The sequence below is a fragment of the Kitasatospora sp. NPDC093102 genome (assembly GCF_040683915.1).
GTDB lineage: Bacteria > Actinomycetota > Actinomycetes > Streptomycetales > Streptomycetaceae > Kitasatospora.
The window spans coordinates 18,076-75,746 of sequence record NZ_JBFBFA010000017.1; the positions used below are offsets into that span (position 1 = coordinate 18,076).

Genomic DNA, 57,671 nt, shown 5'->3' on the forward strand with positions numbered 1-57,671 from the left:
CCCGCGTTGCCCGTCCCCGCGTTGCCCGTCCCCGCGTTGCCCGTCCCCGCGTTGCCCGTCCCCGCGTTGCCCGTCCCCGCGTTGCCCGTCCCCGCGTTGCCCGTCCCCGCGCTGCCCGTCCCCGCGCTGCTAGCCATCGAGCGAGACCGGCAGCGACTCCAGGCCGCGCAGCATGATCGTGTTGCGCCAGGGCAGGGTCTCCTCCGCGACGGCCAGCTCGATCCGCGCGAAGCGCTCCAGCAGGCCGGTCAGCGCGACCTCGCTCTCCAGCTTGCCGAGGAAGGAGCCGAGGCACCGGTGCAGGCCCTGCCCGAAGGCCAGGTGGCCCGGATCACCCCGGTCCAGGATCAGCCGGTCGGGATCGGTGAAGCGGGCCGGGTCCCGATTGGCCGCGCCGAGGGAGAGCAGCACCAGTTCGTCCGCCGGGATCTCCACGTCGTCGACCATCACGTCGGCATTCGTGAACCGCAGCGTGGCCATGCTCACCGGAGACTCGTAGCGCAGGAACTCGTCGATCGCGACCGGCATCGCCGCCGGATCGGCGCGCAGCCAGGCGAGCTGGTCGGGGTGGTGGAGCAGCGCAAGGGTGGCGGTGCCGAGCAGGTTGACGGTGGTCTCGTGGCCGCCGATCAGCAGCAGGAAGACCATCGAGAACACCTCCTGTTCGGTGAGTTCACCGGCGTCACAGGCCTGCACCAGGTCGGTCAGGATGTCCGCGCGTGGCGACGCCTGCCGGGCCTTCATCAACTCCCGCAGGTAATCGTTCAGTTCGGCGGTCGCCTGATCGAACGACATGTCGCCGCCCTGGGTCAGGATCGCCGTCGACCAGGTGCGGAAGGCCTGCATGTCCTCCGGGGGGAAGCCCAGCAGCTCACAGATGATCATGATCGGCAGTGGGAAGGCGAAGTCCGTCACCAGGTCGGCGGTCTCCCGTCCGCGCAGCCCGTCCAGCAGGCCGCCGGCGATGCGCTCGACCAGCGGTCGCATCAGATCGACCCGCCGGCGAGTGAAGACGCCCTGGATCAGGCGGCGCAGCCGGGTGTGGTCCGGCGGGTCGCTGTTGAGCATGTGGACGACCTCCGAACCGAGCGTCAGGCCGGCGCCCCGCCCGCTCGCGATGGCCTGGCTGCGGCGGACGTCCTGCCCGAAGCGCGGGTCCAGCAGCGCGGCCCGAACGTCCTGGTAGCGCGTCACCAGGTAGACCGGCAGGCCCTCGCCGAACTCCACGACGGAGACCGCGCCGGCCTCGCGGATCCGGGCGAGCGTGGGATAGGGGTCGCGGATGAAGGCGGACATCCGTGCGGCGGCGTCGTCGACCGCGGTGGTCATGGATCTCTCCTCGGACTCGAACTCTCGCAACTACACCGTCAGCGACGGGAAGGGCCAGCGGCGCACCCGCATGGGCAGGAACCATGCGCGGCCGGCCTGTTCGGCGATCAGACCGGCCTCGGCGAAGTCCCGGTGGACGGCCTCCGGCAGCAGGCCGGCCTCGACGCCCTCGGCCAGCGCGTCCACCTGTGCCAGGTGGCCCGGCTCGTCGATGGTGAACAGCTCCAGCGTCCCGAACCGGCGGTCGCGCACCTCGACGAAGCCGGGGCCGCGCCGGAAGACGCACTTGCTCGGGTAGTACGTGGCGCGCCAGTCGGCGACGACGTCCTGTGGGGCGCCGGTCAACTGCTCGGGCGGGTACAGGTGGTGGAACCGGCGCTGCGCTGCGCAGCCGTCCGTGCAGACCGCCTGCCAGAGCACGGCCAGCCCCTGCCCGGTCGCCTCGCGCAGCAGCATCAGCGCCCGCGCGGAGGCCGCCGGCGCGTCCGCGCAGAGCCGCACCGGCTCGGTCAGCCGCAGGCAGCGGACCCCGGCGCGGTGCAGCTCGGTGACCTCCTCCTGCGCCGGGCCGGGCAGGGTGCGGAGACCGAGCGCGAAGCCCGGCAACTCCCGGGCGACGGGGTCGTAGTCGAGCCAGAGCTCGACCTCCGGGCCGGCCGCGCGCCAGGCGGCGGCGTCGGTCCGTTCAGCCGATCGTGACGGCATCGAGCACCTCCTCGGTGCGGGGACGGACGGCGGCGGGGCCGTGCCGGTGCTGCATCCGCATCAGCACCTGGTTGTCGGACTCGACGGCGACCTGCAGGAAGCTGTCCCCGTCGTGGAACAGCAGGCCCAGCGCGGTGAAACGCTCCAGCACCGGCTCGACCGCTGCCGCGCCGCCGGGGACCTTGGCGGCCAGCGCGGCAGCCGAGCGGGGCTGGGCCAGCAGCCGGAAGACGGCGAGCTCCACCGGATCGGTCAGCTCGACCACCCGCCAGTCGTACCCGGGCCGGGTGTTGACGAGCACGATCCGTCCGCCCGCGTCCCGGTAGCTGAGCCGGCTGTCGGGGAACCGCGCGAGCCAGGTGTCCACCGCCGCGCTCAGCCGCTCCGCGAGGTCGCCGCCGATCCCGCGTGGCGGCGCGGTGAACACGTAGGCCAGTTCGGTCAGTTCGCTCTCCGGAAGGCGGTAGGTCGCGCGGTACTGGAAGGCCGGCCGGGTGATCGCGAAGCCCAGCTCGGGGCGGTCGAAGTACGGGCTGAACCGCTCGATCGCGATCCGTCCCGCTCCGGTCGGCGGGTCCAGGTGGTGCAGCACGGGCAGTTGGCGGATCACCGACTCGTAGTCGGCCGGCTGCTCGCCCGGGAAGCCGTAGAGGTAGTTCCAGGTCACCGAGACCCCGGCGCTCTGCGCGTCCCGCAGCGCGCGGACGTTCTGGCAGCCCGTCACGCCCTTGTCCATGATCCGCAGGACCCGGGTGCTCAGGCTCTCGATGCCGGGCTGCACCTGGGCCGCGCCCGAGTCGCCGAGAAGCTGGAACTGGTGGCGGCGCAGGTTGGCCTTGATCTCGAAGTGCAGCCGCAGATCGACCGGGAGTTCGGCCAGCGACTTCAGGACGGTGTCGAAGTAGCCCATGTCCAGGATGTTGTCGACCACGTAGACGTCCAACAGCTGGTGGCGTTCGGCGAGCGCGAGCACCTCGGCGAGGAAGTCCGCCGGCGGCTTGGAACGGAACTCCATCGAGGAGCCGTTGAGCCCGCAGAACGTGCAGTGGTGCTTCTCGCCCCACCAGCAGCCCCGGGATCCTTCGACGACCAGCTTGGGATCGACCCAGCCGGCCGCGACGGAGTCGTCGAGCCGCTCGAAGAAGCCGTCGTAGCGGGGCGCCAGGATTGCCGCGGGCGGCAGCGGACGCTTCGTCATCTCGTTGGCCGTGGACTTCCCGGAGTCGTCACGCCAGCACAGCCCGGGGACCGCGGAGAGGTCGCCGCCTTCCAGGAGTGCCGGGAAGGCGGCCTCGCCCTCGCCGCGCACCACGTAGTCCAGGAAGGGGAAGTTGCGGTGCAGCGCGGCGCCCTGCGGACCGTCGCAGTTCGCGCCGCCGAACACCGTGCGCACCTGCGGGCACCGCTGCTTGAGCAGCCTCGCAGCGGCCAGGCTCGCCGTGTTCTGCTGGAAGGTGGTGGTGAAGCCGACCAGGTCCGGCGGGTCGGCGGCGAGTTCCTCGACCAGTCGGGCGATGAACGCGGGGGCGATCGCGCGGGTGGCCCGGGTCAGTGCGATCTCTTGATCGCTCGCGCCGCTGGTGACCAGGTACTCGAAGTAGCGTGCGAAATCGACGCCGTCGCTGTCGCCGTCGCCGTCGACGCTGTCCTCGATGCCGGGGGCCGGGCCGTCGTCACCGTACAGCGCACCGGCGAACGCCCAGTCGCCCGCGCCCTGGAAGTAGGACTTCTCGGAGAAGTACTGGTAGTCGTCCACGCCGAAACCCGCGGTCTCGGCAGCCCAGTCCACGAAGTCCAGGTTGGCGTACCGGACTTCGACCTGATGGCCGGCGCGTGCGGCGGCGGTGTGCAGGATCCCGAGCGCCAGCGACGGCACGTCGATCGCGCCCCAGGGCATGTGCAGCAGGACGATACGCATGGTGGCCACTTCTGTTGTTCGCGGGCGGTCGGTGAGGTGTCGCTCCGGGGCACCTCGGGCGCCCCGGAGCGACGAAGGATCACTTGCCCTTGGCTTCCGGCTTCGGCTTCGGCTGCCCCTTGAGGGCAGGCGCGACCGCTGCGGCCTTGGTGATGTCGAGCGCGAAGTTCTGGACCACCACGGCGCCCCGGTCACGCTCCGGGGTGCTGATCGGGTCGTTCTGAATGCTGCGTCGCTTCATGGCTGTTCACCTCCTTCCACCAGCTCGGCGGGTACCTCGGGGCGATCGCCCCGAGGTGGTCGGGGGAGCGGTGCCGGCCAGGCGTGCCCGGCGAACCGGACCATCGCGGCCAGCACCGATCGGTGGTCGGCCGTCCGGCGGCTGTAGTGGCCGCCGTCCACCCAGAGCAGCTCGTGCGGCACCGCCAGCCGGCGCAGGTCCGCGGCGTACCGGGACACCTGGTCGGGTGGGCACCGCTCGTCGGTCCGCGAGGCGACCAGCAGGACGGGCGAGCGGACCTGGTGCACGTACGATCGCGGGTCGGCCGCGCGGTAGCGCTCGGGAACCTCGTCCGGGGTCCCGCCGAAGAGCTGCCGGTCGAGCTCGCGCAGCGCAGGGGTGGTGGTGCGGTAGGTGGCGGGGTAGTCCGCGATCGGCTGAGCGGCCATGCCGAGTGACCACAACTCCGGCTGCGCGCCCATCGCCAGCAGGGTCAGGTAGCCGCCCCACGAGAATCCGCACAGGCCGGTGCGTTCCGCGAGCGCCGTACCGTCGGCGACCAGCTCCGCGCGGACGGCGGCCAGGTCCTCGATCTGCGCCAGCCCGACCCGGTGGCCGTACTCGTGCTGCCAGCGGGCGCCGTAGCCGGTGGAGCCGCGGTAGTTGGTGCGCACCACCGCGTAGCCGTGGCCCACCAGCGCGTTCACCCGCGGGTCGTAGGAGTCCCGGTCGTGGGTGGCGGGGCCGCCGTGGACCAGGAAGAGGGTCGGCCACGGGCCCTGGCCGACCGGGGTGCTGACGAAGCTGTGGATCCGCCCGTACGGCCGGGGCGTCCAGCGCCGGCTGCGGGAGGTGTCGCCCCGGTCCGGATCGAGGTGGTGCGCCACCTCCGTGCCGGGGCGCAGTACCAGCGGGCGGGGCGGTGTCGACTCCCGGCTCCAGACGCAGTGCAGGGTGCCGTCCGGGGCGCAGGACAGGTCGTGGATCGTGCCACCGGGTGTGCTGATCTCCCGGGCGGGCGGAGCTTGTTCTGCCGGCCCCTGTTCTTCCGGCCCCTGTTCTTCCGGTCCTCGGCCCACCGGTCCCTGCTGCGCCGCCCCCTGTCCCGTCGGCGGGTCGAGGTCGGCGAGGAGCAGTCGGCTCCGCCCGGCCCGCTCGTGCTGGACCAGCACCCCGCGCGGCCCCTGGTACCAGCCGGCCGATATCTGCGAGTCGAACGACAGTCCCGGGTACCGGCGCAGCCCCGTGCTCGCCCGCCAGGTCGCGACGGTGTACCGCTCGTCCTCCTCGACCACCAGCAGCAGCTCCGGCTCTAGCACCGCGAGCGGGTTGAACTCGATCGGCCAGAGCCGCAGTCGGTGATCCCCGGCGAGCCGCAGCGGGCCGTCCGCCTGAGCGTCCGTCGGCCACAGGAGCACTGCGTCGTCCCCGTCGGGCCGACCACCGAGCGCGAGCAGCCGACCGTCCGGCGACAGGTCGGCCAGGCTCAGGTACCCCGGCGCCGAACCGATCAGCCGCGCCTCGCCCGCGGGCGGTCCGACGTAGCAGTGCGAGGCGCCGTCGACGCCGACGGCCACCGCCGCGAGCGCGCCCGTCCGGTCGAAGGCGACGCCGTACGCCCGCCCGCGGGGCACGCCGTGCAGCGCCGCGCCGCCCGCTCCGCCGGCGAACGGCTCGCGCCGCCACCGCCCCTGACCGGCACTGTCGGCGTCGAACCACCAGATGGCGTCGCCGTCCGGCTCGATCTCGCTCAGGTGGACGCCTCCCGGCCGGTCGGTGACCACCCGGCGCCGACCCGTCCGCAGGTCCCAGGCCACCGCCTGCCAGCGCTCCTCGACGAGCCGCGTCTCGACCGCGCGGTCGGCCGCCAGCGCGGCGAAGCCGGGGGACTGGAACGCCTGCGTCACGGATCCGGCCCTTCCGGCTCGATGGTGGGAACAGGCTGCGCTGAACGTTCCGAGGCCGGTGAACCGGCGTGAAGGTCCGGTGAACCGGCGTGAAGAAAAGGTCACTTGCGGAGGATCGCGGCCACTCTAGGGGGGTGCCGTGGCTGCGAACAGACCTTTCGCACAGTTGGCCGAAAGGCGGCTGAGGACGTGCGGACAGTCGGGGAACCGCGGTTGGGCATCGCTGAAGGCGGGACCGCTCTCAGCTGCGCAGGGTGGCGCGCAGGCGCAGGCCTTCAGTCGCGAGGCCTCCACCTTCCACTGCACCGGCTGCGGCCACCAGGCGCACGCCGACACGGTGCACCACGGGCGCGGGGTGTCCGTGCCGGCGGGCCCACTCGATGTCGTAGTGCACCGGATGGTTGTCCGCGGAGACCGTCTGGAACGCCGCGGCGTGGGCGTCCGTCAGGGTCCGGCTGGGCGCGCGGAAGACCTCGCCGATGCGCAGGTCCTCGAAGGTCCGGGCCGGTACGACCAGGAAGGCCTCCGGGTCGAAGTCGGCGGCTTCTGAGGTCGATCGATCGTTCATCAGGTCTCTTCCTTCCGTTACTCGCCCGGCGCGACGTGGGCCGCGAGCAGGTTGGGGTCGGTGTTCGTGAAGTAGGCGCCGCTGGCGATGTACGCCGTGTCGCCCTGTACGGCGATCGAGGTGGGGTTCTGCAGCCCGTCGGCGGCGGTCAGGACGATGCTGTGGCTGCCGTCGGGCCTGACCAGGGCGACCTCGTTGTCCTTGTTGATCGCCGCGAGCAGGGTGTCGCCGGCGCCGGTGAAGGCGAAGTCGTCGATGTCGACCAGTCCGGTGGCGCGGGTCTCCACGGGCCCGGCGCTGCCGTGGCACGTGACGGGGATGCGCAGCACGGTGCCCTGGTCCAGGTTGGTCACCCAGGCCGCCCCGTTGTGGATCTTGATGCCGTTGGCACCCAGGAATCCGGCGGGCCGCAGCTCGGGGGCGGTGGCCCACCGGGTGGGTGTGCCGCCCGCGACGGGCACCCGCCAGACGGTGCCGAGGGCCGAATCGGCCACGTACAGCAGGCCGCTGTGCTTGTCGAGTGCCAGTCCGTTGGGCAGGCTGTCCGCCGGGAGCGCGGCGATGCGCTGCGGTGTGCCCCCGGGGCGCAGGCGCCACACACCGGTCAGATCACCGGTGCCGGTGGCGTAGGCGATGTACAGCGTCCCGTCCTGAGCGCGGTCGATGCCGCCGAGGAACGGAGAGGTCAGGACCGGGGTGACGGAGCCGGCCGCGGGTGACGGCAGGGTCGCCAGCACCTGTGCCTGGCCGTCGGGGGTGATGCGGGCGACCTGGCGGGAGAAGGCGAACGTGACGTCCGCGCCGCCGCCGGGCTCCAGGGCTATGTTCTCCGGTCGCTGTCCGTCGGCCATGTTCAGATGCGCGAGAAAGCGTGCGTCCGAGACCGGCCCGGCGGCGGCGCTCGCCGGGCCGGTGACGCCGACGGTGAGGGTCGCTGCCAGGGCTGTGGCCAGCAGGCCGGTCCGTGACCATCGCTTGACTGTGGACATGGTGGTGTTCCCTTCCGATATGACGACTTGGGGTGGTACGCCCGGGGCCGAGGCCGGCCGGGGTGCCGGTGAGGAGCGGGAGGGGCCTGGAAGGCCGGAGGAACGGCTGAGTCCGTGCCTCAACGCGGTTCCACGCCGAGATCCGTCTCGACGTCGTAGCCGGATTCGGCCTGGCGGGCCGTGGGATGCGCGACATCGGCCGCCAGGTCGAAGGCCGCCCCGCCGATGGCGTCCTTCAACGCGGACTCCTCGCGCTCGGCCTGAACGCGGCGGTGGTGCTCGGCCACCTTTTCCCTGATGTGCCGGATGTGCGGGTGACGGTCGGCGGAATCCGGTTCTGCTGTGGTCATGTGGAGCTCCTCCCTGAGGGAAGCGAGTGGGTCCCGGGATCGGGAATCACATGCGTCGCGGCAGGACGCTCGCCCCGGCGGCCCGGCATGTCCGTCGAGCGGCAGGGTGGGCAGTGTCCACGCCGTCGCCCCGCGTCGCTTCCGGTTCTCCTCGCCGCGACCGCATGCAGCGAAAACTAGGTGCTGCGCGCGGGAGAGATCATGCTGACAGCGCCCCGGGCCTTGCCGTTCCGGGCACAGCGCCTGCCGGGCGGAGGGATCCGCTCGCGGCGCGCTCGCACTCCTCGGCGAGGCCGAATCCCCGGCGCTCGGAGCGTCACTGACGGGTGCGAGGGCCGTGCGGCGTCCGGTACTTGACGATGTGCGGAAAGTCGGCAGGGGTTCCGGCCCGGCCCCGCAGCCCTGAGCGCCCGGCCCAGCCCGGCCCAGCCCGGCCCAGCACGGCCCGGCACGGTTTGGCCCAGCACAGCCCGGCCCGGCCCGCCGACGCCGCACGGGCCGGAGCAGCCGCCCGCTCCGACGCCTGCGAGAATTCCGGCATGGCTGAGCACGAAACCGACCACGGCTACCTCCTGGACAACCGGCAGTCGGAGGCGGGCATCCGCTTCGGCGCCCTCGCCGAGCTGTTCGACCCGGTGACCTTCCGGCACATCGACGCCCTCGGGATCGGCCCCGGAATGCGCTGCTGGGAGGTCGGCGCGGGCGGTCCCTCGGTGCCGCTCGGGCTCGCCGAGCGCGTCGGCCCGACCGGTGCGGTGGTCGCGACCGACATCGACGTCTCCTGGACCGCCCCCGCCGCCGGCGGCGTGATCGAAGTGCTGCGCCACGACGTGGCGGCCGACCCGCCACCGCCCGGCGGCTTCGACCTGGTGCACGCCCGGCTGGTCCTGGTGCACGTCGCCGACCGTGCCGAGGCCCTGCGCCGGATGGTGCAGGCGCTGCGCCCCGGCGGCCGGCTGCTGCTGGAGGACGCCGACCCGGCCCTGCAACCGCTGCTCTGTCCGGACGAGTCCGGCCCCGACGAGCGCCTCGCCAACCGGCTGAGGTCCGGCTTCCGCACCCTGATGGCGGGACGTGGCGCCGACCTCGCGTACGGGCGGACGCTGCCCAGGGCCTTGCGCGAAGCGGGCCTGGTCGACGTCCAGGCCGACGCGTACTTCCCGATCACCTCGCCGGCCTGCGCGGTCCTGGAGGACGCGACGGTCCGGCAGATCCGCGGGCTGCTGGTGCGGGAGGGACTCGCGACGGAGGAGGAGATCGAGCGCCACCTGGCCAACGTCGCCTCCGGGCGGCTCGACCTGGCCACCGCCCCGATGATCTCCGCCTGGGCGCGCCGCCCGTGACGCGGCCGACCGACCCCGACGGGGCCGAGACCGCCGTGCCGCTCGCCGAGGTGCGGGCCTCCGCCGGGCGGGTCCTCGCCACCGTCGGAGCACTGACCGACCGGCAGGCCCGCGAGCCCTCGACGCTGCCCGGCTGGAGCCGCGCCCACGTCCTCACCCACCTCGCCCGCGGCGCCGACGCGTACCGGTGGCTGCTGACCGTGGCCCGGACCGGCACCGAGCCGGGCCCGCGTGCCGATGCCGCCGCGCTGGACCGGGCGCTGCACGAGGGCGCCGGGCGGGGTGCGGCGGAGCTGGTCGCCGACCTGCGGGGCAGCCTGGACGGGATGTTCGCGGCGGCGGACGCGATGCCCGCCGAGCGGTGGTCGACGCCGGTGTCCGCCCTCGCGGGCTGGCGGCACCCGGCGTGGTTCACCCTGCACCGGGCGTGGCGGGAGCTCGAAACCCACCACGTCGACCTCGATCTCGGCCGCTCGACCGCCGACTGGCCCACCGGGTACGTCGCCTGGGCGCTCGACGGCACGGCGGCCGCGCTGGCCGCGCACGGATTCCCGGTCGCCCGGCTGACGGCCACCGACCTCGGCCGCGGCTGGACCTTGGCCCCGGACGGCCCCACCGTCACCGGTCCCGGCCACGCCCTGCTCGCCTGGCTGTCGGGGCGCGGGCCGGCGGAGGGTCTGCGGGCGGACGGGGTGTTGCCCGCGCCGCCGCGGTGGCCGCTGCCGCCGGTGCCGGGCCGGAGCTGACGCCGCCGGGCCGACGCCGTCGGGTTGGGGCTGCCGGACCTGCTCCACCGGCGGTTGCCGCTTTGCCCCGGGTCCGAGCGGCATGGGCGGGGCGCGGCAACACCTGCTCCTGTACCGGCGGTTCGGCCCCGTTCACCTCCGCGTCGGCCGGCTTTACCGGCAGGAGGGTCCACTGGAACGGCGGTTCCGGCGGGTCCCAGCGGCGCGGTCCCGACGCCCGCCACTCGCCGTCCGCCGCCCACAGGGGAGGTGGCGGGCGGCGGCCGTCCCGCGCAGACTCACCGGGCATGACACGACTGCCGACCGCGAACCGACGCCCGAACCTGCTCGTCGTGAGCGGGCCGCCCGGGGCCGGCAAGACCACGCTGGCGCACGCCCTGGCCGACGCGCTCGGCCGCCCGGCGGTCTGCCGGGACGAGCTCAAGGAACGGATGGCCGCCGCCCGGGAGGCCCCGGCCGAGGACCTGGACCGGCGGGCGCTGGCGGAGTTCTTCCGCACCATCGACGAGCGCCTGCGCGCGGGAACCGACCTGGTGGCGGAGGCGGCCTTCCAGGACCGGCTGTGGCGGCCCGGCCTCGCACCGCTCGCGGACCTCGCCGAGCTGCGCATCCTGCGCTGCACCGTCGACCCGGAGGCCGCCCGCGAGCGCATCGCCCGCAGGGCCACCGAGGAACCCGGGCGCGCCGTCCACGCGGACGGCGAGCTGCTGCGCCGCATCGCGCGCGGCGAGCGGCCGATCGAGTCCTGGGTGCCGATCGCGCTGGACGCCCCCTGCCTGGTCGTGGGCACCACCCGCGGCTGGAACCCACCCCTGGAACGGATCACGGCCTTCGCCGCCGGCACCGCCGCGGAGCCGCCCGGCCGGGCGGGGAACCACGGGCCGTCGGTCTAACCTCGACGGTATGGACGCGTTCGAACGCCCGGACGGGCAGGCCGGTCCGCCGGGGGAGGAGCTGGAAGCCCTGGTACGGCTGCTGGACCGGCGCGGTGCGGTGGTGCTCAGCGGGGCGGGCCTGTCCACCGAGTCGGGCATCCCCGACTACCGCGGCGCCACCGGCCGCCGCCGCAGCGGCACCCCGATGACGTACCAGGAGTTCACCGGCAGCGCGGACGCCCGGCGCCGCTACTGGGCCCGCAGCCACACCGGCTGGCCCGCGATCGCCGGGGCCCGGCCCAACTCCGGGCACCACGCGGTGGACCGGCTGCGCCGGACCGGGCACGTCGCGGCGGTCATCACCCAGAACGTGGACGGCCTCCACCACGCGGCCGGTACCCGGGAGGCCGTCGAGCTGCACGGCGGACTCCGCCGGGTGGTCTGCCTCGACTGCCGCCGCACCAGCACCCGGGCCGAGCTGGACCGGCGGCTGGAGGAGCTCAACCGGGGCTTCCGCCGGCCCCGGGCGGAGCTGAGGCCCGACGGCGACGCGCGGCTGCCGCAGCCGCTGGTGGACGGCTTCCGGGTCGCCGCCTGCACGGACTGCGGCGGCGTGCTCAAGCCCGACGTGGTCTTCTTCGGTGAGAACGTTCCCCTGCCCCGGGTCGAGCACTGCTACGAACTGGTCGACGCGGCAAGTTCGTTGGTGGTCCTCGGTTCCTCCCTGGCGGTCCTGTCCGGGCTGCGCTTCGCCCGCCGCGCCGCCCGGGCGCGGCTACCGGTCGCGATCGTCAACCAGGGGCCGACACGCGGGGACGAACTCGCCGCACTCCGGCTCGACCTGCCGCTGGGGCCGGCCATGACGGAGGTCGCCCGGCTGCTCGGCGCAGGCTGACCGGCCCGCTCAGCCGGCCGGCTGAGCGGGCCGGCCCGGCACCCACAGCGGCACCCGGCCGCCGCGCGGCATGGAACGCGCCGCGTCCCGCTCCAGCCAGCCGGCCACCCGCTCGGGGTCGCCCTCGCACAGCTCGACCAGCGCGGCCGCGGCGATCCGGGTGCAGCACAGCACCAGCGCCAGGGTGTCCCGGCGGTGGTGCCGCTCCCGTACGTACGCCTCGCCGCGCTCCTCGACGCGGCGGGCGTGGCACGGCCCGTCCTCGGCGGTCAGCGCTTGGACCCCGTGCCACACCAGGGTCAGCGCACAGGGCTCGGCCGGGTGCACGACACCCTCCCGCTGCGCCTGCTCGCGGGCCTCCGCCGAGCGTCGCCCCAGCCACTCCAGTGCCGCCGGTCCGTCGTCCCGGCAGGAACGCAGCACCAGATCCGCGGCCCGGGCCACCACGGCCCGCAGCACCGCCGGCGCGGGCACCCGCAGTCCGGACGCGGGCCCGTCGCCGAACGCCAGCCAGGTATCGGCGAACGAGGCCGCCCGCAGCCCGCCCACCCAGGCCGGCGCCCCGCCTTCGGTGCTCCGCCAGTCCTGCGTGCCCAGCCGCACCAGCCCCACGGCCGCCAGGCACGCCGCGTCCCCGTCCAGCTCCCGCAGCCATCCACTCCGCACCAGCACACACCCCCGTCACCGGTTCATCCCCGTGAGGCCTCATCCCACCACACCAGGACGGGAACGAACTAGACAGGGTCACGTCACAATCTGGAAGCGGGCCTTCCGAGTCCCCTTCCGGCGGGGCGTCCGGCTCAGGTCACCAGACCGCGCCGGAACGCCTCGCCGACGGCGCCCGCCCGGTCGCGCACCCCGGGCTTGCCGTAGATCCGCAGCCCGAGGTCCCACCGGCCTCCGGCTCGCACCTCCTCGTACGGATCGACCCGGCGATGTCCGTACGGTGGAACATCCCGCGATCGAACGGTTGACACCCGCGGTTCCCCGCACGCATCCGCTCGTCGTCGGCGCGCCGCGTCCCGACGCCGCTGCCGTCGTCGCTCGGTGCCGCACTTGCGGATAGCCTGGGCCGCCATGATGCGTGTGTGGACACTGCCGCTGCTGCTCGTCCTCTGCGGCGCGACCGTCGCGGGCGGGCTGGCGTTCAGCGGGAGTCGCGGAGCGGCCGTCCTGTACCTGCTGTTGTTCGCGGGGCTCGCGGCCATGAACTCGCCGCTGGTCTTCCCGAAGTCGCTCGGGGCGGCGGAGGCGCAGCGCCGCAGCGCGGCCGACGGCCGGCCGGTGGTGTACTGGCGGCCGGGCTGCAAGTACTGCCTGCGGTTGCGCCTCCGGCTCGGCCGGGCGGCCCGCGGGCTGCACTGGGTAGACATCTGGAGCGACCCGGAGGCGGCAGCGGTGGTGCGGGCGGCCAACGACGGCAACGAGACCGTGCCGACCGTCGTCGTGAACGGCCGACCGCACACCAACCCCGACCCCGCGTGGGTTCGCGGACAGCTCTCCTCCGCCGCCTGAGCGGTTGATCGGTCTTCAAGCGTCCCGCCCGGCACGGGGAACCGGAGATGTAGTCACCCGGGGACGCCGGAAGGCGGTGCCACCGAGCCGACCGGTGGCACCGCCTTCCGGCGGCGTACGGCGCTGCGGACGTCGTGGCGCAGTCACCTCCCGGTCCCAAGTTCCGTCACGGCAAGGGGTGTTCGCGTCGGCCGTCAGCGGACCTCGGCCACCAGGGGCCCGTACCTCGCCTTGATCTCCGCCTCCGCGGACTGCCACTGCGGGGTGTCGACCACGATGCCGGCGCCGTCGATGGCGAGTGTCAGCCCCTCGATCGTCACACCCTTGGCCCGCCACTCCTCGGTGTCCGCGCGGATCCGGTTCAGGAGCGCCATGAGCTGGCCGCGGGAGCCCGCCGCGTCGGCGAACTGCACCTTCACCGTGGGCCAGTCGGCCGCCGTGCGGGCAACGGCGGCGTCCAGGCCGCTGCCGGGGACCCGCATCACGTAGAGCGTGTTCGTGCTCCTGTCGCGGCAGGTGCCGAAGTAGTGGTCGGAGTAGTCGGTCATCCCCATGTCCTCGATGGTCTGTCCCGCCCGCGTCACACCGGTCTCCACCGGATCGGCCGACAACGGTGCCGACGGTGAGCCGGAGGCCGTCGGCCAGGCCGTGGGGGAGCCCGAGAACGTCGGCCAGGCCGTCTGCGAGCCGGACGGCGTGGGGGCGCCCGATGAGGGCTGGCCCGACGATGACGGTGTCCCGGACGTGGGGGCGCCCGATGAGGGCCGGCCCGACGACGACGGTGTCCCGGACGTGGGGGCGCCCGATGACGGCCGGCCCGACGACGACGGCCCCCACGGCAGCTGGCTCGGGTGCTGGTGCCAGCCCGGTGTCCGCATCGACGTGGGCCCGTTCGTGCAGTTGAGCATCACCGACACCTGTCCCCGGGCCGTCGCTCCCGGCGTCGGGCTCGGCGCGCCCACGCCGAGCCCCGCCGCCCCCGTACGACCGCTCCCGAGGCTGCCGAGCTGCGTCAGCGCCCCCGCTCCGACGGCCAGCACCGCTGCCGCCGTCACCGCCCGCACGGCCGCCTGCCGCCTGGCCCGCCGCCGTCCGGCCTCGCGCAGCTCGGCCAGCGGCGGGTTGCCCGTGACCCCCGCCGCATGCGCTCCGAGCCGGGTGACCAGCTCCTCCTCGAACCTGTCCTCAGCGCTCACGGCCCCACCAACTCCCTCACGTTCTCCATGTCCTGTCGAAGCGCCTTGATCCCGCGGGCCAGGTGCGTCTTCGCCGTGGGCACCGAACACCCCAGCTCCTCCGCCACCTGCGCGACCGGCAGGTCCAGGTAGTAGCGCAGCACCACGGCCGCCCGCTGCCGCCGGGGCAGTCCGGCCAGCGCCGTCGCCAACCGGTCGTCCCGCTCGCCCTCCTGGACCGCCGGTCCGTCCGGAAGCACGGAGGTGAGCACCTCGCGCCTGGTCCGCCGCCACCGCGAGACGTGGGTGCGGACCATCGTTCTGCGGACGTACCCCTCGGTCGCCGCCGCTTCCCGGATCGCCGACCGCCTCGGGTACACCTGCGCCAAGGCGTCGTGCAGCAGGTCCCGGGCGTCGTGGACGTCTCCCGTGATCAAGTACGCCCCCCGCAGCAGGGCCTGGTACCGCGTTGCGACGAACTCGTCGAACGGGTCGGATCCGGAGCCCCCCGGGCGGATCGATTCGCGCTTCATACCCCCAGGACGCACCAGCCGCCGAAAACGGATGACAACGGGCCGGCGCCGCCTTGCGAGCGTCGGCTCGCCGCCGGCAAGTCGAAGCCCGGGGCTGCCTGCCGGGCCGCTGGGCCGACGGGGCGAATCCACGCGGGCGGTTGCCGGGAGCGAAGCGGCCGGTCGCATGGCCTTTCGCCCTGCCGCCGCCCCGGTGGCGTCGGCTCGGGGACGTGGACAGGGGCGCGGGTGGGTTCGTCGGGTGCGGCTGCGTCGACGCGGCGGACGAGGTTTCGGGCATGGCTGCTGGAGGGCCTGTCCGACATGGCCAAGCAGTACCCGGGGCCGCATGCGCAGGCGCCGGTCGACCACAAGGGCCGGCGGTGGTGGCGGGTCATGGGCCTGACCGGCCCGGACCACTTCTCCCTCCACGCTCGGCTACCAGCCCGGCATCGCCGCGCTGGCCGCCGGGCTGCTCTCACCCGAGGCGACCGTCGTGCTGGTGATCGTCACAGGTACTCCGCGAGGCCGAGCCGGACCGCGCCCGGCGCCCGCGCGTCCACGTCGGGTAGGGCGGAGCATGGAACCGGAGGCGGAGAGAGGCGGTGGGACGGCGGTGGCCGGGAAGCTGCGGGTGTTCCTGGGAGCGGCGCCGGGGGTGGGGAAGACGTACGCCATGCTCCGGGAGGGGCGGCGGCTGTACGGCGAGGGCCTGGACGTGGTGGTCGGCCTGGCCGAGACGTACGGCCGGCGCGGGACGGAGGAGCAGCTGGGGGACCTGCCGGTGCTGCCCCGGCGGACGGTGTCGTACCGGGGAACGGAACTGACCGAGCTGGACCTGGACGCGCTGCTGGCGCGCCGTCCGGCGCTCGCGCTGGTGGACGAGCTCGCGCACACCGACGTGCCCGGCGGGCGGAACCACAAGCGCTGGCAGGACGTGCGGGAGCTGCTGGACGCGGGGATCGACGTGGCGACGACGCTCAACATCCAGCACCTGGAGAGTCTCAACGACGTCGTCGAGCAGATCACCGGCGTCGCCCAGCGGGAGACGATCCCGGACGAGGTGGTCCGTGCCGCCGACCGGATCGAGCTGGTCGACCTGAGCCCGCAGGCGCTGCGGGCGCGGATGGCGCAGGGGGAGATCTACGCGCCGGACCGGATCGACGTGGCCCTGGGCCACTACTTCCGGGCCGGCAACCTCGGCGCCCTGCGGGAGCTGGCACTGCTCTGGCTCGCGGACCGGGTGGAGGAGGAACTGGCCGACTACCGCGCCCGGCACGGCATCCGGGCGCCCTGGGAGACCAAGGAGCGGATCCTCGTCGCGCTGAACGGCGCCCCGCAGGGCGAGCACCTGATCCGCCGGGGAGCCCGCACCGCGACCCGGATGCACGGGGACCTGCTCGGCGTGCACGTCCGGCTGGACGACGGCACGGCCGAGCGTGAGCCGCCGGGCCTGGCCGCGCAGCGGGCGCTGTTGCGGGAGTTGCACGGCGGCTACGTCGAGGTGAGCGGCGGCGACGTGGCTCGTGCGCTGGTGGACTTCGCCCGGACGGAGAGCGCCACACAGATCCTGCTGGGGCCGACCAGTCGCAGCAGGCTGCGCGAACTGGTGTCCGGTTCGGTGATCAACCGGGTGATCCGGCTGGCCGGCCCGATCGACGTGCGGGTGCTGCCGCCGCCGGAGCCGGGGCTGCTGACCGTGCCGCCCGCGCCCCGGCGCCGCCGCCCGGCGTTGGTCCCGGTCCGCCGGCGCCGGCTGGCGTGGTTGCTCGGACCGGCCGGGGCGGTCGCGCTGACCTGGGCGCTGTCGCCGACGCGTGACTCGCTCGGCCTGTCCGGCGTGCTGCTGTGCCTGCTGCTGGTGGTGGCGGGGACCGCCCGGCTGGGCGGGCTGCTGCCGGCGGCGGGCAGCACGGCGGCCGGGGCGCTGGCGGCGGACTACTTCTTCACCACACCGTGGCGCAGCCTGATGGTGGAACGGGGCGCGGACGCCGCGGCGCTGGTGGTGTTCCTCGCGGTGGCTGGGGTGATCTCCCATCTGATCGACGGTCTGACGCGCCGTTCGCAGCAGGCGGACCGGTCACGGGCGGAGGCGGCGGTCCTCACCCGGCTGGCGGGGGAGACGGTGGAGTCCGGGCCGCGGGTGCTGTCCGATCTGGTGGCGGAGCTGTGGCAGGTGTTCGGTCTGGACGGCGCCGCCGTACTGGTGCGTGCGGGTGAGGCACTCTGGCAGCCGGCAGCCTCGGCCGGGGTGGAGGTGCCGTCGAGGCCCGACGAGGCCTCGTTCTCCGTCGACCTGGGCGACGGCGCGGTGCTGGTGCTGCGCGGCGCACCGCTCACCGAGGAGGACACCCGGCTGCTCGGGCCGTACGTCACGCAGTTGAAGCTGGCCCGGGAGCGGGAACGGCTGGCCGCGCAGGCATCGGCGGCGGAGGTGCTCGCGCACACCGACGCGATGCACACCGCACTGCTGGAGGCCGTGGGGAAGGACCTGCGGGCGCCGCTGGCGGCGGTGCGCCGGGAGGCCGAGCGCCTGCCGGACCCGGCCGAGGAGCGGATCGACGCCGAGGTGGAACGGATGGAGCGGCTGGTCGCCAGCCTGCTGGACCTGAGCCGGCTGCGGGCCGGAGTGATGCCGGTGGTGCTGAGGCCGACGGCGGTGGCCGAGGTGGTACGGGCCGCCGCCGACGGGCTGGTCGGCGTCCGCGTCGACCTCGGGGCGGGTCTGCCGCGGGTCCTCGCGGATCCCGGGTTGCTGGAGCGGGCGCTCGCGGACGTCCTGGTCTCCGGGGGGACGGCAGCGGTGGTGGTCGACGCCGGCGTGGTGGCCGGGCGAGTGGACGTCCGGGTGACCGTCCACGGCGGCGAGGCTGTTGCCGCGGAGCCCACGGGTCCGGCGGTGGTACGGGGATTCGTGGAGGCGATGAACGGCGAACTCGCCGTCGAAGAGGCACCCGGCGGCGGCACCGCGTACGTGATCAGCCTGGCCCGTGCGGTGGCCTGACGGCGATGGCGCCGGGTTGGCCGGCGATCCGGGGCATCAAGACCGCGTTGTGATGCCGGGTGCCGGCGTCAGGGGTTCATCAGGGAGGGTGAACCGGCGCCCGGGAACTGCGCCGGCGGCCCTGTCCTTATGTGCCGACCACCCCGGGATCACCCGATCGGGGACTCCTGTCCGGCCGGAATCCCCGATCGGTACGACAACGGCTTCTGAAGTGAAACGCGCAGGTCAGGGCGTGAGGCGGTTCGGGCCGCGGAAGAGGAAGGTCGCCTCGCGGATCGAATCCAGGCCGAGCATCACCATCAGGACGCGCCCCAGTCCCATGCCCAGCCCACCGTGGGGAGGGCAGCCGTACCGGAACACGTTCAAGTAGTCCCGCATCTGCTCCGTGTTCATGCCCTTGTCGGCGGCCTGCTTGAGCAGCACGTCGTAACGGTGCTCGCGCTGGGCGCCGGTGGTGATCTCGAGCCCCTTCCACAGCAGGTCGAAGCTGAGGGTCGTGTCAGGGTGTTCCGCCGACCGCATGTGGTAGAACGGCCGAATGCCGGTCGGGTAGTGGGTGATGAACACGAACTCGTGGCCGGTGTGCTCCTTGATGTACGCGGCGATCCTTCGCTCGCCGTCCGGGTCGAGGTCCTCCTTGCCTCCCTCCGGGTCCCACCCGCCGGCCCGCAGCACCTCCTGTGCGTCGGCCATGGTGATGCGCGGGAACGGTGTCTCCGGTACCACCACCTCCACCCCGAAGTGCTCCCGGATCGCTTCGCCGTGCAGCTCGGCGACCTTTGCGACGGCGTGGGCCAGCATCCGCTCCTCGAAGACCATGACGTCCCCGACGTCCGCGATCCACGCCAATTCCAGGTCCACGCCCGTGAATTCGGTGGCGTGCCGGGAGGTGAAAGACGGTTCGGCCCGGAACACCGGACCGACCTCGAAAACCCGGTCGATGCCGGCGGCGATCGCCATCTGCTTGTAGAACTGCGGCGACTGAGCCAGAAACGCGGAACGGTCGAAGTAGCCGAGCTCGAAGACCTCCGCGCCGGACTCCGAGGCGGTGCCCATGAGTTTCGGGGTGTGCATCTCGGTGCAGCCCTGGGCGTACGCGTACTCGCGCATCCCCTGCTCCAGGGTCGTCTGCACCGCGAACAGCAGACGGGCCGTGGTCCTCCTGCGGATGTCCAGGAAGCGCCAGTCCAGGCGTTGCTCCGGGCCGGTGTGCTCGTCGATCGGCAGCGGGGTCTCGGCCCGGTTCAGGACCTCGATCGACTCGGGGACGATCTCGAGACCGCCGAGCTTGACCACGCTGTTGTCGAGGACCCGGCCGACGATCCGCACTGCGGACTCGGGGGTGAGGTGTTCGAGCTGCTCCTCCAGCAGGTCGGCCTCTCCGCCGCGCTCGTGGGTCACCTGCGCCATGCCGGTGTGGTCGCGCACGAGGACGAACTGCATCCTGCGTTGCAGCCGAAGGGTGTTGACCCAGCCTGAGACGGAGACGGTCCGACCGATGTGTTCGCGAAGGTCGGAGATCAGGACACGGGAAGTCGGGTGGATCATCGCTGCCCTCCAGGGGCGTCGTCATGATCCCTTGGGAGCGTGGGCGAGAAGGGTACTCGCGGTGCCACCACGCCTTTGCCGTCGCCGATCGGCGGCGGCCTCGTTCAGGCCCGGTAACGGGGGCCGGCCGGCGGGGCATTGGGCCGAGGCCTTTCCTCCCCGCGCTCGGGAGTGTCTTCGCCCGGGGGCGAGGCTGCCTTTCCAGCTTCCGGCAGCTCTCTGAACTCGCCTGGCCCCGTGGTTACTCGTCTCCGTCAACGCTTTCCCCCAGCATAGTGGGGCGTCGCCGGAGCGGCAATGAAATAGACGACTGACGACGGGTCCAACGGTTCGCGCATGGAGGATTCGCGCGGGACTGTCCAGCGCCAATTGATCGGGCACATGACTCCGCTGATGACCGACCAGTTCCTTGTGGGCGAGCCTGCGCGGCGTTCCTGCGAAGCGGCCCGGTCCACCGGACGGGTTCCCGTCCCTGTCGCCGGACATGGAGCCGGCGGTCACCGCGGCGGGGTTCGCCGCGCGCGCCACGGCGGTGCGACCACGCCGTGATGGCTGGTCAGATGACCTCCGGCAGGCGGTAATGCCGGCCCGTCCGCACCGACAGCAAGTTCTTGCGGAAAGTTTCCGAAAGTTCTTGCCATCGTCGTCGATCACCTGTTTGACTCTGCTTCCGTTACCGCAGTCGAGGTCAGCCCGGTGTGTCGCTGGCCGGTCCAAGGAGTGTCGGGTGGCGCAGACGGCAGTGGCGGAGCCCGGGGTCCGAGGCGACGAGGGCGGCTTCACGCTCCTTGCGCCGGAAGGGACGTCGTACCGGGTCGACATCACGGACGGGGTGTTCGCGCCGGAGAACTCGCTGCTGGCCGGGTACTGCGAGGGTCGTAGAGTGGTTGCCTTCCTCGGTCCGACCGTCGACCGGCACTACGGGCAGCAGCTGCGCCGCTACCTCAACTCCTTCTTGACGCAAGGAAGTTGGAGCGTGGTCAGGCTCCCCGGCGGTGAGCAGCACAAGACGATGGCCTCGGTGGAGGAGATCTGCGCCCAGGCCAAGGCCGCCGGACTGGACCGGCGCGGTGTGATGCTCGCGGTCGGCGGCGGAGTCACCTGCGACCTCGTCGGGTTCGCGGCGGCGATCTTCTGCCGAGGTGTGCGGTACATCAAGGTCAACACGACGCTGGTCGGGCAGGTCGACGTCGGTGTCGGTGTGAAGACCGGTGTCAATGCTCTCGGCACCAAGAACATGCTCGGGGCGTACCACCCCGCGCACGCCTCGATCAACGACCCGGCCTTCCTGAAGACACTGACGGAGCGTCAGATTCGCTGCGGCCTCGGTGAGATCGCCAAGATGGCGATCATCAAGGACGCACGGCTCTTCCGCGCACTGGAGGAGCACCCCGAGGTCTTTCGGCGGCCCTGCCCGGAGCCTTCCCGGCTCTCCGGCCCGGACGGTGTCCGGCGAGGCCTGGAGGACTACGTGCTGCGCACCGCGATGGCGTTGATGCTGGAGGAGCTCTGTCCGAACCTCCGTGAGCACGATCTGGCCCGGCTGGTCGACTTCGGCCACACCTTCGGCCCGGCGATCGAGACGGCCAGTGGCTACCGGATCGCACACGGGGAATCGGTGGCCATCGACATGGCTCTTTCCGCCCACCTGGCCCGGGAGTTGGGGCTGATCGGTGCCGAGGACTGCGAGCGGATCACCCGCCTGATCGTCGACCTCGGCCTCCCGGTCCACGACCCGCAGACCTGCACGCCGGAGCTGATGGACCGGGCGCTCAGGGCTTCCTGGGAACGGCGCGGCCGGCGTCTGCACCTGGTGGTGCCCGACGGCATCGGCTCGGCGGTCTTCGTCGACGACCTGGAGGACGTCCCCGCCGCCGCCCTGACGAGCGCGCTGGAGTCGCTCGCCGCCGTCCGGCACCCGCTCGCCACCTCCCGCTGACGTCGGCCCTGGTTGCCACCCGACTTCGCCTCGCCCGACAGGAGCCGTACCGAGATGAGCCACGCCGAACGTCCCTCGACCCCGGGTGCGCCCCACCTCAGGGTGTCCAACCTGCGTGAAGGGCTGCTTCGCGGGATCACCGCCGACCACGGCGGAGTCGGGACGATCCTGGCGCACCGGGTGTACCGCCGCGAGGACGCCCCGGCCGGCGTCGCCTTCATCGACCTGGTGGTGCTGCCTCCGCACACCTCCATCGGTCTGCACCGCCACGCGGACAACCAGGAGACCTATGTGGTCCTGTCCGGTCAGGGCCGGATGACACTGGACGGTGAGGCGTTCGAGGTCCGCGCCGGAGACGTGATTCCCAACCGCCCGTACGGCGAGCACGGCCTCGCCAACACCTCGGACGACGACCTCCAGCTGCTGGTGTTCGAGACGGGCCCGCTGGACGGTGCCCGTTGAGCGGCCCCCGCCAGCGGGAACGGCTGGCGGAGGAGGCCGTGCACCTGGCCCCGGGAGCCTCCGAGGAGGCCGCGCTGGGCCGCAGGGTCTTCGTGGAGGGCCGCGGTGCGGTGCTCACCGATCTGGACGGCAACCAGTACATCGACCTCGCGGCTGGCACGCTCACCCAGTCGCTCGGGCACTGCCATCCGGAGGTCGTGGCCGCGCTCACCGCACAGGCCGAACGCCTGTGGAACGTCCATGACTTCGCCACCGCCGGCCGTGCCGCCCTGTGTGACCTGCTGGCCGACCTGCTGCCGGAGCAGCTGGACACCTACGCCTTCTTCTCCACCGGCGCCGAGGTCGTCGAGGCCGCGCTGCGAGCCGTCCAGGCGGTCGCCGAGCCCGGTCGCAACCGGATCGGCGCGCTGCGCTACGGCTTCCACGGCAAGACCCAGGGCGCGCGGATGCTGGTCCACTGGGACATCGGCAACCAGGCCTTCGCGGGCAACAGCGTGCTGGGCTACTCCCCCTACTGCTACCGCTGCCCGCTCGACCTGGAGTACCCCTCCTGCGGGGTGCGCTGCGCGACCCTGGTGCGGCGTCACATCGCCGAGAAGTCCAACGTGTCCGCGCTGGTCTTCGAGCCGGTGCTGGGCGCGGCCGGGGTGATCGTGCCGCCGCCCGGCTACTGGGAGCAGATCGCCGAGAGCTGCCGGGAGCACGGGGTGCTGCTCGTTGCGGACGAGGTGCTCACCGGCGGCGGGCGCACCGGCACCTTCCTGGCCAGTGAGCAGTTCGGCATCGATCCCGACCTGGTCACCCTGTCCAAGGGCATGGCCTCGGGCTTCCCCTTCGCCGTGCTCGCGGGGCGGGCCGAGGTGCTGCGCCACCCGCGGGCCGCCCGGGCCGGCTCGACCGCCTCGACCTATGCCAACAACCCGCTCGGCATCGCCGCCGCGCGGGCCACCCTGGAAGTCGTCAGTCGTGACGCCCTGATCGGCCAGGTGGCCGTGCTGGGCGCCGTCATGGACGACCGGCTGGCCCGGATGCAGGAGCGCTACCCGGTGCTGGGCGACGTGCGGGGCATCGGCCTGCTGCACGGGCTGGAGTTCGTGCGCGACCGCACCACCCGTGAGCCCGCCCCCGAGATCGCCCGCGCGGTCTACCGGCACGCCCTCGACCTCGGGCTGCGGACCGCCATCGGAGGACATGTCATCCGACTGGCGCCACCGTTCACCATCGACCGCCCTCTGCTGGAGGAGGGTCTCGGGCTGCTCGCCCAGGCCCTGGAGCGCGCCACCGGGGGCCGGCAGTGATCGTCGCGGAGAACCTGGTCAAGGACTTCCGGGTGCATGAGCGCAGACCGGGCCTGCTCGGCAGCCTCGGCACCCTGTTCAGCCGCGAACACCGGCTGGTGCGGGCGGTCTCCGGGGTCTCGTTCGAGATCCCCGCGGGGGCCAAGGTCGCCTACATCGGGGCCAATGGCGCGGGCAAGTCCACGACCGTCAAGATGCTCACCGGCATCATGACCCCCACCTCGGGCCGGGCCCTCGTGGCGGGCCTGGAACCGTACCGGGAGCGGCGCCGCAACGCCGCCAACATCGGCGTGGTCTTCGGCCAGCGCAGCCAGCTGTGGTGGGACCTGCCGGTGCTCGACTCGTTCCGCATCCTGCGCAGCATCCACGACGTCCCCGACACGGTCTACCGGCGGAACATGGCGCTCTACCGGGAACTGCTCGACCTCGACGCCCTCGGCAACACACCGGTGCGGCAGCTCAGCCTCGGGCAGCGGATGCGCGCCGAGGTCGCCGCCAGCCTGGTGCACGACCCGAAGGTCGTCTTCCTGGACGAGCCCACGGTGGGCCTGGACCTGGTGCTCAAGGAAGCGGTGCGCGAGCTGGTCAATCGGGTCAATGCCGAGCTCGGCACCACTGTGCTGCTGACGAGCCACGACATGGGCGACATCGGCGCGATCTGCGACCGGGTGCTGGTGGTCGACCGGGGAGAGGTGGTGCACTCCAGCAGCGTGCACGAGCTGCTGCGCACCGCCGACACCCGCGCGGTGCTCTTCGAGCACGAGGGCGACCCGGCGGCTCCGGCGGACGCGATCGCCCTGATCGAGGCGAAACTCGACGGGGCATCGGCCTCCGTGGTCGAAGGCGGCCGGATCCGGGTCGAGTACCCGGCGGGACGTTGGACCAGCCGCCAGGTCATGGGTCTGCTGCTGGACCACTTCGACGTCACCGACTGCGTGGTCCCCGAACCGGACCTGGAGTCGGTGCTGCGCCGCATCTACACCGGCGGCCGCCACCCGGCGCCGCGGCCGGAGGCGGTGGGATGACCCGGGCCGGCACCGTCCCGGGGCACCTGCGCCGATACGCGCCGTTCACCGCGGCGAGCCTGCAGGGGCTGCTCCAGTACCGCGCGACCTTCCTGATCAACGCGCTCACCGCGGCCACCGCCGTCGGCGTGCAGGTCTTCCTGTGGCGCGCCGTGTACGCGGGCCGCAGCGGCGGCCTGCCCGGCGGCTACGACCTGCCGCAACTGACCACCTACGTCCTGCTGGCCCAGGTGCTCGGCCTGATGCAGGCCAGCAGGGTGGACGAGGAGGTCTCCGGGGAGGTGCAGCGCGGCGACATCGCGGTGTCGCTGCTGCGTCCGGTCAGCTATCCGCTGGCCCGCTTCGCCGCCGGCCTGCCGGTGTCGCTGACCAACGCCACGCTGGTCGCCGTCCCCGTGGTGGTGCTGTACGCGCTGGTGCTGCCGCTCTCCGCGCCCAGCCCGCAGGGCGTGCTGCTCTTCGGCTGCTCCGCCGCCCTGTCCCTGGTGATCGGCTTCGGCGTGAACCTGCTGGTCGGCCTCGCCGGTTTCGTCACCACCAATGTCTGGGGCGTGCGCATCGTCAAGGACAGCGTGGTGGCGTTCTTCGCCGGGCAGGTCGTGCCGCTGGCGCTGATGCCCGGCCCGCTGGCGGCGGTCGCGCAGCTGCTGCCCTTCCAGGGAATGGTCGACGGGCCGCTGCGGCTGCTCCTCGGCCGGTACCACGGGCCGCTGGGCGCCGCCGGGATCCTCGGTGTGCAACTGGTGTGGGCCGTGGCGCTGAGCGCTCTGGTCGCGCTCGCCTGGCGCGGTGCGGTGCGCCGGGTGGAGGTGCTCGGCGGATGAGGCCCGTCTCCACCACGGTCCGCTACGTCCGGCTGACCTGGCAGCTGAGCGCCGTCAGCGTGCACCGGCTGACCGAGTACCGGATGGACTTCCTGCTCGGCGCCGGCGGTCTGGTGCTGCGGGTGGTCTGCCAGGCCGCGGTGATCGGCATGGTCTTCCGGCAGGTCCCGGAGATCGCCGGCTGGCACTACGACCAGGTCCTGTTCCTGCTCGGGTTCTCGCTGCTGCCGCGTGGCCTGGACCGGATGTTCACCGACCAGCTGTGGATCCTGGCCCGCAAGCTCGTGCAGAACGGCGAGTTCTTCCGCTACCTGATCCGGCCGGTGCACCCGCTGTTCTCGCTGCTGTCCGAGCGCTTCCTCTACCCCGACGGCTTCGGGGAGCTGCTCACCGGGGCCGGGCTGGTCTGGTACGCCGGCCACCGGCTCGCGCTCACTCCGGACGCCTCCCGACTCCTGCTGGCCCCGGTGCTGGTGCTGTGCGGCGCCCTGATCCTCGCCTCGATCAAGACGCTGTTCGCTTCGCTCGCCTTCTGGACCACCAACAGCTTTCCGGCCCTGTACGCCGCGAACCAGCTGGGTGACTTCTCCGGCTACCCCCTCGACCTCTACCACCCGTCGCTGCGGTGGCTGCTGACCTGGCTGCTGCCCTACGCGTTCACCGCCTACATCCCCGCCTCCTACCTGCTGTTCGGCCACGCCCGGCTGCTTCCCTGGCTGTTCGCGGTGACCGCGGGCCTGGTGGCGCTCGCCCTGGTCGTCTGGCACCGGGGCACGGACCGTTACGAGATGACCGGGAGCTGATCCTTGGACACCCTGCTGTCGGACGACCTCGCGCCGCCCACGGCCGCCCTCCTGCGTGAGGCCCCCTGGTTGGACGAGACCAGCCGCCGCTCCGGGCGCTTCGAGGTGCTCGACCAGGCCGTGCTGGGCGGGATCCAGCTGCTGCTGGTCGGCGCCGGTGGCGATCCGGCCGAGTCGGCCGACGGCTCCCGCTGGTTCGTCCCGGTCTTCGAGGACGCCCCGGGCCGAGCCGCGACCGGCACCGCCGCCTTCGACCGGGCAGTGGTCGACGCGCTGCGCGATGGACTGCGGCTGCCCACCCGACGCGGCAACGTGATCGAGTTCCACGGTGAACCCGCCGCCTACCGGGGGCAGTTGCCCTTCGATCCGGGCTGGTGTTCCAACGCCCTGTCACTGCTGGACCTCGGCGGCACGGCGCACGCCCACAAGACCTACCGCCGGGTCAGCGTCGGCACCCGCGAGCCCGAACTGCTGCGGCTGATGAGCGGCAGCGGCCGCACCCAGCAGCCCGTCGGCGACTACAGCTACGTGGACACCGCCTCCGGACGGCGCGAGCCCCTCGGCGTGGTCTACCGCTATGCCGAAGGCGAGGGTCTCAACATCCCCCTGCGCACCGGGATCCGGTCGCTGTGGCCGCTGTTGCACGCGGGCGCCGACCCGGAGACCGCGGTCGCCGCCTCCCAGCAGGCACTGGCCGCGCCGCTGCGGGCCACCGGGCGGTTCCTGCGCGACTTCCACCGGGATCTCGCCGAACGCCTCGGCCCCTACCCGGAGTTCCCCGTCGCAGGCTGGCTCGCGGAGACCGCCGAGCGGCTGGCGGCGCTGACCCCGCTGATCCGTGCCGACGCGCGCTTCCCGGTTCCGGCGCGCGAGGCCGCCGTCCGCGGCCTCGGCGCCGAGCTCGGCCGCATCGCGGAGCTGCCACCGCGGCCCTGGCCGAGCGGCCCGTGCCACGGCGACCTGCACCTGTCGCACGTCGTACGACTGGAACGGCCGGACGCCTCCTGGGAGTTGTGCGTCATCGACCTGTCCACCGGGCGGTCGGACCCGGCCGATCCCGGCACCGCCCAGTCGCCCTGGCAGGACCTGGCCGCTCTCCGCCGCGGCATCGAGATCTTCACCGCGGACGAGTTTGCCGACCACGCCGCCGAAACCCTCGGCCTGGACCCCGAGGACACCTGTCGCACCGCCCTGCTCCAAACCGCCGACGTCGCACCGGACACCCCCGGCTGGACCGCGGAACGCCTGGCCGGCCTCAAGAGGCTGCGCCGCGCCGCCGGAATGTGGGCCGAGCGCGTCGGCGACCTGCTCGTCGGCGGCGACCCGGACCTCGCCGGGCACCCGGCCTGGCGGCTGTTCCGGCTGCGCCGACTGCTCCACGAACTCGACTACGCCTACGCCCACGACCGCGCCTACCACGCCGCGATCAACCTGCGGCACGCCGTGGAGGCCGGCGGCCTCCCGGCCGCCCGGTGAAGGAGCGACACCCCGTGCACGTCATAGAGACCTACTTCGAGTGCGGGGGCTTCGACCACCGCTTCCTCCAGGGCGGCATCTCCGTCTACCTGTGGAACCTGTCCAAGGCACTCGCCGGGCAGGGCCACCGCGTCTCCGTCGTCACCCCCGCTCACGGCCGCCTCGACGACCTCCGCGCCGACTACGACCTGGAGACCCTCGACTACGAGGACAGCTACGAGCTGCCGCTGGTGCTCGACCCGGCCACCTGGGGCACCGCCTTCCCGCCCGAGGTCGGCATCCCGCTGACCACCACGGCCCACCGGCTGCGCCTGGACGGCGTGGACCTGTACTTCCTCTCCGACCGCCTGCTGGACGAACTGCCCGACCGGTTCTACCCGCCGTACCACACCAAGGGCAGCGACCTGGTCTTCTTCAAGCCGCTCGCCTACCAGGTGGGCGCCGTACGGTTCATCCGCCGGCACTTCGCCGACGAGAAGGCGCTGATCCACGCCCACGAGCCCTACTACCACTACCTGCTCCCCGCGGCCTTCCGCGACGACCCGACCAAGCTGGTCGTCGGGACGGTGCAGAGCAACATGCCGATCACCAAGAAGGTCTACCGGCCCAAGGTCGAGCGGCTGTTGCGGTTCCTCGACGCCGGGATCGAGCTGCCCGCCGAGGACGAGGCGCCGGACCGCCCGCGCACCGAACACGAGACGATCCTGAGCGCCTATCAGCAGCGCACCCACCTGCACTACGAGTACGGTCCGGGGCACGTGCGCGTCTACGACCTCGTCGCCGACCACGCGGACCTCGTCGACTTCCTGTCGCCGGGCCACCTGGCGTTCTACACGGACTTCGCGGACACCCCCTTCGAACGGCTCTTCACCCGTCTGCCCGTGCGCGACACGGTGGCCCGCAACGCCCACAAGAGCTTCGTCGGCGGCTGTGCCATCGGCTCCCGCTGGACCGCGCAGGAGCGGCCCGCCGTGGACCGGGCGGCGGTCCTCGGCGGGCTCGGGCTCGACCCCGACGTGCCGACCTTCTTCCACAACGCCCGCTATGCGGTGAACCACAAGGGCCAGGTCGAGCTGTTCCGGGCGGTGGACCGGGTACTGAACGAGGGGCTCGCCGCCAACTTCGTGCTGCGCTGCATCAGCGACGGCGGGATCGACGACCCGTACCTGCGCGAGGTCGTCGAACGCCACAAGGGCCGCATCCACCTGGAGTGCGAGCGGGTCGAGGAACAGCGGATCACGGAGTACGCCGCCTCCTGCGACTTCTGCCTGTTCCCCTCGAAGTTCGAGATGGACACGTTCCTCATCGCCCAGGGTGAGGCGATGTCCGTCGGCGCCGTGCCCATTGCCACCGCACAGCTGGGCATGGCCCACTTCGGGCACGTCGCCGATCCCCTGGACGGCCCCTTCGCGGCGCGGGCCACCGGCTTCGCCGTCAACCGGTCCTTCGCGGAGGACGACGCGCTCCTCGTCGACGCCCTTGCCGCGCGCATCCGCCAGGCCGCCGCCCTGCTGCGCGAGCGCCCCGGGGAGTACCGCCGGCTCCGGGCCAACGCCATCGCCACGGCGGGGGAGTTCACCTGGGACCAGGTCGCCCGGCTCCACCTGGAGGCGTTCACCCCGCTGTGGGAGGGACGCCGTCCCGAGCCGGACACCGACGTGCTGCTGCGGCACGGCTGGTTCGACCTGCTGGGCGACGAGGCCTACCAGGCCCGTCCGGACGCGATCGCCGAGGCCGCCGCCCGGTTCGGCGACGCCGAGGCCTACCGGCGCTGCCGCGAGCTGGACCCGGCCGCGGCCCGCGCCCTGTTCGAGGCGGCCTGGTCGCGCGCAGACTTCGACCGCTGCGCGGCCGCCGCCGAGGCCGACCCGTCGCTGAGCGCCCGCCTGGCCGGGCGTTGCACGGTCGCGGACGGCCGGATCGTCTACCGCCTGCCGCACGCCGAGCGCGTCGAAGCCGTCACCCTCACCCCGCCCGGAGCCGGCCGCCGGGAGGTCGCCGTACGCGCGCTGGAGCGCACCGCGCCCGGCGAGTTCACCGGCCCCCTGACCTGCGAACCCGACGACCCTGGAGGGGAATTGACCCTTCTGCTGACCCTGTCCGACGGCCGTTCCGCCTGGGACGTGGTGCGCCATGACTGACGGGGTGCGTGCCACGCTGCTGGCCGGCGGCGAGGGCCGCCGCATGGGTGCGCTCGGCACGGGACGGCTCAAGCCGCTGGTCCCGTTCGGCGGCTCCTGCCGGCTCGTCGACTTCTCGCTCGCCAACGCCGAGGCCTCCGGCTTCGGCGAGGTGCTGCTGCTGTCCCAGTACGAGGAACGGCAGTTGATGGACGACCTGTACCGCACCTGGTGGCGGCCCGGTTTCCGGGTCCATTTCGGTCCCTACGACCAGCCCTACCGCGCCGGCGAGGGCTACCGGGCCCTGGACCGGACCGCGCCGCCGGAGCGTGGCACCGCGGACGCTCTGATCCGCAAGGCCCCGTACCTGTTCGGGCCGGACACCTCCGAGGTCCTGGTGCTGCACGCGGACCACGTCTACCGCTTCGACTACGGGCCGCTGATCGACGCCCACCGGCGTTCCGGCGCCGCGCTCACGCTCGCCTACCAGCGGATCGAGCGTCGCTACGTCCACCTGTTCGGCATGGTCGACTTCGATGCGGCGGGCCGGCTCACCACCTTCGTGGAGAAGCCCGCCGAGCCGACCAGCGACCTGGTCTTCGCCGCCTTCTGCGTCTTCGATGCGGCCCGGCTGCACCACTACCTGGAACTGCTGGACGGCACCGACTGGCAGCACGACATCAGCCGGGACGTCATTCCGGCCATGCTCGCCGGCGGCGAGTCGGTCCTCGGCCACGAGGTCCGCGGCCACTGGGAGGACATCGGCACCGTGGACCGCTACCACCGGGCCCACCTGGCGCTACTGGACCACGACCCGTCCATGACCGTCAGTCAGCTTCCTTGCACGATAAGGCCCGAGGTGGCTCGCCGACTGGTCGATACGGGCCCCGGGCTGACCCGCAGCCTGGTCGCGGCCGACCTGGTCAACGACGGGCTGATCGCGCACAGCGTCGCGTTCCCCGGCGCCCGGGTCGGAGCCGGGGCGCGAGTGCGCCGCAGCGTGCTGCTGCCGGGTGCCACCGTGCCGGCCGGGGCCGAGATCGACGGCGCGGTGGTGCTGGAGGACGGAACCGTGCAGCAGGTGGAGACCCCGCCGTCCGTCGAGCTTGCCGGGGTGGGCTTCCGTGGCTGACGCTTTCACCGTCGTCGACCTGGGCGGCACCACCCTGCGCACCGCCCGCTACGCGCCCGGGACGGGCGTCCTGACGGATGTCCGGCGCACCCCGACCGAGGGCCTGGCCCGCCATCCCGGCGCCCCCGTGCCGATCCTGCAGGACAGGGTGGCGCGGCAGCTGGCCGACCTGACCGCCGAAGCGGTGGCGCGGCACGGCAGCGGCGCGGTCGGCCTCGCCTTCGCCGGACCGGTCACCGCCGACGGACGGGTGCTGGCCGCACCCACCGTCTGGGGCGAGCGCGGCGCGCCGCTCCCGCTGCGGCTGCTGCTGGAGGAGCGGCTCGGGCTCCCCGTGGTCGTCGTCAACGACCTGACGGCCGCGGTGTGGCGCTACGTCAGCGGCCCGGACGAGGCCCCGTTCTGCCTGATCACCGTGAGCTCCGGCATCGGTAGCAAGGTGTACCGGGCGGGCGAGGTGCTGCTGGACGCCGAGGGCCACGGCGGCGAACTCGGCCACTGGACCTGCGATCCCTCGCCACACGCGCCGCTGTGCGACTGCGGGGGCCGCGGCCACCTCGGTGGGATCGCCTCCGGCCGAGGCATGCTCGCCGCCGCGCGCCGTGCCGCCCACGCCGACCCGGAGGGCTACGCCCGCTCGGCCCTCGCACGGGCCGCCGCGGACCCGGAGCTGCTGGACAATCCGGCGCTGGTGGCGGCGGTGCGCGGCGACGACGCGTTCGCCACGGCGGTGCTGCGGAGCGGCCTGGCCCACCTCGCCTCCGCCATCACCTCGGTGTTCACCTCGATCGGCGTGCGCCGGTACATCCTGATGGGCGGCTTCGCGCTGGCTGTGGGCCCCCGGTTCGCCGCGCTGCTCACCGAGGAGTTGGAGCGCCTCGGCTGCTTCGGCCTGGATCCGGCGGAGATCCGCCGGATGGTCGTGCTCGGGGCGCCCGACGACGACCACGGGCTGATCGGCGCCGGTCGGCTGCTGGCCGCGCGGGGCGCCGCGTACCAGGTGGTGACGGTCGCATGAGCTCCACCGTTCCCCACGCGGACGGGGCCACCACCCTGATCGTCGGCAGCGGCTTCGTCGGCCGCGCGGTGGCCGCCCGGGTGGCCCGGGACGGCGGTCGCGCCGTGCTCGCCTCCCGTCGACCGCCCGCCGGGGCGGACGCGCCGTGGGTGCGCCTGGACGCCGCCGACCGGGCTGCCTGCGCGCGCGTCGTGGACCAGGTGCGGCCCGACCGGCTGGTCCTGGTCCACGGGCCCTCCGACGTGACCTGGTGCGAGGCCGACCCGGTGCGCGCCGAAGAGCTGCACACCGCCGCCGCGGCCCACCTCACCGCCGCCGCGGCCGGCCGCCGCCTGGTCCTGGTCTCCACCGACAACGTCTTCGACGGCTCGTCCGCCGACAACGACGAGTCCGCCGCCACCGCCCCCGCCAACGCCTACGGGCGGGCCAAGCTGGCCGCCGAGCGGATCGTCCGCGCCACCCCGGACACCACGGTGCTGCGGGTGAGCCTGGTCTACGGCTGGGAGCCGGCCGACTCGGCGAAGTGGCTCAACTTCTTCGCCGCCTGCGCCCACCGGCTCCGCTCGGGGGAGACCGTGGAGGCGCCGCACGACCAGTGGACGACCCCGGTCATGGTGGACGACGTCGCGGCGGTGACCGCCGCCGCCCTGGCGCCGGGCGCGCCCGCACTGCTCCACCTCGGTGGCCCCGACCGGGTGTCCCGCGCCGCCTGGGCCGAGTCGATCGCCGACGCCCTGGACCTGCCGCGCACCCGGGTGCTCCGGGTGCCCCGGGCCCACGGCCGGTACGCCAGCCGCCCCGCCCACACCTGCCTGACCAGTTCCCTGCTGGACGGCTTCCTCCTGCGGCACGGCTTGCGGGTGCGCGGCGTCGCCGAGGGGATGCGCGAGCTGTTGGAGGTCCGACCTTGATCCGCACCGTCCGCTCCCGCGAGGTCTACCGGAACAGGTGGATGACCGTCCGCGAGGACGACGTCCTGGGCCCCGACGGCGATCCGGGCCTGTACGGGGTCATCGACAAGCCCGACTACGCACTGGTGATCCCCCTCCAGGAGGACGGCAGCGTGCACCTGGTGGAGCAGTACCGCTACCCGGTCGGCGGACGCTACTGGGAGTTCCCCCAGGGCTCCTGGCCCGCCGGCCACCAGGGCACCACGCCGCTCGACCTGGCCCGCGCGGAGCTGCGCGAGGAGACCGGACTGCGGGCCGCCCGGATGACCCACCTCGGTCGGCTGCACGTCGCCTACGGCTACTCCAGCCAGGGCTGTCACGTCTTCCTCGCCGAGGAGCTGACCCAGGGTGCGCCCGAACGGGAGGCTACCGAGGCCGACATGCGCCAGCGCCGGGCCGGTCCGGAGGAGTGGCGCGAGCTGGTCCGCTCCGGCCGGATCACCGACGCCGCGACGCTGGCCGCGTACGCCCTGCTGACGCTGCACCAGCCGGAGGGGCGATGACCGCGCCACCCCGCTTCACCGTCGTCGCCACCGATCTGGACGGCACCCTGCTCCGCGACGACCTGACGGTTTCCGCCCGCACCCGCACCGCGCTCGCCCGGGCGCGGGCGAGCGGCGCCCGCCACCTGGTCGTCACCGGCCGCCCGGCCGGCGGCTGCCGCAGCCTTCTGGCGTCCCTGGACTACCAGGGCTTGGCCGTGTGCGGCCAGGGTGCGCAGCTGTACGACGCCACCACGGACCGGCTGCTGTCCACGGCGCAACTGGACCGGCCGGGCGCACGGGCGCTGGTCGACCGGATCGCCGAGGCCGCCGGACCACTCGAGTTCGGCGTGGTCACCGCGGGGCCGACCGGGGACTTCCTGGTCACCAGCGCCTTCGGCGACCGGGTCCGGCACGGGTGGCGCCTGGTGCGCGATCCGGAGGAGCTGTGGGCGCAGCCGGTCGAGAAGGTGCTGATCCGCGGCAGACGGATGGACGACGACCGGCTGGCCGCGTTGGCCGCGCGGATCTGCGCCGGCCGGCTCGCGGTCACCCACTCCGGGGAGGGCATGGTCGAGCTGTTGCCCGTCGGCGTGAGCAAGGGCAACGGTCTGGCCGCGGCCGCCCGTCTGCTCGGCTTCTCCGCCGCCGACACCGTCGCCTTCGGCGACATGCCCAATGACATCCCGATGCTCGACTGGGCCGGGCACGGCGTCGCGATGGGAAACGCCCACCCGGACGTGCTCCGCCGCGCCGACGAGATCGCCCCCACGAACGAAGAGGACGGCGTCGCCGCGGTCCTGGAGCAGCTCTTCCCACCCGTCCCCCACCTCGACACAGAACCGAGCAGCAGCCATGTCCCGATCCGCTGACATCAACCGCGACCTGACCGAGCTGGCCCGGCTCCACGGTGTGGCGACCCGCTACACCACCGACCTGGGCCGGGCGGTCGACATCTCGCCCGACACCCTGCGCGCCGTGCTCGCCGCCCTCGGCGCCGACACGAGCAGTTCCGCCGGCATCCGGGACGCCCTCGCCGAGCGCCGGGAGGCCCTCGCCCACCGGCTGCTGCCGCCCGCCGTGGTGCTGCGCGCGGGCCACCCGCGCGCCGATCTGGCCACCCCGGCCGGGGCCGAGCTGTGGATCGAGACCGAGCAGGGCGCCCGCCACCGTGTCGGCGGCCTCGGCCGGGAGCTGGCGGGCCTCCCCGTCGGCCACCACGTCCTGCACGCCGAACGCGCAGGCCGGGCCGAGGCCGTTCCGCTGGTGGTCGCCCCGGAACGCCTGGCGGGGCCGGAGCGCCGCCACTGGGGCTTCCTGGTGCAGCTGTACTCGTTGCTCTCGCACCGCTCCTGGGGCCTTGGCGACCTGGGTGACCTGGCCGAACTCGCCTCCTGGGCGGGTGGGCTGGGCGCCGGGTTCGTCCTGCTCAACCCGTTGCACGCCTACGTGCCGGGGCCGCTGCCCGACCCGTCCCCGTACCGGCCGAGCAGCAGGCGCCACGCCGACCCGATGAACCTGCGCGTCGAGGCCGTCGCCGAGTTCGCCGAGCTGACCGGCGACGACCGCGCGCAGGCCGACCTCCTGCTCGGGCAGGCACGGGAGCTGAACAAGCGGGTGCAGGCGGGCGAGCTGATCGACCGCGAGGCCGCCCGGTCCTTGAAGCTCCAGGCCCTGGAGCTGGTGCACCGGGTCCCCCTCCGCCCTGCCCGGGAGCAGGCCTACCGGCGCTACGCCGAGGCCGGCGGTCCCGGACTGGACGACTTCGCCCTGTGGTGCGCGCTCGCCGAGGTGCACGGTCCGCGCTGGCGCTCCTGGCCCGACGGGCTGCGCACTCCCGACGGCACCGGGATCGCGGCGGCACGGGCCGCGCTCGGCGACCGGGTCGCCTTCCACCGGTGGCTGGCCTGGCAGGTCGACGAGCAACTCGATCGGGCGCAGCTCGCCGCGACGGGGGCGGGCATGGCGATCGGGCTGATGCACGACCTCGCGGTGGGCGTGGACCCGGAGGGCGCGGACGCCTGGTGCTTCCAGCCGTACCTCGCGAGCGGGATGACCGTCGGGTGCCCGCCCGACGACTTCAACCGCAGCGGGCAGGACTGGGGGCTGCCGCCGTGGCGCCCCGACACCCTGGCCGCGTCCGGCTACGCGCCGTTCGCCGAGGTGGTGCGGGCGACCCTGCGGCGGTCCGGAGCCCTTCGTCTCGATCACGTGATGGGCCTGTTCCGGCTCTGGTGGATCCCCGAGGGCGCCCGGGCCGACCAGGGCACCTATGTCCGCTACGACCACGAGGCATTGCTGGGCGTGCTGGCCCTGGAAGCGCACCGGGCCGGCAGCATCGTCATCGGCGAGGACCTGGGCACCGTCGAGCCGGGGGTGCGCGAGGAGCTGACGGACCGAGGGATCCTCGGCACCTCGGTGCTGCGGTTCGAGTACGCGGGCGGCTCGGAGGAGCGCTCCGGGCCGCTGCCGGCCGAGGAGTGGCGCGCCGACTGCCTCGCCACGCTGACCACCCATGACCTGCCCAGCACGGCCGCCTGGCTGGACGGCGAGCACCTCCGGCTCCATCAGGGCCTGGGCCTGCTCACCCAGCCGGTGGACCAGGCCGAGGCCGCCGCGGCCGCCGAACGCGACGGCTGGCTCGCGGAGTTGGGCCGATGCGAACTGCTCGGACCGGACCGCCCCGCGCAGGACACGGAGTCCGGGGCCGTCCCGAGCCGCGAGACGCTGGCCCTGCACCGCTTCCTCGCCCGGACCCCGGCGAAGCTCCTCGGCGTCTGGCTCCCGGACACCGTGGGCGACCGGCGCCCGCAGAACCTGCCCGGCACCTCCCACGAGTACCCCAACTGGCGGCTGCCCGTGGCCGATCCGCAGGGAAACGCGTTGACACTGGAGGACGTGCGAGCCCACCCGGGCCCGAGAGCGGTCGCCGACCTCTACCGCGACCTGTGACACCACCCCTGTCCCCATCAGAGAGGAATCCCATCCCATGAGCACCGAGACCGACATCCTCGTACTGGGCGGCGCCGGCGTGGACACCATCGTCCACGTCCCCGAGCTGCCGCTTCCGTACGCCGACAGCTACATGATCGACCCGGGCATCGTGACCCGCGCGGGGCAGAGCGGCGACTTCGTGGCCCTCGGCGTGACAGCCCTCGGCCTGCGCACCCACCACATCGACCTGCTCGGCGACGACCCGGAGGGCGACCTGGTCCGCGCGTTCCACCGGGACCGGGGCATCACGCTCACCGAGGTCCCCTCGGTCCAGGGCACCAAGCGAGCGGTCAACCTGGTAGGCCCCGACGGGCGGCGGCTCTCGCTGTACGACAACACCCGTTCCCAGGAGGCCGACCGCCTCCCGGACGCCACGGTGCGCGCCCTCGCCGCGGCCAGTCGGCACGCCCACGTGGTGATCACCTACCCGTGCGCCTTCGCGATGCCCGCCCTGCGTGAGGCCGGCGTCACCATCTCCACCGACCTCCACAACTGGGACGGCGTCAACCCCTACCACGAGCCCTTCGCGCTTGCCGCGGACCTCGTCTTCCTGTCCACCACCGCCCTGGCCGACCCGGAACGCACCATGCGCGACATCGTGACGCGCGGGCGGGCCCGGATCGTCGTGGCCACCGCCGGCGCCGAGGGCGCCTACCTGCTGGCCGACGGGGAGCTGACGCACGTCCCCGCCGTCGCCCCGCCCGCCCCGGTGGTGGACACCAACGGCGCCGGCGACGCCTTCGCCTCCGGCTTCCTGCTCGGCTGGCTCGCGGGCGAGGACGTACGCCGCTGCGCGCTGTACGGCGTCGTGGCCGGAGCGCACGCGTGCACGGTGCCGTCGACCCGCGCCGATGCCATCGGCCGCGACGAGTTGCTGGCCCGGTCCGCCGATCTGCTGACGGCCTCGGACGCGGCCGCGCGGACCGCCCGGCCGGCCGAGTCCGCGAGGGGCGACGCATGACGCGTACGGCAGCGGACGGGCTCCGGTCCGGCTACGACGTCGTGATCCTCGGCGGGGGTGTGGCCGGCTGCGTGGCGGCCTCCCGGCTGAGCGAGGACCCGGCCCGAACCGTCTGCCTCGTGGAGGCCGGGCCCGACTACGGCCCCGAGCAGGAGGCGTGGCCGCGTCCGCTGCTCGACGCCCGTGCCCTGCCGCGCACCGATGTCTGGGAGCGCGGCGCCGCGGTCCACCGCATCCGCGCCCGGGTCCTGGGCGGCTCCTCCTGCGTCAACGGCTGCTGGCACACCTGGGGTTCGCACGCCGACCACGCGCAGTGGACCGCCGCGGGCGGCCCACGCTGGTCGGCCGATGCCATGGCGCCGTACCGCGCCCGGGCGGTCGAGCAGATGGGGCTGCGGCCCGTGCCGGACCGCGAGTTCTCCGCCTGGAGCCGCGCGGCCCTCGCCGCGGCGCACGAACTCGGCTACCAGGAGGTCGACATGGCCGCCCCGGGCGAACCCGGGTACGGCACCCCGCTGCTGAACGCCCACGACGGCCTGCGCTGGAACGCCGCCTTCGGCTACCTCGGACACGCGCGGTCCCGCCCCAACCTGACGGTCCTGGGCGGCGCGCTCGCCGAGCGGCTGGAAGTCCGCGACGGCCGGGTCCGGAGCGTCGAGGTCGCCGTGTCCGGGCGGCGCGAGAGGCTCACCGCGGACACCTACCTGGTGGCCGCCGGCACCTTCGGCTCGCCCGCGTTGCTGCTGCGCAGCGGCATCGGCCCCGCCGACCAGCTCCGTGCGACCGGCATCCGCCCGGAGGTCGACCTGCCCGGAGTCGGCGCCAATCTGAGTGACCAGCCCGGCGTCTTCGTGCCGCTCGCCCCGACCGCCGAGCTCAACTCCGCACTCGCCGCCCGGCAGCGGGACGGCGAACTGTACGTCAGCCGGATGCTGATCCGCGCGGCGAGCGCGCACTGCCCGCCGGGCTCCTGGGACCTGCACGTCCTGCCCTCCGCAGGCGACCCGCTCTTCGGCCGCCTGCCGCCGGGGGAGTACGAGGCGGGCATCTCCGCCTTCCTCATGAAACCCGCCTCCCGCGGCCGGGTCCGGCTCCGCTCGGCGGACCCCGCCGATCCGCTCGACATCGACTCGGGCTTCCTCACCGACCCGGAGGGCCGGGACACCGCCACGCTCCGCACCGGCCTGGCCGTCGTCGAACGGCTGGCCGCCACCTCGCCGCTGCGGCCGCTGGTCGCCCCGCTGACGGGCCGCCCGTCGCAGGACCTGTCCGACGAGGAACTCCGAGCCCGGCTCGGCACCTACTGGCACCCGGTCGGCACCTGTGCCATGGGACGACCCGACGACCCCGCCGCCGTCACGGACGGCGAGGGACGGGTCCGCGGCCTGTCCAACCTCAGGGTCGCCGACGCGTCCGTCCTGCCGACCGTCCCCGCCGCCAACACCCAGCTCCCGGTGCTCGCCCTCGCCGAACTGCTCGCCGACGCGCTCAAGGAGGCCGATTCACGATGACCGCCCACAACGCCGCGCCCGCGGACCACGCCCGGCCCGGAGGCGAGGACCGGCTCGTCTACGGCTGCATGGGGCTCGGCGGAGACTGGAACCACGCCCCCTGCACAACGGCCGACGTCGACCGCGCCGAGGCCGCGGTCCAGGCCGCGCTGGAGGCCGGGATCACCGCGTTCGACCACGCGGACATCTACCGCCACGGCAAGTCCGAGGCCGTGTTCGGCGAGGTACTGTCCCGCGCCCCCGGTCTGCGCGCCCGAATAACCCTGCAGACCAAGTGCGGCATCCGCCTCGCCGACGGCACCCGGCCCGGCCACTACCACCTGGCCGCCCGCAGCATCGTCCAGCGCGTCGAGGAGAGCCTGACCCGGCTGCGCACCGACGTGGTGGACACCCTGCTGCTGCACCGGCCGGACCCGCTGGCCGCGTCGGAGGAGATCGCCGAGGCGCTCCACTCGCTCCACCGCCAGGGCCTGGTCCGGCAGATCGGCGTCTCCAACATGAGCGCCGCGCAGATGGCCCACCTCCAGGCACGGCTCGACCTCCCGTTGACGGTGAACCAGTTGGAAATGAGCCTGGCCCGACGCGGCTGGGTCGAGGCCGGGGTGCTGCTCAACACGCCGGCCGCGGGCGCGGACGGCTTCCCCGAAGGCACCGTCGAGTACTGCGTGGACCACGACATCCAGCTCCAGGCCTGGGGTGCGCTGGCCCGCGGTCGGTACACCGGCACCGAGGCCTCGCCGGCCGCCGACCTGCTGCGCAGGCTCGCCCGGCAGAAGGACACCACACCCGAGACCGTGCTGCTGTGGTGGCTCAGGCGCCATCCCGCGCGGATCGTCCCGGTCATCGGCACCAGCCGCCCCGAGCGCATCCGCGCCTGTCGCGACGCAGCCTTCCACGAACCGGACCTGACCCACGAGGAGTGGTACGAGCTCTGGATCGCGGCCCGGGGCGCCCCACTGCCCTGACCCGCCCCACGCCACCCCTCCCGCCCCCCGCCCCTACCTGTCGGAGAACCCACACCCGTGACCGCGAGCACCACTTCCGCCGTCCCCCCAAGCCGGCTCCAGTCGGCCCGCTTCTACATCACCTTCCGCTGCAACTCGCTCTGCGGCTACTGCAACGTCTGGCAGGACGACAAGTTCAAGGGCTACCAGGAGCTCACCCTGGAAAGGGCCTGTCAGATCCTGGACGAACTGCACGAACTCGGTGTCCGCTACGTCGACTTCACCGGCGGCGAGCCGGTGCTGCACCCTCACATCAACGGGATCGTGCAGTACGCCAAGTCGCTCGGGATGGCGGTGGAGATCACCAGCAACGGCATCCGGTTCGCCAAGCACATCGACGCGATCCTGCCGTACGTCGACACCATGAACGTCTCCCTGGACACCCTCCGGCCCGACCGCTACCGGCAGATCCGCGGCGTGCCGACCCTGGACCGGGCGCTCGACGTGATCCAGCGGGTGGTCGCCACCGGATCCGGCAAGCTCAAGCTGATCTGCGTGGTCACCCGCGAGAACGTGGACGAGATACCGGACCTGCTGCGCTTCGCCCACGAGAACCGGATCACCGTCTACTTCTCCGGGATGTTCGACTACTTCGACGAGCAGGACACCGTCCGCGACACCAACCGCACGGCCCGCAAGCTCAAGCTGATCGAGCAGAACGGCAAGCCGCTCGCGGCCCCGGCCGGGCGCGACGGACGGATGAACGAGTCGGAGCCGACCGGTGACCTGATCGCCTCCGAACTGATACGGCTGCTCTACCAGCCGTTCGCGCTGATCAATCTCCACTTCCGCAAGTACGTGGAGAACCTCGATCCCGCCGCCCCCACCGACTGCTACGCCAACAAGCGGATCCTGACCGTGGGCCCCGACGGGCGCCTGGTGCTGCCCTGCTACCACGCCTTCGACAACTCGGTGCAGTGGGACCGCCCGTTGCGCGAGCTGGTGCAGGACCCGGAGTTCCTGCGCGTGCGCGACGAGGAGGTCGGGCACCGCACGGAGTGCCGCAGCTGCACCGTCTTCCCGTACATCGGGCTCTCGTTCAGCTACCGGTTCGACAAGATCTTCCTCTACCAGGCGATCTCCGAGGAGATCGCCAAGCTGAAGACCCGCTTCGCTGATCCGCTCTCGCCCGGACTCGCCCTGGACCACGACGCGTTGCAGGCCGGGTACGCGGAGCTGGACAAGCTGATCGACAACGCGCTGCCCACCCCCCTCCCGCCGCTCAGCTCCGACCACTTCTACCGTTTCGAGGCCACCGGCACCGGCGTCGCCGGCGAGTTCGTCGCCGGGGAGATCAGCCTGGCCGAACTGCTGGGCGACCACGCGCAAGCGGAGTGCTGGGGGATCCAGCGGTCCCCGCACACCTGGATGCGGCTGGTGTACCGGGACCTCGCCCCCGCGCTCAAGGAGCTCACCGACGCCGGCATGCTCCCGCAGGAGGCCTACGAGGCCGTGGTCGGCGAGCTCTACGAAGTCCAACTCGCCTGGTGGCAGGGGTACCTCGCGCGCCACTACCGCGGCTGCGAGAACGCCGACGCACAAGCGGCCCAGCAGGTGATCGCCCGCTTCATCGAGCGCACGACGGCCGGACTGCCCGACGTCCCCCGCGCCACACGGGTGCGCGAGGTGCTGCTGCACGCCGGCTGCGTCCTGGGCCTGGCACCCGAACAGCTGGCCCGGCTGGCCGTGCACACCCCCTTCCCCGAGGCCGGCCTGATCGCCAAGCACCTCCTTCTCACCGCCGAGCACTCCGACCTGCCGAAGTACGCCGAGCTGCTCCCGGCGCAGGCCGCAGAGCCGCTGCGCCTCGTCGCCGAAGAGCCGGACGGCGCGGAGGACGCGGCTCGGCGCGGGCACATGGACGCCGACACCGCGCGACTGCTCGGTTACCAGGACCCGGGCGGCGTGGTTGACCAGGCCACCGCCGAAAGGCTGGTCGAAGCCGTCCTCGCACTTCCCCCGGAGCAGCGCGCCGGGCTCGCCGAGCGTCTGCTCGTGCACGAGCTGCGCAGCCCGCAGGCGTTGCGCCGGCGCGGCGTACTCCTCCGGGAGCGTTCGGTCACGAGAGCACGCTGCTGAACCGGTACCACGCTGATCAGGGCCTCCTCGGACGCGAAGCGACGGGTGGGCGCAGCATCGCGGGTGCCGACGAGTCATCTGGCCAGCTCGTACGGGGGAGGAAATGATGTGACGTCAATTCGGAGTTGCTCGCGGCCTCCGTGACGAGGTGGGGCGCGGTGGCTTCGGGCGATGGCGGGAGAGCCGGCGCGCGGGTCAGCCGCTGCGGTTCGGCGGTTCGGTCAGGGGGCGCGCCTCACCACGGTGCGCCCCGGCTTCGCACCGGGGTCGGTCCCCAGCCGTGCCGCGCGGTCACGGCGCGTCGGGACTGGGGTCTTTCCACGGTTCGAGCGGACCGGGCCCGGTGCTGTGCTGTGGGTGGCACTCACCGAAGCGAGGAGCTCCGATGACATCGATGCCCGTGGCGGGCCTGCGGCCCAGCCAGGGAGACGATCGCGCCGATCTGGTCGTCCGCAACGCGCGGATCCACACCGGCGACCCGCGCCGCCCGGTGGCCTCGGCGCTGACCGTGCGCGGCGGGCGGATCGGCGCGGTCGGCGAGGACCGGGACGTCGCGCCGCACATCGGGCCGGACACCCTGGTGGTGGACGCGCAGTACCGCAGGGTCGTCCCCGGGCTGAACGACTCGCACTGCCACGTCGTCCGCGGCGGCCTGCACTTCGTCCTGGAGTTGCGGTGGGACGGCGTGCCGTCGCTCGCGGTGGGACTCAGGATGCTGCGGGAGCAGGCCGCCCGGACGCCGGCCGGCCAGTGGGTCCGCGTAGCCGGCGGCTGGAGCATCGAGACGGTCGCCGAGCACCGCCTGCCCTCGCCCGCCGAGTTGAACGGGGCGGCGCCGGACACGCCGGTGATCGTCACGCACCTGTACCAGTCCGCGGTGCTGAACCGCGCCGCGCTGCGCGCGGCGGGCATCACCCGCAACAGCCCCGACCCGGCGGGCGGGCAGATCGTCCGCGGCCACGACGGCGAGCCGACCGGGATGCTGGTCGCCGCCCCGGCCGCCGGGCTGCTCTACTCGACGATCGCCAAGGCCCCGGTGCTCGATCCCGCTCTGCAGAAGGCTTCCACCGCCCACTTCCTGCGCGAGCTCAACCGGTTCGGCCTGACCTCGCTGGTGGATGGCGCCGGCGGTTTCCAGGACTTCCCGTCGGGCTACACGGCCGTCACGGAGCTGGCCGCCGCGGGGGAGCTCACGGTGCGCGTCGCGTACCACCTGTTCCCGCAGACGCTCGGGCAGGAGGTCGAGGACCTGCGGCGCTGGGCCACCCTGGTCAGGCCCGGCGACGGCGACGAGTGGCTCAGGTTCAACGGCGCCGGCGAGAACCTCGTCTGGGCCGCCACCGACTTCGAGAACTTCGCCCAGCCGCGTCCTGAACTCGGTCCGTACGAAGCCCAGTTGGAACAGGCGGTGCGGGTCCTGCTGGAGAACGGCTGGGGATTCCGGCTGCACGCCACCTATGACGAGACCATCCGCCGCGACCTCGCGGTCTTCGAGAAGCTCGCCGCCGAGGGGCTCTTCCCGGGACCGGGACGGTGGCTGTTCGACCACGCCGAGACCGTCTCGCCGGAGAGCCTGGACCGCATCGCGGCGCTCGGCGGGTCGCTCGGGGTGCAGCACCGGCTGGCGTACCAGGGCGAAACCTTCGCACGCCGGTACGGCGAGGCCGCGGCGGCGGCCGCCCCGCCGCTCGGCGCGATGGCCGAGCGCGGGCTGAGCGTCGCGGCCGGAACCGACGCGACCCGGGTCTCCACCTACAACCCCTGGGTGGCCCTGCACTGGCTCGTCTCCGGGCGTACCGTCGGCGGCCTGCGCACCCGTTCGGCAGCACACTGCGTCAGCCGGGAGACCGCGCTGGAGATGTACACCGCAGCCGGGGCCCGACTCACCGGCGAGCAGGAGGTGAAGGGCCGGCTGAGCCCAGGCTTCCTCGCCGATCTCGCGCTCCTCACCGACGACTACTTCACCGTTGCCGAGCAGGACATCCCGCTCATCGAAGCCGCCTGCACCGTGGTCGGCGGCCGGATCGTGCACGCGGTCGGCGAGTTCGAGGGCCTCGCGGCGCCCGCGCCGCCGGTCGAACCCGCCTGGAGCCCGCTCGCCCACTTCGGCGGCTACCAGGCCGGCCTTCGCCGCGTCGGCGACGGCGTGCGCCAGGCCGAACTGCTGGGCCAGGCCGCCGCCGACGCCGAGGAGCAGCGGCGCCGGCCCGGTCGGCGCGGGGCCGCCCCCGAGGCGGACGCCGTCGTCCGGATGTCCGACCCCTGTTTCGAGTGATTTCGGGTGATTCCGGGCGAGGGGAGCGCCATCCAGGGCAGGCGCCCCGGCTCTCCGCGGGCTGCCTCGCGCGCCGCGATCGTGCGCGGCACGGTGGGCGGCCTGCTCACCCGGGTCCTGCTGCGCCGCGCGCCGCCTGCGCACCCGTCCGCCACGAGCAGCCGAATCCCCCCCCCCGCACCGCACCACCGATCCCGAAGGGCCACTCCATGAGCCAGCCGATGAACGCCCCGGCGAACCGCCGGGCCCTGCTGCGCACGGCGGCGGTGCTGCCCGCGGTCGCCGTCGCCGGCACCGCCCTGGGCGGCACGGCAGCAGCCGCCCCGACCGGCACCCCCGGCCTCCCCGACTTCGCACCGGTCCCGCTCGCCGCGAAGGGACCGGCGATCAACGACGCGGGCTACCACGTCGGCCGGATCGACGGGAACCTCCACTGGGTCACCGACGGGTACTACCAGGCGATGTTCCTCAGCACCCGGGAAGGCGTCGTCCTGGTCGACGCCCCGCCGACCATCGGGCACAACCTGCTGCGGGCGATCGCCGACGTGACGCGGGCCAACGGGCGGCCGTCGCAGGTCACGCACCTCGTCTACTCGCACTCGCACGCCGACCACGCGGGCGCCTCGTCGATCCTCGGCAAGGACGTCGTGCGGATCGGCCACGCCGAATGCCGGCGCCTGCTGCTGCGCGACGGCGACCCGAACCGTCCCGCGCCGACCGTCACCTTCGAGGACCGCTACACGCTGGAGGTCGGCGGTGAGCGTCTGGAGCTGGCCCACCACGGCCCCAACCACAGCCCGGACAACATCTTCATCCACGCACCGGAGCACAGGACCCTGATGGTCGTCGACGTCCTGTACCCGGGCTGGGTGCCGTTCAAGAACCTCGCGGTCTCCCAGGACATCCCGGCCTGGCTGCGGGCGCAGGACATCGCCATGGGCTACCCGTGGCGGACCCTGGTCGGCGGCCACCTCGGCCGGCTGGGCGTGCGCGCGGACGGCGATCTCCAGCGCGCCTACACGGCCGACCTCGAAGCCTCCAGCCGGGCCTCGATGAACCTGGACCCCGCGCCGTACTTCGCGAAGTACGGCCCGCAGGGCAATTCCTGGGCGATCTTCAAGACCTACCTCGACGCGGTGGCGGCGCAGGCCGCCGCACCGGTGATCGCCAAGTACACCGGCGTCCTCGCCGCGGCCGACGTGTTCACGCTGGAGAACGCCGCTGCCATGGTCGAGTCCCTCCGGATCGACGCCGGGATCCTCGGCCCGTTCAGCACCCGCCCCTGAGGCCAGGTCCGGCGCACCGCCAGGCCCGGACCAGTACCGACCGATTCCGTTCCCGAGAAAGGGCACGCGGCCATGACCAGCCCGATCCCCGCCCTCTTCATCCACGGCCTGTGGCTGCACAGCGCCTCCTGGCAGCCGTGGATCGAGCTCTTCCGCGCCGAGGGCTACGACCCGTCCGCGCCGGGCTGGCCCGGCGACCCGGACACGGTGGAGGAGGCCCGGCAGAACCCGGAGAGCATCGCCGACCACGGCATCGACGACGTCGTCGAGCACTACGCGGCGATCATCCGCGGCCTGGGAGCGCCGCCAATCCTCATCGGCCACTCCTTCGGCGGCATGATCGCCCAGAAGCTCCTGGGCCAAGACCTGGCGTCGGCGGCCGTGGCGATCGACGCGGCCCAGATCAAGGGCGTCCTGCCGCTTCCGCTGTCCGCGCTGCGATCGACGCTGCCGGTGTTCAGGAACCCGGCGAACAAGCACCGCGCGGTGTCCCTGACTGCCGAGCAGTTCCGCTTCGCCTTCGGCAACGCGCTGAGCGAGGAGGAGTCCGACGGGCTGTTCGAGCGGTGGACCATCCCGGCACCGGGCAAGCCCCTGTTCGAAGCCGCCGCGGCGAACTTCGACCCCCACTCGCCGGCCAAGGTCGACACCGCCAACTCCGCACGCGGCCCGCTGCTGCTGGTGTCCGGCGGCAGGGACCACACCGTCCCGGAGTCGGTCACCCGCGCCACGTTCAAGCAGTACCGGCACTCCGAGGCGGTCACCGAGTTCATGGCCTTCCCCGACCGCGGGCATTCGCTGACCATCGACAGCGGCTGGCGCGAGGTCGCGGACGCGGCGCTGGCCTGGCTGCGGCGCCAGGGCCGGCAGGCCTGACCACCTCACCGACGGCGGCACGACCGACGTCCGCCGAACCCGGCACCCCCCTCAGGGGCCGCCGGTCCTCCGTCACCCGTCACCGGCCTTGGAGCACTGCGTGAGATTCCCCCTGCCCCGAACCCGCGGCAGCCGCCGCCTGCTCGGCGCGGCGCTGGCCGTGGCCGTCGCCGTGGGCACGACGGCGGTCAGCGCCGCCGCACCCCCCACGTCCGCCTCCTCCACCTCGTCCGCCGGTGAGCGGATACCCGCAGGGTTCAGCGAGCACCGGACCCGGGCCGCAGGCATCGGCCTGCACTACGTGATCGGCGGCCACGGTCCGACGCTGGTGCTGCTCCACGGCTACCCGCAGACCTGGTACGAGTGGCACGGCATCATGCCCGCCCTGGCCGAGCACTACACGGTCATCGCCCCGGACCTGCCCGGCGCCGGGCAGAGCGACGCCCCGCCCTCGGGCTACGACAAGAAGACGATGGCCGCCGAACTGCACGCGCTGCTGGTGGCGCTCGGCAAGGACGACGACGTGCGGATCGTCGGCCACGACATCGGCACGATGGTCGCCTACTCCTACGCCGCACAGTTCCCCGCCACCGTCAAGAAGCTGGTCCTCAGCGAGGCGCCGATCCCGGACCTGAGCATCTACCAGATCCCCTCACTGACCCAGCGGGGCCCCGGGGTCTGGAACTTCGGATTCTTCAACCTGACCGACGGCCTGCCGGAGAACATGATCCGGGGCCGTGAGGTCACCTGGACCGCCGGCTTCATCGGCGGGTTCGAGGGCGTTCCGGGCGCGGTGAGCCAGGACGACATCCGGGTGTTCGCCCACTACCTGCGCGACCCCGCCCACCTGGCGGCGAGCCTGGCCTGGTTCCGGGTGTTCCCGCAGGACATCCGCGACGACGCGCAGTTCCAGCGGACCCCGCTCCCGATGCCCGTGCTCGCCATCGGCGCGTCGGGCAGCCTCGGCAGCGCCGAGGGCGACCAGGTCAAGGCGTACGCCTCCGACGTCACCGGCGTGACCATCCCGGACTCCGGCCACTGGATCTACGAGGAGCACCCCGAGGAACTGACCGCCATGCTGTTCGACTTCCTCGGCCGCCCCTGACCCCCCGACGCCGGAAAAGGCGATCACGATCAAGAGTCTTCCCGCCTTCGAGCCCACGCCCGACCGCGAGCCGTCCGGGGCCATCGGCGGGCAGGCCCGGACCCCGCTCCCGGGCCCCGCGACCGGCAACGCGGCCCACCCCGTCCGGCGCGGCCGCGCGGGCCACCACCTGATCCGGTGACCACCGGGCGGCGGGGCCGCGTCGCGCGGTCCCGCCGCCCCTCGACGCGGAAGGAGAACGACCCATGCCCGGGACCCGGAACCACGGGCCCCTGCCCGCTCTGCTCCTGGCCCTGACGGTGGCGACCGGACTGGTCGACGCCGTCAGCTACCTGGTGCTCGGCCACGTCTTCGTCGCGAACATGACCGGCAACGTCGTCTTCTCCGGCTTCGCGCTCAGCGGCGTCGGGGGAGTGTCGTGGAGCGCGACGCTGCTGGCCGTGGGAGCCTTCGGCGCAGGGGCGTACCTCGGCGGACGCCACGTCGGCGGCGGCACCACGCACCGCGGGCGACTGCTGGCGCTCTCGACCGCCGCGCAGTGCGCAGCCGTCATCGGGGCCGCCGTGCTGGCGGCGCTCGCCGACCCGGGGCGGCGTGCGGTCCAGTTGGCCCTCGTCGCCCTGCTCGCGGTGGCGCTGGGGATGCAGAACGCCGTCGTGCGGCGCCTGGCCGTCCCCGACCTGACCACCACGGTGCTCACCCTGACCACCGCCGGCCTGTTCGCCGACCGGACCACCTCCCGCGTCCGCGGACTGCGCGTCGCCTCGATCCTGGCGATGGCCGTGGGCGCCTTCGGCGGCGGACTGCTGCTGCGCCACACCGACGTGGCAGCCCCGCTGTGGACCGCCGCGGGGCTGCTCGCCGTCTGCTCGGCCGCCGCCGACCGGCTCAGCCGCGGGCGGTCCGCCGAGGTCTGGGGCTGACCCGGCGATCCCACCCTAGGGAGTGTCCTTCGGGTCGAGCGCGGCGGCGATCTTCCGCCGCGAGGTGATCCCGAGCTTGCGGAACACCTTGTTCAGGTGGAACTCGACCGTCGAGGTCGTGATGAAGAGCCGGGAGGCGATCTCGGCGTTGGTCAGTCCCGACACGGCCAGCAGCGCCACCTGTCGTTCCTGGGGGGTGAGATCGCGCCTGGTCCCCGGGACGCGCCTGCGCGCCGTCTCCCCGGTCGCGAGCAGCTCGGTCCGGGCCCGTTCCGCGAACAGCGCCGCACCCCCGGCCTCGAACAGTTTGTGCGCAGCCCGCAGGTGTGTCCTGGCCTCGGACCGGCGCTTGCGCCGCCGGAGCCATTCGCCGAACAGCAGGCGTGACCGGGCCTGTTCCGCGGCCAGCGGAACGCGCCCCAGCAGATCGATCGACTCCGCGTACCACTGCTCGGCCTCGGCGTCCTCGGCCACCAGCGCCCGGCACCGGGCCAGCAGCCCCAGCGCCCAGGGCGTTCCGGCGAGTGGCGCACGTGCCTCCAGCCGTTCCAGCGCGAGGGCCGCTGTGCGCCGGTCGCCGGTGCGGACGGCGGCCTCGACGAGCAGCGGCAGCACCAGGTTGGCCTGTGACGGCGCGTCCTCGTGGTAGACGGTCAGCGCATGGCGCAGCGCCTCGTCGTAGCACCCCCTGCCGAGTTCGAGGATGCAGAGCGCGTGGAGCGCCAGCTGGTGCAGCAAGCCCAGTCCGTAGGTCCCGGCGACGGCCTCCATCATCGCCACGGCTGCGCGCGCCTCGTCCTCCCGGCCCATCCACGCGAACAGCAGGCCCCTGCGGAGGTCCCCGTGCGTCGTCAGCCCGATCGCGGTGGCGTAGTCGTCGGCCTCTGCGTAGAGCGCCTCGGCCGCGGCCAGCCGCCCGTTCCAGATCTCGGTGTACGCCAGGTCCGACAGGGACAGGCCGAGGCCGTAGAGCGCTCCGTGGGCGCGGTCCACGGCCGCCAGCCGGCTGACGATCTCCGCGTACGCCTCGATGTCCCACACCTCGGTCGCGGCGATGCTCACCAGGATGCTGAACGGACTGGCCGTGTTGCGGAGTTCGGCTGCGGAGCGGAGCCGGGCCAGAGCCGCCCGGATGGTCGTCACGCTGCTCCGGTAGCTGCCGGCCGACCGCAGGGCCAGGCCTTCGATCAGCTCGCTGGGGCTCCAGGACGGCACGTCCGGCTCGGGCGGGGCGGCGATCACGGCCTCGGACACGGCACCAGAGGTGGCGCGGTAGACGGGATCGCCGGCGATGACGGCGGCGTGCACGGCCTCGTAGAGCAGCTCCCGGGTCGTCCGGGGGTCCGCGTCGGCGAGTTCGGCCACGGCGTCGAGCATCATGGCCGGGACCCGGTCGACGCGGGCGTTGAACAGCTCGGCCGAGGCCCGGATCCGCAGCGCGCGGGCCCGGGCGGCGGGCTGGCCGAGGGCGGGTACGGCGAGGTCGAGCAGGGGTTGCACCGCGGCGTGGTCGCCGGAGGCCAGGTGGGCCTGGGCCGCCGCGAGGTAGCGCTCGGCGCGCCGGGCCGGGTCGGTGGTGAGTTCGGCGGCCTTGGACAGGAACAGCGCCTGGGCGGAGTAACCGCCCCTGGCCCGGGCCCAGTCCGAGGCGGCGTCCAGGTCCGTGGCCGCCGAGTCGTCGGTGCCGAGGACCGCCTCGGCCCGGTGCCAGGCGCGCCGGTCGGGAACGCGGGCCGGATCGCTGGCCGCCGCGAGCGCGGCATGGACCCGCCGCCGGTCGTCCCCGGAAGCCGCCGCGTAGACCGCCGACCGGATCAGCGGATGCCGGAACCCGCCGCCGGCCCCGTGGTTCAGGATCCCCGCGTCGACGGCCGCGACGGCGGCGCCGGCCGGCAGGCCCAGCACGCCGGCCGCGTGCCACACCACCGCCATGTCGTCGGTCGGTGCCGCGGCCATGAGCTGGAGCAGCGTCCGGGTGTCCGCCGGCAGCGCGGCGACCGACTGCCGGAAGTGCTCCTCCAGTAACCTGCCCACCGGCAGCGGCTCGGGTACCGGCGCGACCCCGGCCAGCTGTTCGGCGCCCAGGTTCGTGCCCAGTTCGACGAGCGCCAGCGGATTGCCCCCGGTGCCGGCCACGATCCGGTCCGCGACGGCCGTGTCCAGGTGGCCGGGAACGGCGAGGGAGAGCAGTTCCCTGGCGTCGGTGGCGGGCAGCCCGGTGACCTGCATCTGCGGCATGGCGTCGAACAGCCCGCGGCCGCCGAGGTCGTCCCTGGCCGCGAAGATCAGGCCCAGCGAGTCGGCGTGCAGCCGCCGGGCGACGAAGGCCAGCGTCTCGGCCGACTCCCGGTCGAGCCAGTGGACGTCGTCCACCAGGCAGAGCAGCGGCAGCTCCGATGCCACGTCGGACAGCACGGTCAAGGCCGCGAGACCCACCAGGTACCGGTCCGGCGGCGCCGCGTCCGCCAGGCCGAACGCCGTGTTCAACGCGTCCCGCTGCCTGGCGGGAAGCCGGTCGACGCGGTGCAGGTGCGGCCGCAGCAGCCGGTGCAGCGCGCCGTAGCCCAGGGGTTGTTCGGCCTCGACGCCGACCAGCCTCGCCAGCTCCACACCGGCGCCCAGGGCCGCCGCGTGGTCCAGCAGCCGTGTCTTGCCGATCCCGGCCTCGCCCACGAGCACCAGGACGCCGCCGAGTCCCTCCCGCACCGCATCGAGCAGCCGGCCGATCGCCTCGCGTTCGGCGGAGCGGCCGACCAGCGGCCGCACCGCCCCGGAACGAGGCCCGCGCCACACCATGGAAACCCCCTTGTCCTCGAAACCCTGACCGGGGGAAACGCTAGGCGCACGACGACGAGATGATCGAGCGTCACATGACGGCGGATCGACGCAGGGCGCCGGCCATCGTGCGCAGCTCGGTGCGCGAGACGATGCCGAGCTTCGGGAAGATCCGGTGCAGGTGCGAGCTGACCGTCCGGTGCGACAGGTAGAGCCGCTCGCCGATCTCGCGGTTGGTCAGGCCGTCGGCAGCCAACCGGACGATCTGCAGCTCGTGCGGGGTCAGCTGGTCGCGCGCGTCCGGAGCCCGGCCCCTGCTGGTCTCACCGGCCGCCCGCAGCTCCCGGCGGGCCTTCTCCCCCCAGGGGATGGCGCCGAGCGCGTCGAACATGTCGCGGGCGGTGCGCAGGTGGTCCCGGGACTCGACGCTGCGGCGGCGGCGCCGCAGCCACTCGCCGAAGGCCAGGTGCGTACGGGCCCGGACCAGCGGCAGGGCGCTGAGGTCGGTGCTCAGCGCGGCCTCGAAGAGCGGCTCGGCGTCGCCGTCGGCCGCGATCTGTGCCCGGACCAGGCGCAGATCGGCGTGCAGGGCCGGGGCCGGCGTCAGTTCGGCCACCGCCTCGAGCTCCGCCACGACCGGCAGCACCGCCTCCGTGCGTCCGCAGTGCTTCGCGGCGTCGACCAGGTCGCCGAGGGTGGTCAGCCGCAGTGCGACCTGGAACGCCGGATCCGCCGGATCGTGCAGCCGCCGGAAATGGCCGTACGCCTCCTCGAACCGGCCCTGGCCCAAGGCGGCCAGACCGCGCGCCATCGCCGCGGTCGCCAGCACGGGACGCGCGCCGGCCGGCAGGCCGATCTCCTCGGCCGCCTCGGCGAGCAGCAGGGCGTCGTCCTCCTCGCCGCGCAGCGCAGCGAGTTTGGCGGCAGTGGCGGTCATCAGGGCGTACATCATGGTCTGGCTGGTCTCGCGCGCCAGCCGCCGGGACTCCTCGGTCGCCGCGATCGCGGCGCCGAGGTCGCCGACGACCAGGGCGCTCCACGCGTCCGCGCCGACCGTGCGGGCCAGCAGCCCCAGGCGCCCCTGGGCGCGCAGCCCCGCGCCGCCGGCCTCCGAGAAGGCCCGGGCCAGACCGAAACCGCCGGCGAGCAGGGCCGCCGTGCTCAGCATCCGGTAGGCGCGCCCGTCGTCGCCCTCCCGCAGGACGACGTCCCGGGCCCGGTCCAGGACGTACGCGCCGCGTTCGATCGGCGCCGCGTAGGCGCAGATGGCCAGCCGCCACGGATCGAGTTCGTCCGCCACCATGCGCTCGACGGCCGCCAGGACCTCGCGCCGGGCCTCGGGGCCCGGGTCGGACCAGAAGCAGAGCTGGGCCGCGCTCCACAGGATCCGCAGCGCGAGCACCGGATCCTCGGTGGCCATCTCCTCCGCCAGGGCGGTGAGCGAGAGGGCACCGGAGGAGTGGCTGTGCAGCCCTTCGTCGGCGCCGCCGCGCAGCCACACCACCCTGGCGTGCTGCTGCCGGGACAACGGCCCGGTCAGGGCCCGGTCCAGCAGTCTGGTCACGGTCTCCGGCCGGCCGAGTTCGGCGGCGAAGTCGGCTGCCAGCAGCAGGCGTTCGGCATGCCGAACGGCGTCCTCGCTGAGTGCGGCAGCCTGTTCCAGCACGGTGACGGCCGCGGCGATGCCGCCGCGCCGGGCCGCCCGTCGCGCCGCGTCCTGCAGGGCGGCGGCGACGGATTCGTCGGGGGTCCCGGTCGCGGCGGCGCGGTGCCGCACCTGCCGGTCCGGTTGGCCGTCGAGCACCGAGGCGAGCGCGGCGTGCGCGGCGTACCGGGCATCGGCCGCCATCGTCTGCTGGATCGCCGACCGCATCAGCGGATGCCCGAAGCGGAGCTCGGTGTCGACGACTTCGACCAGTCGGGCCCGGACGGCCGGCTCCAGTTCCGCCGCCCCGACGGCCGAGCCCGTGAACACCCGGGTCGCGCCGTAGAGCTCCGGGAGTGAGGAGGCGTCATCCAGGGCGGCGATCCGCAGCAGGCTGCGGGTGACCTCCGGCAGTGTCCTGAGCCGATCGGTGAAGGCGCGTTCGAGGCGCTCGGTGAGCGGGATCTCGGTGAGCTGCGGATCGACGGAGGCGCCCACCGCGCGCGACAGTTCGGCGAGCGCCAGCGGATTGCCGGCAGCGGCGGCCAGCAGCCGCCGGTGGGCGGTGGGCCGCAGGTGCGGGGCCCGGTCCGCGAGCAGCACCGTCGCCTCGTCGTCGGACAGCGGTTCGAGCAGCACGGTGGTCATCTCGTCGGGGTTCAGGCGCGACCGGTAGCCGTCGCGCGCGGCTCCCACCATGACCACCGGCTCGGTGCCGACCCGGCGCGCCATGAACGCCAGGATGCTGACGGTGGCGTCGTCGAGCCACTGCACGTCGTCGGCGAGCACCAGCACCGGGGCGACCGCCGCGGCGTCCGCGATCAGGTTGAGGGCCGCCAGGCCGACCAGGAAGACGTCCGGGATGTCGGCCTCGGCGTGCCCCCGGGCGGCGTCCAACGCCTGCCGGTGCGGCGCCGCGAGCTCCCGCGTCCCGGCGGCCAGCGGGTGCAGGAGCAGTTGCAGGCCGGCGTAGGGGATGTCGCTCTCGGCCTCGACGCCGCTGGTGCGCAACACCCGGTACCCCGAGGCTTCGGCGAGGACGGCGGCTTCGGCGAGCAAGGCCGTCTTCCCGATCCCGGCCGGGCCGCGGACCAGCACGGCGCTGCCCCGGCTCCGGCTCCGCGACTCGGACAGAACGCGGGCCAGGAGGTCCACCTGCTCCTGCCGGCCGACGAGCTCCACGTTCCCTCCAGCCAGTTGGGTCACTGGGGCGGGCGTGCCCGGAGGATTATGCTACTGCGCCGCGCTGATGCCCCAGGATGGTGCCGCACTGCGGCGATCAGTCCTCTCCCGCCTTGTTGACCCTGGAAGGCTGCGCCGGTAGCGCGTGCCGGCGCGCGGCGACGCAATCGGGGTCGTGCCTACGAGAGGCTCTCAAGCATGATCGTGGCCAGGGGGCCAGAGGACGCCGGATTCTGTCCGGTGTACAGGTTGCGGTCGACCACCGTGTACGACTCCCACATCGGGCCGCGCGAGTAGTCCGTGGGAAGGTTTCTGACCTCGTCCTCCATGAGCCACTTGGCCTTGTCGGCGAAGCCGACGCCCGCCTCCTCGTCGTTCGTGAAGCCGGTGACGCGGTAGTTGGCAAACGGCGTGTCACCCTTCTCGTCCCGGGTGGCGAGCAGCGCCGCCGGGGCATGGCAGACGATGCCGAGCGGTTTGCCGGACGCGAGTGCCCTCCTCAGTAGCAGCCCGGAATCGGCATCGCACCAGAGGTCCTCCATGGGGCCGTGGCCTCCCGGGTAGTAGACCGCGTCGTAGTCGTCGAGGTCCACGTCCTTGATCGGGACGGGGTGGCGAAGCTGCTCGGCCTCCTCGATGATGCCTTCCTGTTCGACGGATGCCTCTTCTCCTCCGGTGAAGCCGGGTCGCAGGCTCATGGTGTCGCAGACGGGTACGACACCGCCCGGGGTGGCGATGGCGACCTCGTGGCCGGCCCCGGTGAACACGCTGTACGGACTTGCGAACTCCTCGGCCCAGTAGCCGGTCGGGTGCCGGTGACCGTCCTTGAGCGTCCAGTAGCTTGCTCCGGTCATGACGAAAAGGATCTTGGCCATGGGAGAACGCCTCTGAAGGTTGGAGGAATCTGGTATTGGCGAAAGCGGAGCGACCGCTGCGTCTAGGTGGGGGTCACGTGGTGACCGGAGTCTCCGGCTTCATCTCGTAGGAGTGCTGGATGGCCGGGTGCCGGGTCCCGAGGCCGTCCGTGATCTTGCGCTCCCACGGAATCTCCTGAAGATGCCTGGTTTCTTCAAGCATCGACTTGGGCTCCAGATTGCGGTAACTGTCGACCTCGCCGGCAGCGACGGCCGTCAACGTCGCATAGACCGCTTCAGGGTCGAACTGCGCGCGGGGGAAGGAGAGTTTGGAGTAGTCGAAGAGCCGCTGGGACGGGTCGTCCTCCCAGCTCTCCCAGGTCTGGAACATGCGGTCGTTGAATCCGGTCAAGAAGGGTCCAGGGTTGACCGTGGCGACTTCGATCTTGTGCTCCTGCAACTCGTAGGCCATGGTCTCGGCGATCGCCTCGATTGCGTGCTTGGACGCGGAGTAGATGCCGGTGAACGGGTTGACGTTCAGGCCCTCCCTCGAAGAAACCCAGACGATGCGGCCCGCCCCGCGCTTGATCATCTGCTTGGCGATCCCCTGGGTGAGGACCAGGGGCCCGGTGACGTTGACCTCGAACTGGTGCCGAATGTTCGTTTCGGGGATGTCAACGGTGGAGCCGCCTTCGCCGACACCGGCGTTGTTCACGAGGATTTCCACACCCCAGTTGAGGGCCTTGCGACGGTCACCGTCGTTCGTGACGTCGAGCTTCTCGACCTGAAGCTTGACTCCGCGCTCGACTGCTTGCCACTTCAGTGTTTGCACCTGGGCATAGATCTCCACCCCGGCGATCACGTCGAAGCCCTTCTCGGCCAAGCGCATGGCGGCTTCGAACCCGAAGCCGGTGCCCGCTCCCGTGATGAGGACCTTCCTGAGTGCTGCATTCGCCATGCCGAGCGCTTCCTTTCATGTCGGTGGTCCCGCAGTCTTCGACGCTTTGACCGTTCACTGAGAGCGGACTGAGGTACGCCGGCGCGCTGGCTGTCATGTGCGAGGACGCTCCCCCTCGGGATAACGAGCGAAGCGTTCCGGCCCGGGAGCGTTGCACGATTATGATCGACGCGTTCCACTGTGGCGGGCAACCCGGGTAGGCCGACTGGGGGGCTGAGGGATTCGGAGTTCTACGGCGGTCGTCGGCCGGCACGACCCAGCCGTCCGCGCGGACCGCGGCGTGCCCGATCCGGCCCGCGCCCCAGGTCCCGTTCGCGTCCCTGCTTGCCGCGTGGTACCACCGGAGAATCCCGTCACCGGCCGAAGCGCATGCCGCTCCTGGCTCAGAACAGTTTCAGGCCCTCGCTGCTGGTGTCCGCGATGACGGGCCGGAACTGCTGGGTGGGGATGCCGTCCAGGCGTCCGGGTCCGGCTGCGGCAGCCACGACAGGGGCGGTGACGGCCAGCCAGGTACGGAACCGTTCGGTGGCTTCGCGGTAGGGGACTTGCGCCAGGACACGGTGTTCGCCGGAGGGGCAGAAGTCGACGGCGACGGTGATCAGGCAGGAGTCGGGCGTGTTCTGGCTGCCCGTCCAGGACGCGCGCAGCGCACCGCAGGGTTTGCGCCCGCGGGAGCTGCCAGGGGCGCGGTGGGTCGGGCGCAGCGACCGGCCGACTGTGTGGGCGGTCCATGCGACCAGGTGTGGCAGTGGCAGTGTGGTGCGGGCGCGGCAGCCGGGGCAGCGGTGCCAGTGGCGGAGCCAGGTGTCGGCGTGGGTGTGGAAGAGGCGGGTGTAGCGGTCGCCGACGCGTACGTCGTTGCTGTACAGGTGGTCGGGTCGTTCCTGCGTGTTGCAGGACTGGCAGACGGGGGCGCGGACGTAGCCGTGTTCGTGGCAGTGGTCGAGCACGGTGGCTGGTGCTGTCCGGCAGACGGCGCATCCCCACCGGGCCACCTCGCGGGAGAAGCCGTGCTTCCTGCTGAGCGTCGAGTACAGGTGGCCTTCCAGCTCGCCGTTGTACGGGCGCAGCACGGTGGTGCGGCAGTCGGGGCAGACCGTCTGCGGGCCGTCGGCGGTGTGGACGCGCCACTGGCCGGAGGGCCGGTCGGTGACGGCCGCGCATTCCCGGCAGGTCCGCGCGGCTCGGAGCCACTGGGTTTCGGTGTGCTCGGCCGCGTCCAGCACCCTGACCACGGCCCGTGGCAGCCACCACGTTCGCGTCGTCCGGTCACGGGTGCGCTCCACGAAGGTCCGGCACCAGTCGATCCCGCCCAGATGGTGCAACTGGCCGCTGTCGTGCCACGGTGCGCGTTCGTGGGTGCCGGGATCCTGTGCGCGGGTTCGTTCCCGGGCGATGCGCTGACGCCACCGCAGCGTCGGTGGGCCGTTGTGCTCCGGGTCCAGGGGGCCGCGGAAAGGACCGACGCGGACCAGGTCCTCCCGGTTCACCTCGACCGCGTTCAGCTTCGTCGCCGCCCGCCGTACGTCGGTCTCGTCAACGCTCCACCGGCCGCCAGGTCCCCTCACCGTCGCCACCGCGTGTTCGCCGAGCAGTACGTACCCCGCCCCGGGATCAGCAGGAGAGCAGCTGAACGCCCCGGAAGCCGTCGGCACGGCACTGCCGGCCGTCAAATCGACCCACAAGGCGTCAGCGGCAGCCAGGGCGAGAAGGCCGCCCGAGCGGCGCGGGATGGCGCGGTGTGGCATACGCGGCAGGCTATCCGATCCGTGTGAGCGACACGCCCTTTCGGCCGCTGGGGGTCAAGTAGGTTCGGGGTCATCGGGTGTGCGATCTCCGGGTGGCGATGGGCCTCCTCTGGTGTTTCGGCGTGGCGTCAGTAACATGAGTTCTCCTCATGTTCTCTGTCGGGAGGCTGTCATGCCGGACCGTTTCGACCTGCCGGCGGGGTTCCGCTGGGGTGCCGCCACCGCCGCCTACCAGATCGAGGGGGCGGTGACCGAGGACGGCCGCGGCCCGTCCGTCTGGGACACCTTCACCGCCCGCCCCGGCGTCGTCCGCGACGGCCACACGGGCGAGGTGGCCTGCGACCACTACCACCGCTACCCGGAGGAC

General features: G+C 73.1%; 47 protein-coding genes and 1 pseudogene (1 of these 48 running past the window's edge). 31 read left to right on the top strand and 17 right to left on the bottom strand.

Translation table 11 applies throughout. From position 1 onward, the window contains the following. Positions 1 to 129: 129 nt before the first annotated feature. From AB0O11_RS22015 to AB0O11_RS22050, 8 genes are all read right to left on the bottom strand, one after another. Positions 130 to 1,329, bottom strand: coding sequence for a cytochrome P450 (locus AB0O11_RS22015; protein ID WP_363389498.1), 1,200 nt, complete (start codon positions 1,327 to 1,329; stop codon positions 130 to 132). Positions 1,330 to 1,359: 30 nt separating this feature from the next. Further along, positions 1,360 to 2,034, bottom strand: a complete 675-nt coding sequence (locus AB0O11_RS22020) for a DUF5825 family protein (protein ID WP_363389501.1) — start codon at positions 2,032 to 2,034, stop codon at positions 1,360 to 1,362. After that, entirely contained in the window at positions 2,015 to 3,952 is a 1,938-nt protein-coding gene (locus AB0O11_RS22025) for a RiPP maturation radical SAM C-methyltransferase (protein WP_363389504.1), read from the bottom strand. Before AB0O11_RS22025 ends, AB0O11_RS22020 begins: the two co-directional genes overlap by 20 nt. A 79-nt stretch (positions 3,953 to 4,031) precedes the next feature. Continuing rightward, positions 4,032 to 4,193: a hypothetical protein gene (locus tag AB0O11_RS22030; RefSeq protein ID WP_363389507.1), complete on the bottom strand. Its 162-nt coding sequence runs from the start codon at positions 4,191 to 4,193 to the stop codon at positions 4,032 to 4,034. After that, entirely contained in the window at positions 4,190 to 6,079 is a 1,890-nt protein-coding gene (locus AB0O11_RS22035) for a prolyl oligopeptidase family serine peptidase (RefSeq protein ID WP_363389510.1), read from the bottom strand. The genes AB0O11_RS22030 and AB0O11_RS22035 overlap by 4 nt, the downstream gene beginning before the upstream one ends. Before the next feature lie 241 nt (positions 6,080 to 6,320). Continuing rightward, positions 6,321 to 6,647: a MaoC/PaaZ C-terminal domain-containing protein gene (locus AB0O11_RS22040; protein ID WP_363389512.1), complete on the bottom strand. Its 327-nt coding sequence runs from the start codon at positions 6,645 to 6,647 to the stop codon at positions 6,321 to 6,323. Between the two features lie 17 nt (positions 6,648 to 6,664). Beyond that, entirely contained in the window at positions 6,665 to 7,636 is a 972-nt protein-coding gene (locus tag AB0O11_RS22045) for a hypothetical protein (RefSeq protein ID WP_363389515.1), read from the bottom strand. 119 nt (positions 7,637 to 7,755) lie between these two features. Then, positions 7,756 to 7,986 (bottom strand): hypothetical protein, encoded by a 231-nt coding sequence (locus AB0O11_RS22050; RefSeq protein WP_363389518.1) that lies wholly within the window; start codon positions 7,984 to 7,986, stop codon positions 7,756 to 7,758. A gap of 539 nt (positions 7,987 to 8,525) precedes the next feature. On the opposite strand from AB0O11_RS22050, the gene AB0O11_RS22055 reads away from it, so the two are divergent. From AB0O11_RS22055 to AB0O11_RS22070, 4 genes are all read left to right on the top strand, one after another. Then, on the top strand, positions 8,526 to 9,329 hold the full coding sequence (locus AB0O11_RS22055; protein ID WP_363389521.1) for a methyltransferase domain-containing protein: 804 nt from the start codon (positions 8,526 to 8,528) through the stop codon (positions 9,327 to 9,329). After that, positions 9,326 to 10,075, top strand: a complete 750-nt coding sequence (locus AB0O11_RS22060; RefSeq protein WP_363389524.1) for a maleylpyruvate isomerase family mycothiol-dependent enzyme — start codon at positions 9,326 to 9,328, stop codon at positions 10,073 to 10,075. Before AB0O11_RS22055 ends, AB0O11_RS22060 begins: the two co-directional genes overlap by 4 nt. A 287-nt stretch (positions 10,076 to 10,362) precedes the next feature. Further along, the gene (locus AB0O11_RS22065; RefSeq protein ID WP_363389527.1) at positions 10,363 to 10,968 is read left to right on the top strand and encodes an AAA family ATPase; all 606 of its coding nucleotides are present in this window, start codon (positions 10,363 to 10,365) and stop codon (positions 10,966 to 10,968) included. Between the two features lie 10 nt (positions 10,969 to 10,978). Beyond that, positions 10,979 to 11,845, top strand: coding sequence for an NAD-dependent protein deacetylase (locus AB0O11_RS22070; protein WP_363389529.1), 867 nt, complete (start codon positions 10,979 to 10,981; stop codon positions 11,843 to 11,845). 9 nt (positions 11,846 to 11,854) lie between these two features. On the opposite strand, the gene AB0O11_RS22075 is transcribed toward AB0O11_RS22070, so the two are convergent. Next, complete coding sequence (locus AB0O11_RS22075) at positions 11,855 to 12,511, bottom strand: hypothetical protein (RefSeq protein WP_363389532.1); 657 nt, start codon at positions 12,509 to 12,511, stop codon at positions 11,855 to 11,857. Between the two features lie 411 nt (positions 12,512 to 12,922). On the opposite strand from AB0O11_RS22075, the gene AB0O11_RS22080 reads away from it, so the two are divergent. Further along, positions 12,923 to 13,360, top strand: a complete 438-nt coding sequence (locus tag AB0O11_RS22080) for a glutaredoxin domain-containing protein (protein ID WP_363389535.1) — start codon at positions 12,923 to 12,925, stop codon at positions 13,358 to 13,360. Between the two features lie 194 nt (positions 13,361 to 13,554). Here AB0O11_RS22080 and AB0O11_RS22085 read toward each other — a convergent pair whose 3' ends face one another. After that, complete coding sequence (locus tag AB0O11_RS22085; RefSeq protein ID WP_363389538.1) at positions 13,555 to 13,944, bottom strand: hypothetical protein; 390 nt, start codon at positions 13,942 to 13,944, stop codon at positions 13,555 to 13,557. A 608-nt stretch (positions 13,945 to 14,552) separates the two neighbouring features. Further along, positions 14,553 to 15,068, bottom strand: a complete 516-nt coding sequence (locus tag AB0O11_RS22090; protein WP_363389541.1) for a SigE family RNA polymerase sigma factor — start codon at positions 15,066 to 15,068, stop codon at positions 14,553 to 14,555. 303 nt (positions 15,069 to 15,371) lie between these two features. Between AB0O11_RS22090 and AB0O11_RS22095 the strand changes: the two are divergent. Beyond that, a pseudogene (locus AB0O11_RS22095) lies at positions 15,372 to 15,561 on the top strand (hypothetical protein); the annotation flags it as partial. Positions 15,562 to 15,627: 66 nt separating this feature from the next. Further along, positions 15,628 to 18,051, top strand: a complete 2,424-nt coding sequence (locus AB0O11_RS22100) for a DUF4118 domain-containing protein (RefSeq protein ID WP_363389746.1) — start codon at positions 15,628 to 15,630, stop codon at positions 18,049 to 18,051. Positions 18,052 to 18,276: 225 nt separating this feature from the next. On the opposite strand, the gene aspS is transcribed toward AB0O11_RS22100, so the two are convergent. Continuing rightward, entirely contained in the window at positions 18,277 to 19,599 is a 1,323-nt protein-coding gene (gene aspS, locus AB0O11_RS22105) for an aspartate--tRNA(Asn) ligase (RefSeq protein ID WP_363389544.1), read from the bottom strand. A gap of 727 nt (positions 19,600 to 20,326) precedes the next feature. Here aspS and AB0O11_RS22110 point away from each other — a divergent pair. The 23 genes from AB0O11_RS22110 (at position 20,327) to AB0O11_RS22220 (ending at position 48,142) form a co-directional block, all read left to right on the top strand. Continuing rightward, a complete protein-coding gene (locus AB0O11_RS22110) occupies positions 20,327 to 21,538 on the top strand; it encodes a sedoheptulose 7-phosphate cyclase (protein WP_363389547.1) in 1,212 nt (403 codons plus the stop codon). Between the two features lie 54 nt (positions 21,539 to 21,592). Further along, positions 21,593 to 22,000, top strand: a complete 408-nt coding sequence (locus tag AB0O11_RS22115) for a cupin domain-containing protein (RefSeq protein WP_363389549.1) — start codon at positions 21,593 to 21,595, stop codon at positions 21,998 to 22,000. Continuing rightward, positions 21,997 to 23,298, top strand: coding sequence for an aminotransferase class III-fold pyridoxal phosphate-dependent enzyme (locus tag AB0O11_RS22120; protein WP_363389552.1), 1,302 nt, complete (start codon positions 21,997 to 21,999; stop codon positions 23,296 to 23,298). Before AB0O11_RS22115 ends, AB0O11_RS22120 begins: the two co-directional genes overlap by 4 nt. After that, positions 23,295 to 24,323, top strand: a complete 1,029-nt coding sequence (locus tag AB0O11_RS22125; RefSeq protein WP_363389555.1) for an ATP-binding cassette domain-containing protein — start codon at positions 23,295 to 23,297, stop codon at positions 24,321 to 24,323. Before AB0O11_RS22120 ends, AB0O11_RS22125 begins: the two co-directional genes overlap by 4 nt. Next, the gene (locus AB0O11_RS22130) at positions 24,320 to 25,147 is read left to right on the top strand and encodes an ABC-2 family transporter protein (protein WP_363389558.1); all 828 of its coding nucleotides are present in this window, start codon (positions 24,320 to 24,322) and stop codon (positions 25,145 to 25,147) included. Before AB0O11_RS22125 ends, AB0O11_RS22130 begins: the two co-directional genes overlap by 4 nt. Beyond that, positions 25,144 to 25,950, top strand: a complete 807-nt coding sequence (locus AB0O11_RS22135) for an ABC-2 family transporter protein (protein ID WP_363389561.1) — start codon at positions 25,144 to 25,146, stop codon at positions 25,948 to 25,950. Before AB0O11_RS22130 ends, AB0O11_RS22135 begins: the two co-directional genes overlap by 4 nt. 3 nt (positions 25,951 to 25,953) lie before the next feature. Beyond that, entirely contained in the window at positions 25,954 to 27,426 is a 1,473-nt protein-coding gene (locus tag AB0O11_RS22140; RefSeq protein ID WP_363389563.1) for a hypothetical protein, read from the top strand. A gap of 14 nt (positions 27,427 to 27,440) precedes the next feature. Next, the gene (locus tag AB0O11_RS22145) at positions 27,441 to 29,567 is read left to right on the top strand and encodes a glycosyltransferase (RefSeq protein WP_363389566.1); all 2,127 of its coding nucleotides are present in this window, start codon (positions 27,441 to 27,443) and stop codon (positions 29,565 to 29,567) included. Beyond that, entirely contained in the window at positions 29,560 to 30,678 is a 1,119-nt protein-coding gene (locus AB0O11_RS22150) for a sugar phosphate nucleotidyltransferase (RefSeq protein WP_363389569.1), read from the top strand. Before AB0O11_RS22145 ends, AB0O11_RS22150 begins: the two co-directional genes overlap by 8 nt. Next, complete coding sequence (locus tag AB0O11_RS22155; protein ID WP_363389572.1) at positions 30,671 to 31,696, top strand: ROK family protein; 1,026 nt, start codon at positions 30,671 to 30,673, stop codon at positions 31,694 to 31,696. The genes AB0O11_RS22150 and AB0O11_RS22155 overlap by 8 nt, the downstream gene beginning before the upstream one ends. After that, positions 31,693 to 32,607 carry a sugar nucleotide-binding protein gene (locus AB0O11_RS22160; protein ID WP_363389575.1) on the top strand — a complete coding sequence of 305 codons (915 nt, stop codon included), beginning with the start codon at positions 31,693 to 31,695 and terminating at the stop codon, positions 32,605 to 32,607. The genes AB0O11_RS22155 and AB0O11_RS22160 overlap by 4 nt, the downstream gene beginning before the upstream one ends. Next, entirely contained in the window at positions 32,604 to 33,149 is a 546-nt protein-coding gene (locus AB0O11_RS22165) for an NUDIX hydrolase (RefSeq protein ID WP_363389577.1), read from the top strand. The genes AB0O11_RS22160 and AB0O11_RS22165 overlap by 4 nt, the downstream gene beginning before the upstream one ends. Continuing rightward, positions 33,146 to 34,000 carry a Cof-type HAD-IIB family hydrolase gene (locus AB0O11_RS22170; RefSeq protein ID WP_363389580.1) on the top strand — a complete coding sequence of 285 codons (855 nt, stop codon included), beginning with the start codon at positions 33,146 to 33,148 and terminating at the stop codon, positions 33,998 to 34,000. Before AB0O11_RS22165 ends, AB0O11_RS22170 begins: the two co-directional genes overlap by 4 nt. Beyond that, positions 33,984 to 36,080, top strand: a complete 2,097-nt coding sequence (gene malQ, locus AB0O11_RS22175) for a 4-alpha-glucanotransferase (protein WP_363389583.1) — start codon at positions 33,984 to 33,986, stop codon at positions 36,078 to 36,080. Before AB0O11_RS22170 ends, malQ begins: the two co-directional genes overlap by 17 nt. A gap of 37 nt (positions 36,081 to 36,117) precedes the next feature. Beyond that, positions 36,118 to 37,083: an adenosine kinase gene (locus AB0O11_RS22180; protein ID WP_363389586.1), complete on the top strand. Its 966-nt coding sequence runs from the start codon at positions 36,118 to 36,120 to the stop codon at positions 37,081 to 37,083. Next, positions 37,080 to 38,594, top strand: coding sequence for a GMC family oxidoreductase (locus AB0O11_RS22185; protein ID WP_363389589.1), 1,515 nt, complete (start codon positions 37,080 to 37,082; stop codon positions 38,592 to 38,594). The genes AB0O11_RS22180 and AB0O11_RS22185 overlap by 4 nt, the downstream gene beginning before the upstream one ends. Next, the gene (locus tag AB0O11_RS22190) at positions 38,591 to 39,559 is read left to right on the top strand and encodes an aldo/keto reductase (protein WP_363389592.1); all 969 of its coding nucleotides are present in this window, start codon (positions 38,591 to 38,593) and stop codon (positions 39,557 to 39,559) included. The genes AB0O11_RS22185 and AB0O11_RS22190 overlap by 4 nt, the downstream gene beginning before the upstream one ends. A 57-nt stretch (positions 39,560 to 39,616) precedes the next feature. Continuing rightward, positions 39,617 to 41,677: a radical SAM protein gene (locus AB0O11_RS22195; protein ID WP_363389595.1), complete on the top strand. Its 2,061-nt coding sequence runs from the start codon at positions 39,617 to 39,619 to the stop codon at positions 41,675 to 41,677. Between the two features lie 385 nt (positions 41,678 to 42,062). After that, positions 42,063 to 43,952, top strand: coding sequence for an amidohydrolase (locus AB0O11_RS22200; protein WP_363389598.1), 1,890 nt, complete (start codon positions 42,063 to 42,065; stop codon positions 43,950 to 43,952). A 209-nt stretch (positions 43,953 to 44,161) separates the two neighbouring features. Next, positions 44,162 to 45,238: an MBL fold metallo-hydrolase gene (locus AB0O11_RS22205; RefSeq protein ID WP_363389601.1), complete on the top strand. Its 1,077-nt coding sequence runs from the start codon at positions 44,162 to 44,164 to the stop codon at positions 45,236 to 45,238. Between the two features lie 72 nt (positions 45,239 to 45,310). Beyond that, a complete protein-coding gene (locus AB0O11_RS22210; protein WP_363389604.1) occupies positions 45,311 to 46,114 on the top strand; it encodes an alpha/beta fold hydrolase in 804 nt (267 codons plus the stop codon). 100 nt (positions 46,115 to 46,214) lie between these two features. Further along, the gene (locus AB0O11_RS22215) at positions 46,215 to 47,219 is read left to right on the top strand and encodes an alpha/beta hydrolase (RefSeq protein ID WP_363389607.1); all 1,005 of its coding nucleotides are present in this window, start codon (positions 46,215 to 46,217) and stop codon (positions 47,217 to 47,219) included. Between the two features lie 245 nt (positions 47,220 to 47,464). After that, entirely contained in the window at positions 47,465 to 48,142 is a 678-nt protein-coding gene (locus AB0O11_RS22220) for a YoaK family protein (protein ID WP_363389610.1), read from the top strand. A gap of 15 nt (positions 48,143 to 48,157) precedes the next feature. Here AB0O11_RS22220 and AB0O11_RS22225 read toward each other — a convergent pair whose 3' ends face one another. The 5 genes from AB0O11_RS22225 to AB0O11_RS22245 form a co-directional block, all read right to left on the bottom strand. Next, positions 48,158 to 50,938 carry an AAA family ATPase gene (locus AB0O11_RS22225; RefSeq protein ID WP_363389613.1) on the bottom strand — a complete coding sequence of 927 codons (2,781 nt, stop codon included), beginning with the start codon at positions 50,936 to 50,938 and terminating at the stop codon, positions 48,158 to 48,160. Positions 50,939 to 51,008: 70 nt separating this feature from the next. Further along, entirely contained in the window at positions 51,009 to 53,744 is a 2,736-nt protein-coding gene (locus AB0O11_RS22230; RefSeq protein ID WP_363389616.1) for a LuxR family transcriptional regulator, read from the bottom strand. A 179-nt stretch (positions 53,745 to 53,923) separates the two neighbouring features. Beyond that, positions 53,924 to 54,619: a type 1 glutamine amidotransferase domain-containing protein gene (locus AB0O11_RS22235; RefSeq protein WP_363389619.1), complete on the bottom strand. Its 696-nt coding sequence runs from the start codon at positions 54,617 to 54,619 to the stop codon at positions 53,924 to 53,926. A gap of 73 nt (positions 54,620 to 54,692) precedes the next feature. Next, positions 54,693 to 55,556 carry an SDR family oxidoreductase gene (locus AB0O11_RS22240; protein ID WP_363389622.1) on the bottom strand — a complete coding sequence of 288 codons (864 nt, stop codon included), beginning with the start codon at positions 55,554 to 55,556 and terminating at the stop codon, positions 54,693 to 54,695. A gap of 383 nt (positions 55,557 to 55,939) precedes the next feature. Continuing rightward, positions 55,940 to 57,124, bottom strand: coding sequence for an endonuclease domain-containing protein (locus tag AB0O11_RS22245; protein WP_363389625.1), 1,185 nt, complete (start codon positions 57,122 to 57,124; stop codon positions 55,940 to 55,942). A gap of 352 nt (positions 57,125 to 57,476) precedes the next feature. Here AB0O11_RS22245 and AB0O11_RS22250 point away from each other — a divergent pair, with 352 nt between their 5' ends. Beyond that, positions 57,477 to 57,671, top strand: the 5' portion of a protein-coding gene (locus AB0O11_RS22250; RefSeq protein WP_363389628.1) for a GH1 family beta-glucosidase. It continues 1,146 nt past the right edge of the window; the window shows 195 of its 1,341 coding nt (coding positions 1-195); the start codon lies at positions 57,477 to 57,479; the stop codon falls past the right edge of the window.

What these genes read in the sequence shown, in the direction of transcription:
- AB0O11_RS22225 (WP_363389613.1), bottom strand. Translation starts at nt 50,938, where the DNA reads ATGGTGTGGCGCGGGCCTCGTTCCGGGGCGGTGCGGCCGCTGGTCGGC.
- AB0O11_RS22015 (WP_363389498.1), bottom strand. Translation starts at nt 1,329, where the DNA reads ATGACCACCGCGGTCGACGACGCCGCCGCACGGATGTCCGCCTTCATC.
- AB0O11_RS22080 (WP_363389535.1), top strand. Translation starts at nt 12,923, where the DNA reads ATGATGCGTGTGTGGACACTGCCGCTGCTGCTCGTCCTCTGCGGCGCG.
- AB0O11_RS22030 (WP_363389507.1), bottom strand. Translation starts at nt 4,193, where the DNA reads ATGAAGCGACGCAGCATTCAGAACGACCCGATCAGCACCCCGGAGCGT.
- malQ (WP_363389583.1), top strand. Translation starts at nt 33,984, where the DNA reads ATGTCCCGATCCGCTGACATCAACCGCGACCTGACCGAGCTGGCCCGG.
- AB0O11_RS22100 (WP_363389746.1), top strand. Translation starts at nt 15,628, where the DNA reads ATGGAACCGGAGGCGGAGAGAGGCGGTGGGACGGCGGTGGCCGGGAAG.
- AB0O11_RS22070 (WP_363389529.1), top strand. Translation starts at nt 10,979, where the DNA reads ATGGACGCGTTCGAACGCCCGGACGGGCAGGCCGGTCCGCCGGGGGAG.
- AB0O11_RS22180 (WP_363389586.1), top strand. Translation starts at nt 36,118, where the DNA reads ATGAGCACCGAGACCGACATCCTCGTACTGGGCGGCGCCGGCGTGGAC.
- AB0O11_RS22090 (WP_363389541.1), bottom strand. Translation starts at nt 15,068, where the DNA reads ATGAAGCGCGAATCGATCCGCCCGGGGGGCTCCGGATCCGACCCGTTC.
- AB0O11_RS22200 (WP_363389598.1), top strand. Translation starts at nt 42,063, where the DNA reads ATGACATCGATGCCCGTGGCGGGCCTGCGGCCCAGCCAGGGAGACGAT.
- AB0O11_RS22025 (WP_363389504.1), bottom strand. Translation starts at nt 3,952, where the DNA reads ATGCGTATCGTCCTGCTGCACATGCCCTGGGGCGCGATCGACGTGCCG.
- AB0O11_RS22240 (WP_363389622.1), bottom strand. Translation starts at nt 55,556, where the DNA reads ATGGCGAATGCAGCACTCAGGAAGGTCCTCATCACGGGAGCGGGCACC.
- AB0O11_RS22065 (WP_363389527.1), top strand. Translation starts at nt 10,363, where the DNA reads ATGACACGACTGCCGACCGCGAACCGACGCCCGAACCTGCTCGTCGTG.
- AB0O11_RS22020 (WP_363389501.1), bottom strand. Translation starts at nt 2,034, where the DNA reads ATGCCGTCACGATCGGCTGAACGGACCGACGCCGCCGCCTGGCGCGCG.
- AB0O11_RS22210 (WP_363389604.1), top strand. Translation starts at nt 45,311, where the DNA reads ATGACCAGCCCGATCCCCGCCCTCTTCATCCACGGCCTGTGGCTGCAC.
- AB0O11_RS22190 (WP_363389592.1), top strand. Translation starts at nt 38,591, where the DNA reads ATGACCGCCCACAACGCCGCGCCCGCGGACCACGCCCGGCCCGGAGGC.
- AB0O11_RS22160 (WP_363389575.1), top strand. Translation starts at nt 31,693, where the DNA reads ATGAGCTCCACCGTTCCCCACGCGGACGGGGCCACCACCCTGATCGTC.
- AB0O11_RS22150 (WP_363389569.1), top strand. Translation starts at nt 29,560, where the DNA reads ATGACTGACGGGGTGCGTGCCACGCTGCTGGCCGGCGGCGAGGGCCGC.
- AB0O11_RS22040 (WP_363389512.1), bottom strand. Translation starts at nt 6,647, where the DNA reads ATGAACGATCGATCGACCTCAGAAGCCGCCGACTTCGACCCGGAGGCC.
- AB0O11_RS22220 (WP_363389610.1), top strand. Translation starts at nt 47,465, where the DNA reads ATGCCCGGGACCCGGAACCACGGGCCCCTGCCCGCTCTGCTCCTGGCC.
- AB0O11_RS22115 (WP_363389549.1), top strand. Translation starts at nt 21,593, where the DNA reads ATGAGCCACGCCGAACGTCCCTCGACCCCGGGTGCGCCCCACCTCAGG.
- AB0O11_RS22170 (WP_363389580.1), top strand. Translation starts at nt 33,146, where the DNA reads ATGACCGCGCCACCCCGCTTCACCGTCGTCGCCACCGATCTGGACGGC.
- AB0O11_RS22135 (WP_363389561.1), top strand. Translation starts at nt 25,144, where the DNA reads ATGAGGCCCGTCTCCACCACGGTCCGCTACGTCCGGCTGACCTGGCAG.
- AB0O11_RS22055 (WP_363389521.1), top strand. Translation starts at nt 8,526, where the DNA reads ATGGCTGAGCACGAAACCGACCACGGCTACCTCCTGGACAACCGGCAG.
- AB0O11_RS22050 (WP_363389518.1), bottom strand. Translation starts at nt 7,986, where the DNA reads ATGACCACAGCAGAACCGGATTCCGCCGACCGTCACCCGCACATCCGG.
- AB0O11_RS22130 (WP_363389558.1), top strand. Translation starts at nt 24,320, where the DNA reads ATGACCCGGGCCGGCACCGTCCCGGGGCACCTGCGCCGATACGCGCCG.
- AB0O11_RS22185 (WP_363389589.1), top strand. Translation starts at nt 37,080, where the DNA reads ATGACGCGTACGGCAGCGGACGGGCTCCGGTCCGGCTACGACGTCGTG.
- AB0O11_RS22045 (WP_363389515.1), bottom strand. Translation starts at nt 7,636, where the DNA reads ATGTCCACAGTCAAGCGATGGTCACGGACCGGCCTGCTGGCCACAGCC.
- aspS (WP_363389544.1), bottom strand. Translation starts at nt 19,599, where the DNA reads ATGATCCACCCGACTTCCCGTGTCCTGATCTCCGACCTTCGCGAACAC.
- AB0O11_RS22205 (WP_363389601.1), top strand. Translation starts at nt 44,162, where the DNA reads ATGAGCCAGCCGATGAACGCCCCGGCGAACCGCCGGGCCCTGCTGCGC.
- AB0O11_RS22235 (WP_363389619.1), bottom strand. Translation starts at nt 54,619, where the DNA reads ATGGCCAAGATCCTTTTCGTCATGACCGGAGCAAGCTACTGGACGCTC.